Source organism: Nocardia brasiliensis IFM 10847, from assembly GCF_000710915.1.
Taxonomy (GTDB): Bacteria; Actinomycetota; Actinomycetes; order Mycobacteriales; family Mycobacteriaceae; genus Nocardia; species Nocardia brasiliensis_A.
Genome location: NZ_BAUA01000047.1, coordinates 1 through 57,671, shown reverse-complemented (window position 1 = coordinate 57,671; position 57,671 = coordinate 1). Strand labels below are relative to the sequence as shown.

Below are 57,671 nucleotides of genomic sequence, written 5' to 3'. Positions count from 1 at the left end.
CCCGAGTCCTGGAACGTGGACCCGATGTCGGACCAGCAGCTCGCCGGTGCCCTGGCCTGGTCCTATGGCGAGCCCGTCGCGTTCCTGATCGTCGTGGTGTTCGCGATCCGCTGGCGGCGCGACGAGGAACGCTCGGCGGCCGCGCGGGAACGCGCGAACCGCAGCGCGGACACCGAGCTGCGGGCCTACAACGACTATCTGGCCCAGCTGCGGAAGTAAGAACGGCTACTGCGCGGGTAGCGCGTCGAGCAGAAGTTCGAGGGCGTGCGAAATCGTTTGATCGAGCACCTCGGCGGGGTCGCCCGGAAAATGCCGGCGCTCGGTCGCGGTCGAATCCTCGGTCGCGACGGCGAACCAGACTGTGCCCGGCGGTTGGTCGTCCTGCGGGTCGGGTCCGCCCGCGCCGGTGACCGCGCAGGCGATCGTCGCGCCGGTCATCGTGCGCACCGTGCGCGCCATCGACTCGGCCGCGACCTGCGAGACCACCGGTCCCTCGGGCACATCGAGCACGCTGTGCTTGACGAAGCGCGAGTACGCGACCACACCGCCGTGGAACCAGCTGCCCGCGTCGGGGGCCGCACCCAGGGCGGCGGCGAGGCGACCGGCGGTGAGCGATTCCGCGACCGCGACGGTGCGGCCCGTCCGCTGCGCCGCCGCGGCGATCTGCTCGGCGAGGTTGCTGATACCCATCGCTTCTTCATACCAGTCGCCCGCGTGGTGGCGGTCGCTCGCGGGGTGCGGCGGGACCGGGGAGTTCGGCGATGTTTGCGCCGTGGTCCTCGGGTAAGCGGTGGACAGGCGTCCGTGCGTCGCCGCACGCAGTCCCGGCAGTTCGATTCCCCGACCCGCACAGGAGGACGAAGATCATGACCGCACCCACCGCCGTCGCGTTGGTCTGTACGTTGCAGAAATCGCCCGCCGAGTCCAGTAGCGAACTCATCGCCCGGCACGCGCTCGACGCGCTGGCCGAGCACGACGTCAAAGGCGAGATCTTGCGGGTGGTGGATTACGACGTGCATCCCGGCGTGCGTGCCGACGAAGGCTCCGGCGACCAGTGGCCGACGATCCGCGCCCGCATCGCGGCGGCGGACATTCTGCTGGTCTCGACGCCGACGTGGGTGGGCCACATGTCCTCGGTCGCGCAGCGCGTGCTCGAGCGTCTGGACGCGGAACTGTCCGAAACCGATGATGCCGGACGGCCGTCCATGGTCGGCAAGGTCGCCGTCGCCGCGGTGGTCGGCAACGAGGACGGCGCACACAAGATCGTGGCCGACCTGTTCCAGGGGCTCAACGACATCGGCTTCTCCGTCCCGGCGCAGGGTTGCACGTACTGGAACGGCGAAGCCATGGGTGGTACCGACTATCAGGATCTCGACGAAGTCCCGGACTCGACCGCCTCGGCCACGAAAGCCATGGCGCGCAACGCCGCCCACCTCGCGCGGGTGCTGAACGCCGAGAGCTACCCGGCCTACGAATAGGTCCGCATCTGTGTCCCGAAGGCGTTGCGACAGTAGCCGTTTCGACGGCAGATCCGTCAGTAGCGTTGGTGTGGACGAGAATTCGATGAAGGAGCAGTGATGAAAGCAGTGACATGGCAGGGCAAGCGCAAGGTCGGGGTGGAAGAGGTGCCCGACCCGCGGATCGAGCAACCGACCGACGCGATCATCCGGGTGACGTCGTCCGGGATCTGCGGCTCGGACCTGCACCTCTACGAAGTCCTCGGCGCGTACATGAGTGAGGGAGATGTGCTTGGGCACGAGCCGATCGGCATCGTCGAGGAGGCGGGGCCCGGTGTCACGAACCTGGCGAAGGGCGACCGGGTGGTGGTGCCGTTCCAGATCAGCTGCGGCCACTGCTTCATGTGCGACCAGGGTCTGACGACCCAGTGCGAGACCACCCAGGTCCGTGAACGCGGTAGTGGCGCGGCGCTTTTCGGCTATTCGAAACTGTACGGTCAGGTGCCCGGCGGGCAGGCGGAGTATCTGCGGGTGCCGCACGCCGACTTCACCCACGTCAAAGTCCCGATCGGCCCGCCCGACGATCGCTTCCTGTACCTGTCGGATGTGCTGCCGACCGCCTGGCAGGCGGTCGAGTACGCCGCGATCCCGGAAGGCGGGTCGGTGACCGTGCTCGGACTCGGGCCGATCGGCGACATGGCCTGCCGGATCGCGGCGCAGCGCGGATTCCGTGTGATCGGCGTCGATCTGGTGCCGGAGCGCTTGGATCGGGTCGCGCGGCGCGGCATCGAGACCATCGATCTCCAGGTGGCCGGGCGCCACCTCGCCGATATGGTGCGAGAGAAGACCGCGGGACGTGGCACGGACTCGGTGATCGATGCCGTCGGCATGGAAGCACACGGCTCGCCGGTCACCTCGATGGCGCAGAAGGCGGCCGCGCTGCTGCCGGACGCGGTCGCCGAGAAGGTCAACGACACCGCCGGCCTCGACCGGCTGGCGGCGCTGTACAGCGCGATCGACATCGTGCGCCGCGGCGGGACCATCTCGCTGGTCGGTGTGTACGGCGGCATGGTGGATCCGCTGCCCATGCGGGTGCTGTTCGACAAGCAGATCCAGTTGCGCATGGGTCAGGCCAACGTGAAGCGGTGGGTGGACGATATTCTGCCGCTACTGCACGACGCCGACCCGCTGGGCGTGGATTCCTTTGCGACGCATCACCTTCCGCTGTCCGACGCGCCGGAGGCCTATGCGCGGTTCCAGCAGAAGTCCGACGGTGTGGTGAAGGTGGTATTGACACCCGGCCGAGAGTGACCTGCGGCAAGCTCGTGCGCCGGCGCGAATCAGTCGCCGGGCCGCAGCGAGCAGGGGGAATGGCGCTGCCCGCCGGGGTGGAGTAGGTTTCAAGGAGGTTCAGACAGGAGCCGACGGTAGTCCCCGCCTGGAGACGGCTCCCTTCGGTGTCGCCCGAGTCGGCCTGGTCTATCACCGAATCATGCTGGGCGATGTGTCCGTTCGGCGGTGAACCGGAGCGTTGAGCATGAGCAATCAGCTGAGTCCGCGCCAGCCTCGCATGTCTCGTCGGCTGTTGTCGCACCCGCATCATTCGCGAACGCGCGACTACGCGCGGGGGCAACTGCGCATCCGGGTCGACGCGCTACCCGGGATCCGGGTGCTGGCCGTCAGCGGCGAACTCGACCTCGCCACCGCGCCCCTGCTGCACCAGGTGGTGCGCGCCGGTGAGCACGTCCCCGCGACTGTGGTGGACACCAGCCGGATCGCCTTCCTCGGCTTCGCCGGGGTGGACGTGCTGATCCTCGCCGCCGAGCGGGCCGAGGACGGCGATCGGAAGTTCGCCGCGGTGGTGTCGTCGCGGCCGACGCAGCGGGCGTTCGACCTGTCCGGCGCGGCCGCCTGGATCAGGTGCTATCCCCGGCTGGGCAGCGCGCTGGACGCGGTCTCGGGTAGCTGAACAAGCCGTGCACCTGGGACGGCACGCCGGTGCATGATCAGCGTGCTGGTGGGTAGCCAGCAATGGATGGACCAACTACGAGCACCGATTCTGGACGCACTGGACGACTACCGCCGGCGTGGTCGGTACGGCTTCACGCCGCCCGGCCATCGGCAGGGGCGCGGCGTCGACGACCGGGTCCTGCGGGTACTCGGCGACGCTTTCCGCAGCGATGTGCTCGCCTCCGGTGGGCTCGACGATCGCCGTGCCCGAGGCGAGTACCTGTCGGACGCCGAAAAACTGATGGCCGACGCTGTGGGCGCCGAGATGGCGTTTTTCTCCACCTGCGGCAGCTCGCTGTCGGTGAAGGCCGCGATGCTGGCGGTGGCCGGCGGTGGCGACGGCGGGCTGATCCTCGGGCGGGACAGCCATAAATCGATCGTCGCCGGACTGATCTTCGCCGGCCTGCTGCCCCGCTGGGTGACCCCGCGCTGGGACGCTGAACGGCATTTCTCCCATCCGCCCTCGGTCGAGCAGATCGAGGACGCGTGGCAGCGCCACCCGGACGCCTCCGGTGCGCTGATCGTCAGTCCGAGCCCGTACGGGACGTGCGCGGATATCGCCGGGATCGCCGAAGTGTGCCACCGCCGCGGCAAGCCGCTGATCATCGATGAGGCGTGGGGGGCGCATCTGCCGTTCCACGAAGAGCTGCCGACCTGGGCGATGGACGCGGGCGCCGACGTCTGCGTGGTGAGCGTGCACAAGATGGGCGCGGGGTTCGAGCAGGGTTCGGTCTTCCACGTGCAAGGCGAACTGATCGACCGGGCGCGCCTGAGCGCATGCGCGGACCTGCTGATGACCACCAGCCCGAACGTCCTGATGTACGCCGCGATCGACGGCTGGCGCCGCCAAATGGTGCAGAACGGCCACCAGTTGCTCGGCGACGCGTTGCGGCTGTCGGATCGGCTGCGCTCGGAGCTGGCGCGAATTCCGGGCATCCAGGTGATGGAGAAGGAGCTGCTCGGGGTCGAAGCCTCACACGATCTGGATCGCATGCAGGTGCTGATGGACGTATCCGCCACCGGAGCAACGGGTTACGAAGTCGCCGACTGGTTGCGTGCGGAACGTAACGTCGACGTCGGGCTCAGCGACCATCGGCGCATCCTGGCCACGATGTCCTTCGCCGACAACGACGGTACCGCGGACCGGCTCGTCGCAGCGCTCACCGCCTGGCGAGAGCAGTTGAAAGAGCCCGCACCGCATCACATCCGGCTGCCGTCCCCGGACGAGCTGGAACTGGAGACCGTCATGCTGCCGCGGGATGCCTTCTTCGGTCGGGTGCAGGCGGTGCCGCTGGCGGAGGCGCCGGGACGGATCGCGGCCGAGCAGGTCACGCCGTACCCGCCGGGGATCCCGGTCATCGTCCCCGGCGAGCGGATCGACGAGGCGGTCGTGGAATACCTGCGCACGGGGCTGGATTCCGGCATGAATGCGCCCGATCCCGCCGATCCCGAACTGCACACCGTCCGCGTGGTCGCCGAGTGAACGGAAGCCGTTGTGCCCAGCCGTGATTCGCAGCCAGGAGCCGCCGAGTTCGTGCCGAGCGGGCGGCCCTCGCTGCGCGCCCTGCGGGCGGCGGCACAGGGGTGCCGTGGCTGTGATCTCTACCGGAATGCCACCCAGACGGTGTTCGGCGAGGGACCGGCCGCGGCCGCCATCGTGATGGTGGGGGAGCAGCCCGGCGACCAAGAGGACGTGCAGGGGCATCCTTTCGTCGGCCCCGCGGGCGGTCTCCTGGACCGCGCGCTGGCCGAGGCGGGCATCCCGCGCGATCAGGTCTATCTCACGAACGCGGTGAAGCATTTCAAGTTCACCGAGCGCGGCAAACGGCGAATTCACAAGCAGCCCGGCCGCACCGAGATCGTCGCCTGCTCCGCATGGCTGCGTGCGGAACTGTCCGTCGTGCACCCGAAGCTGGTGGTGGGTCTGGGCGCGATCGCCGCCAAAGCGTTGCTGGGCAACACTTTCAAGGTCAGCGAGCGCCGCGGTGAGTTGATCGCGCACGGTGACTACGACGTGATCACCACCGTGCATCCCGCCGCGGTCCTGCGCGCGCCGGACCGGACCGCGGCCTACCAGGCGTTCGTCGACGATCTCGGAATCATCGCCAGGGAAGCCGGTTTCCGGCCCGGCTGAGCCTGTTTCTGCTCCGGTTGCCCGGGTATGCCGCTCCTGACCGAGTCGCGCAACGCGACAGCAACGAAAGGGGTACACATGAGCACGTTGGCCGCCACCGTGGATGTCGAGGTACCGGTCCGCACCGCCTACAACCAGTGGACGCAATTCGAGTCGTTCCCCGAATTCATGGAGGGTGTGGAAGCTGTGCAGCAGCTCGACGACCGGCACACCCACTGGCGCATCCACGTCGGGCCGTCGACCCGCGAGTTCGATGCCACCATCACCGAGCAGCACCCGGACGAGCGGGTGGCGTGGAAGTCCGATTCCGGCCCCCAGCACGCGGGGGTGATCACCTTCCACCGGCTCGACGACACGCACACCAGGATCACCGCGCAGATGGACGTCGACCCGGACGGCTTCGTGGAGACCGCCGCCGACCGGCTCGGCGTGCTGAAGCACCGGGTGAACGGCGATATGCAGCGGTTCAAGAAGTTCATCGAGAGCAGGCAGCACGAGACCGGCGCGTGGCGCGGGGACATCGAGCGTCCTGACGCCTGATCGCAGTTCCAGGCCCGACCAGAAACAGAGGAGGAGCCGGTGATGCCGGTAGCCGAGACCGAGAGCCCGCAGCGGGTGGTGATCGTCGGCAGCGGCTTCGCCGGCTTCACCTGCGCCGCGAAACTGTGCCGTCGCTTGGCCAAGGCGGGCCGCGACATCGAGGTCGTGCTCGTCACGCCTGACGATTACATGCTTTACACGCCGTTGCTACCGGATGTGGCAGGCGGATTGATCGATCCACGATTCGTGGTGATCTCGCTCGCCGACGCGCTGCCGCGGGTGCGGCTCGTCGTGGGCAAGGCTGAATCTGTTGATCTGCAACGTAAGTCGATCACTGTGCGGAGCGAGTACTACCCGGCGCGGGAACTCTCGTGGGATCGGCTGGTGCTCACGCCCGGCTCGGTGACCCGGCTCTTCGATGTGCCGGGCCTGGCCGAGCACGGGCGTGGCCTGAAAACCATTGCCGAGGCACTGTATCTGCGTGAGCAACTGCTCCGGCAGCTCGAATTGGCCGACCACGAAGACGATCCCGAGCTGCGCCGGGCCCGCCGCACGGTGGTGGTGGTCGGCGCTTCGTACGCGGGCACCGAACTGATCGCGCAGTTGCGCGCGCTCGCCGACGCCTATGCCCACCGTCGCGGTTTCGATCCCGCCGAGGTGCGTTTCGTGCTGCTGGACATGGCCGACCGGGTGATGCCCGAGGTGGGTGAGCGGCTCGGCGACAAGGTCTTGGCGGTGTTGCGGGGGCGGGGAATCGACATTCGATTGCAGACCTCGTTGCGTGAGTTGACCGACCGCCACGTCGTGCTCACCGACGACAGCGTGATTCCCACCCACACAGTGGCCTGGGTGACCGGCGTGACCGGTGCACCGCTGTTGAGCACCCTGGATCTGCCCCTGGAACGCGGCCGTTTGGTGGTCGACCCGCAGCTGGGCGTGCCCGGTCATCCCGACGTGTTCGCGGGCGGCGATGCGGCGGCGGTCCCGGATCTGACCAAGCCCGGCAAGATCACCCCGCCGACCGCGCAGCATGCTACGCGTCAGGGAAAAACCTTGGCGCGCAATGTGGCCGCGAGCCTCGGCCTCGGCACCGCCGCACCGTACAAGCACCGCGACATGGGCTTGGTGGTCGATCTGGGGCCAGGCTTCGCCGTCGCCAACCCGATGGGTATCCACCTGTCGGGCCGACTGGCCAAGGTGGTGACCCGGGCCTATCACACCTACGCGGTGCCCAGAGGCGTGAATCGGTGGGCGATCTCGTTGGCGTACGCCACCAACGCGGTGACGCCGCGCCCGCTGTCCCTGCTCGGCCTGGTCAGCCCCGAGGAAGCCAGTTTCGGTGGCAGCGAGGGGATTCCGAGCAAGCAATCAGCGTCGAAGTAGGGAGTCGTGCCATGATCGAGCGAAAAATCGTGCACGCGTTGCTCGAGCGAGCGGGCGACGGCTATGCGGCGCAGGCCGGTATCGACCTGACCGACAAGCCCGCGCCCCTGTTCCAGCTCCTCGTGCTCGCCGAGCTGCTGAGCACCCGGATCTCGGCCGATATCGCGGTCGCCGCGGCGAAAGAGCTGATTTCCACCGGATACCGCACCCCGCAACGGATCGCGGACGCGCAGTGGCAGGAACTCGTGGACGCGCTGGGCCGCGCGCACTACAAGCGCTACGACGAGAGCACCGCGACCAGGCTCGGTGCGAACGCGAACCTGGTGCTCGACAAGTACGGCGGTGATCTACGCAAACTCGGGGCGGCCGCCGAACAGGACCGGGCGCGCGCGGCGCAGCTGCTCCAGGAATTCCAAGGGATCGGGCCCACCGGCAGCGATATCTTCCTGCGCGAGGTCCAGGACGTATGGACCTGGGCGAGACCGTATTTCGACGAGCGCGCCAAGAAAGGCGCGCAGCGGCTCGACCTGCCGACGGGCACCGACGAACTCGCCGCGCTCGCGCCGGACGGTCGAGTCGGCGCGCTGGCGGCGGCGCTCGTCCGCGCCGCACTGGACGACGAATTCGCCGAGCAGATCCGCGCGGACGCGCGCTGAGCACCTCCGGCTAACGGCACTTCTCCAAGGTGGCGTCGGCTAGTTCTGCCACCACGTCGCTCACTTTTCCGTTGTTTCGAAAGGCCGCGATCTGACGGCGGGCGCCGTTGCCGCGCTCCAGCACCGTGGCCACCGCGTCCGTCACGAAGGTGCGGTCACCCAGTTCGTCGAGGGCGGGCGCGACATGGTCCAGCAACGCGGACAGGCGTGCGGGGGCGGGCACAACGCGCCGTGACACCGGATCCAGACTGTTGCCGTCGAGTCCGAAGCGGGCGGCGTTCCAGTAGGCCGCGCGCAGCACCTCGCCGGGGATTTCCGGCGCGCGTTCGCCGCGTTCGATCGCCGCCCGCGCCATCATCGCGGTGGCGCGCACCAGCGTGGCCAGCAGGGCGGTCTCGGTGACGGTGGCGGGTACGTCGCTGACCCGGACCTCGACGGTGGGAAACGATTCGGAAGGCCGGACGTCCCAATAGACCATCTTGGTGTCGAGGATGTTGCCGCCCTCGATCATCATCTCGACCATGGCCGCGTAGTCGGCGGCGGATTCGAAGTAGGGCGGCGGACCGGCGCTCGGCCAGCGCCGCCACAGGATGCTGCGCCAGCTCGCGTAGCCGGTTTCGGCCGCGCGATAGATCGATGAGTTCGCGGTGAGCGCCAGATACACCGGCAGCCACGGCCGTAGATGATTGCTCACCTGGATCGCCGTCTCGCGATCGGGCACGGCGACGTGCACGTGACAACCGCACAGGCCCTGCTCGTGCGCGATCATCCCGAACGTGTCGGCGATGCGCTGATAGCGCTCGGTGTCGGTGACCGGGAACTGCTCGGGCACGGTCGGCGGCACCGCGACGGCCAGCAGACGGGTGCCCGCCTGTTCCGCGCATTCGGCGACATTGCGCCGCAACTCGGCCAGTTCGCTCAGTAGCGCGGGAGTTTCGCTGTGCACGCCGGTGCTGGTCTCGACCTGGCACGAGGTCAGTTCGAGTTGCAGCTCGACGCCGCGTTGCTCGGCCGCGGCGGCCACCTCGGTGTTCTTCGCGACGGGAGCGCCGGTAACCGGGTCGACGAGCAGGAACTCCTCTTCGACACCGACGGTGATCGTGGTTGCGTTCAGCATTCGGAGCTCCTCAGTTCGTGTTGCGCAGCAGGCGGATCACCGCGCGCTCGACCGTGTTCTGGCGTTGCTCGTCCGAACCGCCCCGGGCGGCGCGGCGCAAGGCAGCCGAGATCGTCGCCCCGCGTTCGAAGGCGGTCAGGACGCGGGGATCGACATAGGACGCCCGGGCGACGGCCGGGGTATTGCCCAGCGCCGCAGCGACATCCGCGATCACCGTGCGCTCCACCGCTTTGCGTCCGCGCTGCGAGTCCGGCCGCTCGACCGAGCCGAAACCCGCCGCGGCCAGTACCGTGCCGTGCCAGGTGCGCAGATCCTTTACGCTGCACTCGCTTTCGGACCACTCCCGGAACAAATCGTTGATATCGTCGGCATGCAGCTCGCAGTACCGCGATCCTTTCCGGTAGACGAGCAGCCGTGGCGAGTCGGTCCGGCAGCGGCGCAGCGACCGCACGACGCGGGCCGAGTCGGCGTCGCGAATCCGCACCCGGCGCTGAATGCCGCCCTTCGCCGGATAGTCGAACGACATCTCGGCACCCGACAGCCGGACCTGCTCGCGCAGCAGCGTCGCGACACCGCGCGTCCCGTGCTCTTGCGCGTATTCCTCACCGCCGACCCGGAATACGCCCCGATCCACCAGCGTCACCGCGAGCGCGGCCACGCGTCGCAGCCCGAGGCCCGGCGCGGTCAGTTCGGCGTGGATGCGCGTGCGGAGTTCCGGCAGTCCGGCGGCCAGGTCGAGGACGCGATCGAACTTCTCCTCGTCGCGCTCTTTGCGCCACTGTTCGTGATAGAGGTACTGGCGCCGGCCCGCGGCGTCGACCCCGACGGCTTGGATGTGCCCGTTGTCGTGCGGGCAGATCCACACCTTGCGCCATGCGGGCGGTATGACCAGGCCGCGAATGCGCTCGAGTGCCGCCTCGTCCGCGACCCGGGCGCCCTCGGCGTTCACGTAGGAAAATCCACGGCCGCGCGCCACTCGGCGTATGCCGGGGCCGTATGGCGTGCTGCGTCGCAGCCGCATGTCCGCGAACCTCCTCGGTTGTCCAGCATGGGTGGCTAGCTGGACGTTCCCCAGCAGGAGGGAGGCAAACAGTCGCCACGCACCGTATGTCCGTTTGGTGCGAAGCGCGCCGGGAACGCCACAAGGATGAAGGACTCTCTCGAACGTGAAACCAAATGGGAGGTCGACCGGGCCTTCGCCCTCCCGCCGCTCGACGATCTGGTGCCCGGCGGGCGGGTCGAGACGACGGCAGTGGAGCTCACCAGCACCTACTTCGACACCACCGCCCGCGATCTGCTCTCCCACGATCTGGTACTGCGGCGCCGGGCCGGCACCGACGAGTCCGGCTGGCAGCTGAAGATCCCGCAGGACGACGGCAGGCTGGAGCTGGTGGCCGCGTGGTCCGACGAACTGCCGGACGAACTCGCCGACGTCGTCACCGGCGCCGCGCTCGGCAGGCGACTGCACGAGGTCACGACGATCCACACCCTGCGCAACCGGCACCGGGTGTTCGGGCCGGATGGCGAACTCGTGCTCGAGGTCGACGACGACACCGTGCGGACCACCCCGGGCGAGGAGTCCGCGGCCGTCTCGGCCTGGCGGGAAATCGAGGTCGAGCTCGGCCCGCGTACCGCAGCCGCGCCCGCCGAACTGCTGGACCGGCTCGCCGCGGCGGGTGCGTCGCGGTCGAAGTATCCGTCCAAGCTTTCGCGCGCGGTGCCGGCTCGGGACGAGCCCGCCGTGGCACGTTCGAAAGCGGAGCGGGCGATCCACGAGTACCTGAACGCTCAGATCGATGTCGTGTTCGCCGGGGACCTCGCCCTGCGCCGCGGCGACGATCCGATCCACGACACCCGTGTCGCGACCCGGCGGCTGCGCAGCACGCTGCGCGTCTTCGGGAAACTGCTGGACCGCCCGGCGATCGAGGGCATCGCGGACGAATTGAAGTGGTATGCCGGACTGCTCGGCGAGGTGCGGGACTGCCAGGTACAGCGGGCGCGGCTCGCCGCCGAGATCGAGGAACTACCGCCGGAACTCGTCCTGGGCCCGGTGGCCGGCCGGATCGATGCCACCCTGCTCGAACGGCAGCTGACCAGTCGGGCCGCCCTCGCGGCGGCGTTGGATTCGCCGCGTTATCTGGCGCTGCTCGCGACGCTGCAGGCGTGGAAGTCGCAGCCGCCGTTCGCGGTTCGGGTGCGCAAGGGTGAACTGGTGCGGCGTGCGGGCCGGGCGGCACGCAAAGCCGACCAGCGGCTCGCGGTGGCGCTGGACGAGCAGCGCGACGAATCGCTGCACCGGGCGCGCAAGGCCGCCAAGCGCGCGCGGTATGCCGCGGAGGTGCACGGCCCGGTGCATCGGCGCGCTGCCGCCAAGTCGAATATCAAGTACTACAAGAAGATTCAACGCGTGCTCGGTGACCACAACGACGGCGTGGTCTCGGCCGGACTGCTGTGGCGGCTCGCGACAGCGGCGGGCACGACCGGCGGTGAGAACGGTTTCACCTACGGCCTGCTCTACGCGAACGAGCAGCACGCGGCCGAGCGGGCGCGGCGACTGGTGGCCGAGATCGCGCGCTAGTTGCGGGACGTGTGGAACTCTGCGAGTTATTTTATCGGGCACTGGAATTCGGAATGATTTCTGGGTTCCAAAGTTGACCCAGTACGGGTTCCTGTTCGGAAAGTTGTGGCGTGACAAGGACATTCGCGTCATAACGACGACTTTCCTGCTTCCTCGCGACCGAGGTGTGGGATAGCGTGCGCGAGTATGAATTTCGTGCGAGGAACCGTCGCGATAGCGGTGGCCGCCGTGCTGGCCTCGACCGGTATTGCACACGCCGAACCGGCCGAGCCGGGGCGCTGCCGAGATCTGTTGCTGCGGGTGCCCGACGGGGAGCTGGGCGCCCGAATGTGCCTGCCGGCGCGTGCCACCGATACCGTGCTGGTCTTGATGCCCGGCGCGGCGACCAATGCCCGGTACTGGGATTGGCCCGCCGACGGGGAGAAATACAGTTTTCGGCGCGCCCTGAACGCCGCGGGCTACGCGGTCGTCTCGGTGGACCGGTTCGGCACCGGCCGGAGTTCGCGCCCGCCGAGCGGCAGCGTCACCTCGCCCCGGGAGGCCGATGCGGTGACCGGGATCATCGCCGGTCTGCGCCGCGACGGAATGGCGGGACACCCGCCGTTCCGGAAGGTGGTGTTCGGCGGCGTCTCGTTGAGTTCCGGGATCGGGGTGCTCGCGGCGGTCGGCGGAGCACAGCTGGACGGTCTGCTGCTGACCGGCTACTCGCACTCGGTGAATCCGTTGGGCACCATGGCCGCCGCGCTCACGTTCCGATCGGTGGCGGCCGACCCGGACCCGCGCTTCGCCGACCACGATTCCGGCTATCTGACCACCGCCCCGGGCACTCGGTCGGCCAGTTTCGCGGTCCCCGGCACCGATCCGGCCGTCCTCGCCGTGGACGAGGCGGAGGTGAAGGACACCTTCACCCTCGCCGAGATGGTCACCGGTCTCGTCACCACCGTCGGGCCGATGACCCGCCGGATCGGCGTGCCGGTGATGATCGTCAACGGCAGTGCGGACAAGCTGTGTTCGGTGTGCGCCGACACGGCGGCGCTGCACGCGGCTGAGGCGCCGTATTTCGCAGCCGCGGCGCGACTTCGGACCTACGTGCTGCCGGACGCGGGACATGCGCTGGTGATCGCGCGTGAGGCCCGCGCCTATCAGGAAGCCGTGCTCGACTGGCTGGGTACGCTCGGCTGAGCCTGCTGCCGAGGACCTGCGCCCGGCCACTACCGGTCGGTGCGAAAGGGGCGGTGGCACAGGGTGCGATGCACCATTTCGGTGAGCGTGACGATGTCGAACACCGGGATGCCGAGACGGCGCTGTATCGCGTGCCCGTAGGGCACCAGGTCGGTGCATTCGATCACCAGCGCGCCGAGCGCCGGATGCGCCGTGGCCAGCCGGTCGACCTCGTCGAGCACCTCACACCCCAACCGGTCGGCGTCGAGCGCGGTCCGGCGTCCCTCGAGCACGACCTCGCGGAACTCGGGGTGGGCGTCCATTCCGGCGACCCGGATCGGCAGTGTCTCGGCGCCGATCGCGCGCAGATGCCGCCAGGTCAGCGCGTCCCGTTTGGCGACGAGGACGCCGATCTCGCGGTCCGCGGCGATCATGCGACGCACCATCGGCAATTGGATGAGGCTGGAGCTGTACAGGGGAACGCGCACGGCGTCGGCCAACTGCTGCTGGAACAGGACGAGGAATCCGCAGCCGCTGGTGATCGCGCCCACCCCGCGGGCTTCGAGTTCCTTTGCGGCGGTGACGAACGGCGCGAGCAACGTCGGATCCGCCTCGGCCACCACGCGCTGCGGTGTCGCGCCGCGCACCACCTGGTAGACGACGGGGAAGTCGAAGGTCGACGGATTCCGGATATGGCCGGGGAGCTTGGTGAACGCGGTGTCGAGGCACAGCACGCCGATCGCTGTGCCGCGCTTGGTGTCCGGGTGTGTGGTCATACCGGCCGCCGGTCGCGCGGCCTGCCGAAACGATTCGGGCGCAAGGGAACCGGATCGGTGATCGGTGTCGCACCCGCGAGCAGGTGTGCGACGAGCTCACCACCGGCCGGCGCGAGCCCCATGCCGATATGGCCGTACCCGGCGGCGACGATCAGGTTGCCCGGCCCGGCCCGGCCGATGAGCGGCAGTCCGTCGGGTGTGCTGGGGCGCAGGCCACTCCAGGTCTCGTGGACGCGCGTCTGCTCGAGGTCGGGCAGGTAATCGTGGACGGTGCGCAGCATGCTCCGCACCCGGCGGTCGGAGATGGTGTTGGGCATGCCGGTCAGCTCGAGCGTGCCGCCGATGCGCAGCCGCTCGCCCATGGGGACCAGCGCTACGCGGCCCTCGCTCAACAGGATCGGACGGATCGGTCCGTTCGGCGGCATGTCCATGGTGACGCTGTAGCCCTTGATCGGTTGCAGCGGCAGCTCGATCCCGGCCATCCGCGCGCATTCGGTCGACCAGGCGCCTGCGGCGAGGACTACCGAACCGGGACGGAGGTCACCGCGGGTTGTGCTGAGCCGACTGATCTTTCCCGCGGTGATCGCGCAGCCGGTCAGCTCGGTGTATTCGCGGATTTCGACGCCGAGCGCGCGCAGCAGGCGGCCGAACTCGAGCACGAACTCCGGCACCCGCAGGTACGCGCCCTCCGGGTTGTACAACGCGCCGTGGACGTCGAACCGGGCCCTGGGCTCCAGCTCGTCCAGTTCGCCCGGTTCGAGGACACGCAACGGAATCCCGTTGGCGACGGAGCGGCCGACGGCCTCGCGCGCGGCGGAAAAGCCCTGGGCGGTCCGGTAAGTCAGGATGATGCCGGGCGCTGCGAAAGTGCCCGCGATACTTTCGGATACGCAGAGTTCGTGCAGGATCTCCAGGCTGCGCCGCTTCATCGCGGCCAGGGTCCGAAATCCCGTCGCCGCGGCCGACGGTGTGCAGGCCCGCCCGAAACGACCGAGCCAGCGCAGCAATTCACGGTCCGCGCGCGGACGTACGTGGAACGGGGCGTCCGGATGCAGCATGGCGAGCGAGCGCCACGAACGCATTCCGGGCTCCGCCAAGGGCGCGGCGCCGTGCGTGCCGACGAACCCCGTGTTCCCGCTGGAACACGACTGCGGCCCGCCGAGCGCGCCGCGTTCCAGTACGGTGACCGCCGCACCGGCGCGGCGCAGGTGATAGGCGCAGAACAATCCGGCGACCCCGCCGCCGACGACCACGACGTCCGGGTCGTCGCGCACGGGCGAGGCCGTGTCCTCGGACACCGACGCCGCCTACACGGTGACGACGAAGAAGTTGGTCGGCAGATTCACCACGACCCGCTCGTAGATCTGCGCCATCACCGCCGCGCCGGGCTCGGTGAATGTGCCGGGCGGTGGTTCGGCGAACCGGATCACCGAGCGTCCGGCGTCGAAAAGCTGTGCGCCGTGGCCGAAGTCGCCGACGATGGCACTGCCCGGCTCGACCAGACGGGTGCGCACGATGAACACGCCGTTGCGCTCCAGATCGGTCATCAGGGTCCCGGTGCCCATGGCGCGGTAGTAGTCGACCGGGTTGATGATCATGCCGTCCGCGGTGCCGCCCATCTGCTCGATCTCGTTGCAGGCGCGCAGAATAGTCGAGCTGAACGGCCCGGCCGAAGTCATCCGCTCGATGCCCGCAATGTTGAGCAGGCCACCCGCGCCCGCGATGATCGTGTAGTTCTCCGCCGTGCACAGCCGCACGATCAGGCGATAGTTGATGAAGGATTCGAACGTGTCGGGGTCCTCCCACAGCTGTGGCGGCACCTGGACCCACGCGGTGGTGGGCAGCAGTTCCGGGATCGGGGACTTGTGGAACCTGCTGGCCAGTTCCCGGCGGACGTCGGCGCCGTCGATCGGAGCGTCGTTCGCGCCGGGCGGGCTTTCGTGCCAGTAGTACTGACGCGGATCACGGGACAGGTCAATGGCTTTGAGCATATTGCGGGCGGGGTGGCGCGGCTTGCGCCGCGAGCTGGTCAGCGAGTCGGTGATCGTGACGTCGTACTCGACCGCAGCGTCCAGGCCCCGCTCGGCGCAGCACTCCACGAACATCCGCCCCGGGGAGAGCTCCTGCGCGCGATCCCGGACGACCTGCGCCAGAGTCGATTTCACGCCATCGGTGTCCAACATGTCCTACTTCCTTCCGTGTCGCCGGCGACGGTGCCGGTCACGCTGATTCGGCGGAGTGCGACCAACTCGGTCCGAGCAGGCTCGCGCCGCCATCGACCAGTTGGACCGTCCCGGTCAGATAGGAGGACCGCGCACTCGCCAGAAAGGCGGCGACGGCCGCCATTTCGTCCGGTTGGGCGATACGCCCGATCGCGGTGTGCCTGCCGAGCGCGTCGAACTCCGCTTCGATCCCGTCGGTGCGTTGCGCCACCACGCGTTCCAGCAGGGGCGTGCGGGTCGCGCTGGGCGCCAGCACGTTGACCGTCACGCCGTCGCGACCGACCTCGACGGCCAGGGACTGGGCGAAACGGGTGATGGCCGTCCTGGTCACCCCGGACAGCGCCAAATCGCCGATCGGCACGCTCGCGGTTTCCGAGGTCACGAAAATCACACGGCCCCAACGGGCTTTGCGCAGATGCGGCAGTGCGGCGAGCGCCACGTCGACCGCGGGCAGCAGCACGCCGTCGATCGCCGCCCGGTAGTCCGCCGTCGCGAAGCGGGCCGCGTTCCCGGTCGGCGGACTGCCGCCGCTGACCACCACGACGTGCACCGCACCGAATTCGGCGGCGACTTCATCGATCCAGCGGTGGGTGGCCGCGCTGTCGGTGATGTCCACGCTGGTCGTGTGCACCCGAGCCCGCGCGACCTCTTTGACCGCCCGCTCCGCCGCGGCCAGCCGGGCGGCGTCGCGCGCGCCGATGGCGACGTGCGCACCTTCGGCCGCCAATTCCCGGGCGATCGCCAGCCCGATACCGCTCGACCCGCCCGCGACCAGCGCTACCTTGTGCTCGAGCCCGAGATCCATGACTACCCCTTCGCGTTCGGGATGCCGAGCTCGTAGCCGTAGCGGCGTGCGAGCGGCCAGGACAGTGCGGCGACGGTGCGCTGGGCCGACTTCGGCAACCCGGACCGCCAGGAATCGTCGGACGGACGGATGACGGTGGCCCCGGTGCGAAAGCGGTCCGGGTTCCCGGTCACCGTGTGGTTGGTGTGCAGCTCGACCGTGCGGTCGGTCACCGGGTTCGCCGCGGGATCGGACGCACAGTGCGCGAGCAGCGCGGCGATGGTCTGTTCGGGCGCGGCGATGAAGTCCTCGTAGCGCAGGAACAGGGAGCGTTGCGGATGGCGCCGGGTGATCGCGTGCGTGGCGAGATTGAATCCGGTCCAGTAGCCGGTGCTCTTGCCCGGCGACATCGCGTACACGTATTCCTTGGGCTTGCTCCAGGATTGGGCCACCGCCCGCGGGTCGCGCACCAGATGGACGTAGTACGGGGTGATGCCGTCGAGATACGGCAGCAGGGCGGCCTCGCCGGGAATCTTGCTGGTATCGACGATCACTCGGGCGTTCGTGCGTGCCGCGACAGCGTGATAGACCTCGGTCATCAGCGTGGCGTGGGCGCGCAGCGGCGCGCTGCCCAGACCCCGGCCGAGGACCTGCCAGGTGTGGCGGGTCCGGACGCTGCCGAGCTGACGCCGGACGACCGTGTCGGCGTGCGCGGCGAACGGCGTATCGGCGGGCTGACCGATCGGCAGGACGGTGGACCAGATCGGGCAGTCGAGAAGTGCGAGCCCGCAGCCGCACTCCTGGTTCACGCCGCGCCCGGCCGCGTTCTTCCAGAGGAAGGCCAGCTCGCCGACGTGAAAGAAGCCGGGGATCTCGTTCAGGATGTTGCCGATGATGGTGCTGCCGTTGCGGCACCAACCGGTGATGGACAGGACCTTCAGCGGGGCGGGGTTCGTCATCTGCCGACTGCCTTCTCCGTGGTGACCGCTTGCCGGATCGTCATGGCCAGGACCGAGGCCGCGAGTGCGCAGACCGCGCCGACCACGAAGACGGCGGGGTAACCGAATCCGGTCGCGACGGCGCCCGTCGCCGGCCCCCAGACGAACAGGCCCAGATCCCAGAACGAGGTGTAGGCGCCGATTGCCGCGCCCTGCTTGGTGTTTTCGGTGTTGTTCATGACCATCAGCGCCAACGAGGGGTGCAGGAGCGAGAATCCGACGCCCATGACCACCGCGCCGAGCACCGCGACCGGCAGGTTCGGCGCCCACGCGATGATCAGCAGCCCCGCGGCTTCGCCTGCGCCACACCAGGATGCGACCCGGCGGGGCCCCAGCTGATCCGGCAGATGCCCGATGAACAACCGGGTGCCCGCGTACACCGCGCTGAAGGTGCTCAGCACGACGACGCCCGCGTCGATGCCGCGTTCCTGCAGACCGCTGATCACGAACGCGGCCAGGCCGACATAACCCGCGGCGCCCAATGCGAGGCCGAGTCCGGGCAGCACCGCGGGCCGCAGCAGCAGTCCCCGGCCACTGGACGCCGCGCCGTGCGGCTGCGGCGCGACGATGCTGATCAGGACCGCGCCGAGCAGCGGCGCGGCGACGCAGAACGCCCACACCGCGTCGATGCCGAAGTGTCGCAACACCGCACCGAGCGCGGTGCCCAGCGAGATGCCGCCCCACATGGCGATGCCGTACAGGCCGATCACCTGGCCGCGGCGGTTGTGCGGGGCGAGTGTCACGGTCCAGACCGCGCCCGCGGTGAACAGCGCGGCCTCGCCGATGCCGAGCAACAGCCGGACCACGATCAGGCCCGCAAGACCGACCGGAAGGAAGTACAGCAGGCCGCCCGCGGCGATCGCGAGCGCGCCGAAGCGCATGACGGATCGATGCCCGTATCGATCCGCGAGTCCACCGAAGATCGGACGGGTGAGCAGCGCGGTGAGCGCGGTCGCGGTGACCGCGAGACCCACCGCGAGATCGCCCGCCCCGAACTGATCCCGGACGTGCGCGGGCAGCACCGGGATCGCCGCGGACAGGCCGAGATAGCCGCAGAACAGACCGCCGAACACACCGGCCAGGGCGAGCCGCGGTAGTGCGCCCGCGTCGGCGCTCATCGCTGCCCGGCCGCTGCGGAGCCCGCGCCCTCTTCGGTGCCGAGTTCGGCGGCGACTTTGCGCACCGCGGTGACGAGTTCGTCGCAATCCGCGGGCGCCAGTGTCGAGGACAGCGGAACATCAACGGCCCCTTGTAGATAGCGGGTCGCGGCGGGAAGCAGTTCCTGGATGGCGGTGGTCGTCATGCCGCGGAACAGGAATCGCCAGTTCCAGAAGGCCCGGATGTTGTGATCGGCGTCGGAACCGAGATTGCGCGCCTCGATGCCCTCGTGGCACAGCGCCCGCGCGAACCACTGGGCGCGCCCGCTCGGCACCTGGAAGATGAAGGCCTCACCCAGATAAGCGCCCGGCGCGACCGGCTGCCGGATCCGGATGCCGTCGACGTCGGCCAGCGCGGCGGCGACGTGATCGTAATTGCGCCGGAACGCGGCGAGCCGTGCCGGCAATCGCTCCAGCTCGGCCCGCAGCAGCGCGGCGCGGATCTCGTCCATGCGGAAACTGAGCAGCGGCAGGTCCAGATCGGTGGCGATCGGCGGCTCGGCGTCCGGGAAATGCCGGCGCAATCGTCCCTCGTACGCGCCGGAAAGCACAGTGGCGCGGGCGAACAGCGCGCTGTCGTCGGTGACGAGAAAGCCGCCCTCGCCGCTGTTGAGCGACTTGTCCGATTGGGTGCTGAATGCGCCCGCCAGGCCGAAGGTGCCGAGTTTACGGCCGGCCAATTCCGCGCCCAGCGCCGGCACGGCGTCCTCGAACACGGGCACGCCCATTTCGTCGGCGAATTCGAGCAGGGCCGCCATGTCGCCGGCGAACCCGCGCATGTGCACGACCATGATCGCGCGTACCTGCGGGTTCCACCGGCGCCGCAGATCGGCCACGTCCAGGTGCAGATTCTCGTCGACGTCGACAAGGAAGGGCGTGCATCCGGCGAGCAGGATGGCGCTTGGCGTCGCCGCGAAAGTGAAACCGGGACAGGCGATCAGGCTGCCGGGCGGGATGCCCGCGGCCATGATCGCCAAGGCCAGCGCGGTGGTGCCGCTGGCGGTGGCCAGCGCGTGCTTGCAGCCGAAATAGCGGCAGAGTTCGGCTTCGAATCTGGCGCATTCGGTTTCGTGCGCGGGCCGGTAGTCGTAGCGGAAATAGAGGTGGCTGCGAATGGCGCGCAGCGCCGCCGCCTCGTCTTCTGGATAGACACACACGGCGCCGCGGTCATAGGTCGGCCAGGGCGTCGATCGGACGGGAACACCGCCGTCCAGCGCGAGCCGCGAATCGGTAGCTATCTGTGCGCCCGGCAGTTGCCGGGTCGATGCCGAATGGTCTATCTCATTATCCGCCATCGGAATTCCTTGCCAAACAAACAGTAAAACGTCGGCGAGTCGCCACCGTATCGTCCGTCGAGTTTCCCCCGGGGAAATGGTAGGACGTCCGTGGAACGGTACACCGAAATATCCGTCTGGATGCCCGAAATCGATTGCCCGGCAATGCGGTCTATTGTTGAGACGTCACCGAAATCGCCTTGCCCAGGCAGGCGAAATGAGAGCGCGCGGATATGACGCCGATGCGCCAGGGCGCGAAAGCGGTCATGGCTGAACGGCTTTCCGGACACGAGGCCGCCCGCATCCTGCGGTGGCCGATTGGTCGGCGCGCGGGATGCGGGCGGCTTCGGGGGTCAGGCGATGATGCGCAGCGGCTGCTCGAGTAGGTCCTTCAGCTGGGCGAGGAACCGGGCGGCGACCGCGCCGTCGACGGCGCGGTGATCGGCGGACAGGGTGACGCGCAGGATCTTGCGGGTCACCACGGCCCCGTCCGCGAGGCGCAGTTCGTCGGCCGCCGCGCCGACCGCGAGAATCGCGGACTCCGGCGGATTGATGACGGCGGTGAACTGCTCGATCCCGAACATGCCGAGATTGGAGATGGTGAACGTGCCGCCGGACATCTCGTCCGCGCGAAGCTTGCGCTCGCGCGCCCTGACGGCCTTGTCCCGGGTCTCGGCGGCCAGCTCGGAGACGCTCTTGCGATCCGCGTCGCGCAGCACCGGCACGAGCAGGCCCGCCGGGGTGGCCACCGCGACACCGAGATGAATACCCTTGTGGCGCAGCAGCTTGTCGCCTGCGAAACTGACATTGACCGCAGGGTCCTTGCGTAGTGTCGTGGCGACCGCCTTGATCAGGAGGTCGTTGACGCTGACCTTGCCCTCGCCCGCAGCCGCCAGCGTCGTGTTGAGCTGCGCGCGGAAGGCGAGCAGGTCGGTCACGTCGATCGCGCTGGTCAGGTAGATGTGCGGAGCCTGCTGCTTGCTCTCGGTGAGCCGAACCGCGGAGACCCGCTGAATGTTGGTGAGCGGGATCTCTTCGTAGTCCGTCGTCGCCGGGACGGGTTGTGCGGCAACGGCACTCGGTGCGGGCACGGGCGAAGCCGGTGCGGCGGGCGCCTCGGCCACCGGGCTGGACGCGGTAGCAGGGCTGGGCGCGGCAGCAAGGCTGGGTGCGGTGGCGGTGCCGGATGCGGCGGCCCGGCGGTGTGCGGCTTCCACGTCCTGACGGGTGACCCGGCCGCCGGGGCCGGTGCCGACGACGGCGGCGAGATCGACGCCCAGTTCCCGCGCGATCTTGCGCGCCAGGGGAGACGACTTCTTGCGCTGGTCCGTGCCGGTAGTGGGATCGCTCTGTGCCACAGGCGGTTCGGCCTCGACTGTGCCGACCGGATCGGCTTGCGCTGGCTCGGCTTGGGCCACAGCGGCCTCGTCCGGTTGCGCTGCCGCGGCCGAATTCGCCGGTGGCGCAGCGGCCGCCGAAGCGTCGCTCCCGTCGCCGACGATCGCGATGGGCTCACCGATCGGCACGCGCACCCCCGGTTCGGCGAGGATCTGCTCGAGTACGCCGTCCTCGTACGCCTCGAGCTCCATCAGCGCCTTGTCGGTTTCGATCTCCGCGACGACCTCGCCGCGGGTGATCCGCTCGCCGACCTGCTTGAGCCAGGCGGAGACGACGCCGTCCTCCATGGTGTCGGAGAGCCGGGGCATGGTGATTTCTGGCATGGTCAGGACCTCCGGCCAACGGCCGCAAGGGTTTCCACCGCGGCGGTGTAGAGCGAATCCGCGGACGGCAGGGCGAGCTTCTCCAGCGGCTTCGCGTAGGGGAGCGGAACCTCGGCCATCGCGACGCGACGGACCGGGGCATCGAGGTAGTCGAACGCGCCGTCGGAGATCGAGGCCGCGATCTCCGCGCCGATACCGTAGGTGAGCCAGTCGTCCTCGCCGACGACCGCGCAGCCGGTCTTGCGCACGGACGCGATGAGCGTCTCGCGGTCCAGCGGACGCAGGCTGCGCAGGTCGATCACCTCGGCGGAGACACCCTCGGCGGCAAGGCGCTCGGCGACCTGGGTGGCGACGGTGGCCATCCGGGAGTAGCCGATGAGCGTGATGTCGGTGCCTGCCCTGGTGACCGCGGCCTTGCCGATCTGCGCGGCCGGAAGGTCCACCGGCACTTCGCCCTTGGTGTTGTAGAGGGACAGGTTCTCCAGGAACAGGACCGGATCGTCGTCCTCGATCGCGGCCTTGAGCAGTGCCCTGGCATCGGCGGGCGTGCTGGGCGCCACCACTTTCAAGCCGGGCACGAAGGCGTAGTACAGCTCGATGTTCTGTGAATGCGTCGCACCGAGCTGCTGGCCGCCGCCGCCCGGCGTGCGGATGACCATCGGCACGCTGGTTTGCCCGCCGAACATGCCGTAGATCTTGGCGGCGTGGTTGACGATCTGGTCCAGCGCGAGCAGCGAGAAGTTGATCGTCATGATCTCGACCACGGGGCGCAGGCCCAGCATCGCCGCGCCGATCGCGGCGCCGACGAAACCCTCCTCGGCGATCGGAGTGTCGCGTACTCGTTTCTCGCCGAATTCGGCGAGCAGTCCGGCGGTGATCTTGTAGGAGCCTTCGAAGACGCCGATCTCTTCCCCGATCAGGAAGACGTCGTCGTCGCGGCGCATCTCCTCACGCAGGGTTTCGCGCAGCGCTTCGCGATAGGTCATGACAGGCGCTGGGGAGTGGCCGGCGGAGCCGGCGAGGTCGGTAGACACGGTTAGGTCCTCAGGCGGTGAAGAGCGGGTCGGCGGGCAGACGGTGGGAGTCACTCGGGACCGGCGTGGCGTAGTTGTAGTCGAACAGGCTCGACGGATCCGGGTGCGGGCTCGAGTCGGCGAATTCCACGGCGGCGAGCACGCTTTCGGTCACCTCCCGCTCGATCTCGGCCAGCGACTGGTCGGTGAGCACCTCGGCAGCGAGCAATCGGTGCTGCCACAGCGCGATCGGATCGTGCTCGCGCGCCGTGGCCACCGCCTCGGTGCTGCGGTATTTGGCCGGGTCGACCACCGAGTGACCCTTGAGTCGGTAGCTGACCGCCTCCAGCAGCGCCGGTTTTCCTTCGCGGCGTGCGGCTTCGATCAGTTCGCTCGCCATATCGCGCACCGCGAGCACGTCGGTGCCGTCCACCCGCTCACCGCGCATGCGGTAAGCGGCGGCCCGCTTCCACAGATCCGGCTCGGCCGAGGAGTTCTCGACCGTGGTCCCCATGCCGGTCTGGTTGTTGATCACCAGGAAGACCACCGGGAGCCGCCACAGGGCGGCGATGTTGAGCGATTCGTGGAACGCGCCGATATTGGTGGTGCCCTCGCCCATCTGGCACACCACCACGTCGTCCCCGCCGCGGTAGTCGATGGCCAGTGCCGCGCCGATGGCGAGCGGAACCTGGCCGCCCACGATGGCGTAGCCGCCCAACAGGCGGGTCGCGGTGTCGTACATGTGCATCGAGCCGCCCCAGCCCTTGGAGGTGCCGGTGGCGCGGCCGTACAGCTCGGCCATCACCCGGCCCGGCTCGATGCCTTTGGCCAGTGCGTAACCGTGCTCGCGGTAGTTGGTGAACAGGTAGTCGGTGGGCCGCATCGCGGCGCCGAGGCCGACCACGGTGGCTTCCTCGCCGAGGTTCAGGTGGCAGTAGCCGCCGATCTTGGCCTGCTGGTAGCTCTGCGCGGTGCGCTCTTCGAAGCGCCGCACGAACAGCATGTCGCGGAACAGGCCGCGCAGGATCGCGGGATCCTCGGTGGCGAAGGGGGATTCGGCGACGACGGGCGTGGCCTTGGCGGCCCGCCGGGTCGTCTTGCGCGCAGCGCTCGTGGTGGTCATCTGCGGCTCCTAACGCTTGCGCGGCGCGATGTGCACCGGCAGTCCGAGCCCGGCCAGCGCCGTCTCCATGCCGATCTCGCCGAGGGTGGGGTGGGCGTGGATGGTGTCGGCCAGCTCGTCGAGCGTCGCCTCCAGGTAGATGGCCAGCGCGCCCTCGGTGATCAGGTCGCTGGCCGACGGGCCGATGATGTGCACCCCGAGCACTTCCCGATGCCGTTGCCCGGCAACGATCTTCATGATGCCCTCGGTTTCGCCGAAGGTCTTCGCCCGGCCCAGCGCCGCGAACGGGAACTTGGCGGTGATCACCTCGTGACCGGCCGCACGCGCGGCCGCCTCGGTCAGCCCGACGCTCGCGATCTCCGGATGGGTGAAGGTGGCGGCCGGGATCACCGCGTAGTCGATGTGCGCGTCGTGTCCGGCGATCACGTCGGCCGCGGTGAGGCCCTGATGCGAGGCGACATGGGCGAGCAGTGCCCGGCCGGTGACGTCGCCGATGGCGTAGACGTGCTCGGCCCCGGTCCGGAGCTGATCATCGACCTCGATGAAACCCCGTGCGTCCGTGCCGATTCCGGCGACGTCCAGGCCCAGGTTCGCGGTGTTGGGTCGCCGGCCCACCCCGACCAGTACGACGTCGGCGGGGATGTCCTGCGGCTTGGGTCCGGCGACCGAGACCCGCAGGCCGTCGTCCTGTGCGATGGCGGTGACGGTGGCTCCGGTCAGCACGGTGATGCCGCGCTTGCGGAAGGAGCGGCCGAGCGCGTCGCCGATCTCCTTGTCCTCCAACGGAACCAGGCGATCCTGCATTTCCACCACGGTGACCTGGCTGCCGAACGTGGCGAACAGGCTGGCCCATTCCGCGCCGACCGCACTGCCGCCGATCACCACCAGACGCCGCGGCACCTCGGTGAGCCCGAACGCGCCGTCGGAGGTGACGACACCGGGCAGGTCGGCACCGGGAATCGGCAGCAGCGCGGGCACCGAGCCGGTCGCGACGATCACGTCCTGCGCGCTGACCTGCCGCACCGGCGCGCCCGGCGCGGCGGCGTAGCGGGGGCCGCCCTCGAAGATGGGCGACGCGCCGGTCTCGTGCACCTCGACCGTGGTCGGCCCGACGAACCGCGCGTGACCCTCGATGACCGTGACGCCGTTGGCCTTCAGCAGGCCGGCGACGCCGTCGGTGAGTTCCTTGACGACCCCGTCCTTGCGCTGCCGCACGGCCGCGAAGTCGAAGCGCACGTTGTCGGCGTAGACGCCGAATTCCGCTGCGGCGGTAAGGGTGTGGAAGACCTCGGCGGACCGCAGCATCGCCTTGGTCGGGATGCAACCCCAGTTCAGGCAGACCCCGCCCGGGCGCTCCTTCTCCACCAAGCCGACCCGGAGTCCGCGCTGCGCGCCCCGGATGGCGGCCACGTAGCCGCCCGGTCCGCCGCCGATCACCAGTAGATCGAATTCCGGCACTCGTGGTGCTCCTCATCTCGACGATTAGCGACCCGGCCGGGTTGTGGCGTGGGTCGTTCTCCCGAGTCTTGTGGGCCGTGATTGCCCAAGCAATTTGCCGGAAGCCCAGAAATCGGGGCGGGAAAATGGGCGCAGCGCACAATCGCTGCGGGCGCTCAGTCCGTTCCGGTCACACCCAGCTCGACTGCCGCCAGCGCGAGCGACAGCTCGACATAAGCGCGTGGGCCCTCGAGCGGGCGGCCCAGCAGCGCGGCGATGCGTTGCAGCCGGTTGATGACGGTGTTGCGGTGGCAGTGCAGCAGCGGCGCGGCATTGGCGGCCGAGCAGTTCTCGGCCAGCCAGGCGGCCAGCGTCTCCAGCAGGATCTCGCGTTCTCGCTCGGGGAGTGCGAGCACCGGCCCGAGCGTGCGCGTCACCAGCAGTTCGGTGAGGTCCGGGGAACGCAGCAGCATCGCCTCGGGATAGCGCTCCTCGAGCAACACCAAACCCTGTGCGTCCGTGGGCAATGTCTCCAAAGCGAGCATGGCCAGCGAGTGGGCGGCATCGATCTGGGCCAGTCCCGGCACCGGCGGCGAGGCCGCGGCCCCGCCGCGGACGCGCGGCCGGATCTGTTGCAGCACAGTGGAACTGTCGTGCCGCTCGAGTGAAACCAAGCCGACCGTGGCGTCCACCCTATCGTGCCACACCGAGCGAATACCCAACGCCGCCAAGGCCGTCTCGGTGCCGAGCTGCACGGCGGGCCGGGCGCCGCGCACCGCCACCACGAGATAGGCGCCGTGCGCGGGCAGGTTCAGTTCGCGGGCGGCGCGGGCGGCGAAGGTCGCGTCGTGCGCGCGTCCGGCCAGCAGATCCTCGATCAGCCCGTGCCTGCGGCGCTCGTCCCGGCGCACCTGCTCGAGTTCGGTATTGCGGTAGGAGGTGACCAGCGCCGAGGACATACCGTCGATCACCGACCAGGTCGCGGCGCCGATCTCGCGGAACTCGCCCGGTGCCAGGTCGTCGGCGCGGTCGAGCAGCGCCTCCCAGACGATCTGGCCGCCGAGCCGGAACGTCCGCAGCATCACCTCGAGCGGCACGCCTTGCGCCGCACGGTTGCGGCCGATGGCGGCGGCGACGTCGTCGCGGTCCGGCACGGAGACATCTCCGGCGAGCAGGTCCAGCACCCGGGTCAGGTAGCTGCGGCAGCCGTTGCGCAGCTCCTCGCGGCTGACCGGCGAGTAATCCGTCCACTCGGGGATATCGGTGAAGATCGCCGCCATCAGCCGCCGCGTCAGCACCGGGACCTCGGTCCGGCACACCGCGGCCAGCCGCCGAATGCCCGGCGTCGGACCGGTGTGCTTGGGTGCTGCCATAGGCATAAACGCTACGCCGCCCGGTATGCACCCTTTCCGGGCCCACGGAAGCGAGTCACCAGGCGCTTTGGTGCGGCACGCCGTGCGACCGGCGGTCTCGGTCGCGAGACCGCCGGTCACCGGGCGCTACAGCGAGGCCTGCGGCTGGAAACTTCCGTCGGCGTCGAGTGCGACGACGGTGTCGATGCCGAGTCGCCGCAGGAACGGATAGTCGTGGCTGACCACCAAGAGCGCGCCGCGATAGTCGGCGAGGGCCTCGACGAGCTGGTCGACGGAGGCGATGTCGAGGTTGTTGGTCGGCTCGTCGAGGATCAGCAACTGGACCGGCGGATCGGCGAGCAGCAAGCGCGCCAACGAGACTCGGAAACGCTCACCGCCGGACAGACTCGACACCGGGCGTTCGGCCGCGGCACCGCGCAGCAGTAGCCGGGCCAGCTGGTTGCGAATGGTGCCGGGCGGGGTGGTGACGGCCACCGCGTGCACGTTCTCCACCGCGCTGGCCTGCTCGTCCAAGCCGTCGAGGCGCTGCGGGAGATATCCGACGCGATCGGTGTAGAGGGCGCCGCGCTCCGGTCGGCGACCGTGCACGAGATCCTCGATGAGCGTGGACTTGCCCGCGCCGTTGGGACCGATCACGGCGACCCGCTCCGGCCCCTGGACCGTGACGCCGCGATCGCCGTCGCGCAGTTCCGCGATGCGCCTGCTGCGGGGTACATCGGGATCGGGCAGGTCCAAGTGGATGTGTTCGTCGGAGCGGACCCGCGCCGCTGCGGTGTCCAGTACCTCCTGGGCCGCAGCAACTTTGGCGTCCAGCGTGGTGCGCATGGCGCCGGCGGCGGCTTGCGCCTTGCTGGCGCGGTTGCCCGCCAGGATGCGCGGGATACCGCCGTGCTGCTGCGTCGCGCGGCCGGTGCGTTCGCGCCGGGCCAGCTTGGTCTCGGCCTCGATGCGTTGGCGTTTCTCGACTTTCAACGCCTGCTCGGCGGTCCGGGCCGCCTGGGTCGCGGCCGCCTGCTGTTGCTCGACGTGTTCGCGCCACGCGCTATAGGGGCCGCCGAACACTTCCAGTGTCGCACTGTGCAATTCGGCGGTGGCGTCCATGTGCTCGAGCAGTTCGAGATCGTGACTGACCACCACGAGGGTGCCCGGCCACGTGTCGACGAACGCGGTGAGCTGGGCGCGAGTTTCGCGATCGAGGTTGTTGGTCGGCTCGTCGAGCAGCGTGATCGGCTTGCGTTGCACGCGCAGGCCGGTGATCGCGACGAGGACCGCCTGGCCGCCGGAGATCGCACCGACGGTGCGATCGAGATCGGCTGCGCCGAAACCTATTTCGTGGAGCGCCTGGTCGGCCCGGGCCTCGATGTCCCAGTCGTCGCCGACGGTCTCGAAATGCGCGGCGTCGCCCTCGCCCGACTCGATGGCGCGCAGTGCGGCCAGTTCGTCCGCGATGCCGAGCAGTTCGGCGATGGTGGCGTCGCGCCCGAGGGTGAGGGTTTGCGGTAGGTACCCGACGTCGCCGGTGGTTTCGATGCGTCCGGACGTCGGGGTGAGTTCTCCGGCGATCAGGCGCAACAGGGTCGACTTGCCTGCGCCGTTACGGCCGACCAAGCCGGTGCGACCGGTGGTGAAGGCGCCGTCGACGCCGGCGAGGGCGACGGAGCCGTCCGGCCATTCGAAGGTCAGTTGGTGCAGGGCGATTGCCGAGGTGATGGACATGCGTCAGTGGCTCTTCCTGCTCGCGAGCGAGCGGCAGCGAGGTGAGAACAGATTCCTGTGGCTGCCGGCGAAGGGCGCGGCCGTACTCGAACGAGCACGGAAATGAGGGCGCCGCCTTCGACCGGGCGGCTAGCGTCTGTCGACCTCGATGAGCACGTGTTCACACTATCAGTCGGGGTCAGCCGCCCGAGCGACGCTTCCGGCGCGGCTGCGCAGGCAGCGGGGTGGCGGATGGTTGCATGGCGGCCATGGACCCAGCGGTGCGTGCCGACCGGGCACAGAAGACGTGGTTGTTTCCCTCGACCTATACGATCCTCGCCGGTGTCGCAGTGCTGGTGTGGCTCGCGGCGTTCGTGATTCCGCCGGGGGCTTACGACACCGATGCGCGCGGCCGTCCGATCGCGGGCACCTATCACCGCGTCGACGAGGCCAAGGGGTTCGGCGAGCGGTTGCGGGAGCTGTTCCTCGCGCCGGTCAGCGGTCTCTACGGCATTCAGGACGACAGGTCGGGGCAGGTCGGTCCGGACCTGACCGGTCACCTCTACGGCGCGGCGGCGGTCTTCCTGTTCGTGCTGGCGGTCGGCGCGTTCATCACCGTCGCCTTCGCGACCGGCGCCCTCGACAGCGGGATCGGGCGCCTGGCCCATCGGTTGCGTGACCGGTCCGCACTGCTGATCGTCGGCATCATGCTGGTCTTCGCGATCGCGGGCACGGTCGAGGGCTTCGCGGAGGAAACGCTCGGCTGCTACGCAGTGCTGGTGCCGCTGCTGCTGGCACTGGGCTATGACCGGATGACGGCGGTGGGCACGATCATCTGCGGCGCCGGTGTCGGCATGCTGTGTTCGACGGTGAATCCGTTCGCCACCGGCACGGCGTCCGCGGCGGCCGGCGTGCCCCTCGGCGAGGGGATCGGACTCCGGCTCGCGATGCTGGCGGTACTCACCGCCGTCACCGTCGGTTACGTGCTCCGGTACGCGGAGCGGGTCAGACGCGATCCGGCGAAGTCCTGGTCCGGTTGGCAACCCGGCGACCGCGAGGTATCGGCCGACGATCATCGCCCCGATCCCATGACCCGGCGTCAGCAAGCGGTGCTCTGGTTGGTGGCAGCGACTTTCGTGTTCATGATCTTCGCGATCATCCCGTGGGCGGAGGTGATCGACGGGCCCGGCGCCGAGCGCTACGGCTGGCAATTGGGTTGGTACTTCCCCGAACTCACCGCGCTGTTCCTGCTGGGCGCGGTGGTGGTGGGACTGGTCGGCGGGCTGGGGGAGAACAGGGTGTCCGAGGCCATCGGCAAGGGCTTCGGTGATTTCGTCGGCGCCGGCCTGGTGATCGTGCTGGCACGCGGCGTGACCGTCATCATGAACAACACCGAAATCACCAGCACCGCATTGCATTCCCTGGAGGGCCTGGTAACCGGTACGTCATCGATGGCGTTCGCGGTCACGGTGTTTCTGGTGAACGTCCCGCTCGGCTTCCTGATCCCGTCCAGCTCCGGGCATGCCACCCTGGTCATGCCGATCATGGCGCCACTCGCCGATTTCGCGAATGTGCCACGCTCCCTTGTGGTCACCGCGTGGCAGTCGGCGTCGGGCTGGGCCAATCTCGTCACCCCGACCACGGCGGTGGTGACCGGCGGTCTCGCCCTGGCGAAGGTGCGCTACGACCGCTATGTGCGCTTCGTGGCCCCGCTGCTCGGCCTCTTGGGCGTGTTGATCTGTGGGTTCCTCGCGCTCGGCGCCTTGCTCCGGTAGTCGGCGGCCGAGGGGAGCAGCAAGGGGGTGGCGAGCAGCAGTACGCCGGAGATCGTGATCGCGGTGTGCGGGCTGGTACAGGTGGCGAGCACGCCCCAGAGCACCATCAGGGCTGCCTGCAGCATTTTCGCGCAGGCGTTCCAGGTGCTGAGCACGCGGGCCGCGTGGTCCCGGGGTGTACGCCGCAGGCGGACGGTCGCTTGGACCGGATTGAAGACACCCATACACGCGATCAAGAGGGCTTCGACGCCGATCACGGTGAGCAGTCCGGGAATTCCCGGCCCGACGGTGGCGAGGCCGAGCGGGAAGACCGCGCGCAACCAGCCGGAGACGAGCATGACCCGCTGTCCGCCGTAGCGGAGCACCAGGCGGGCCGACAGGCGCGCGCCGACGAAACCGCCGAGCGCCGGAACCCCGAAGGCGAGACCGTATTGCCAAGCAGGGAAATGATATTCGCCGAGCAACAGGACCGACAGCAGCGGGACGCCTGCCATGATCAAGCCGCTGACCGAAATCGAGTTGAGGAACAAGCGCAGAAGGACCCGGTCCCGGCGGATGTATCGCCAGCCGTCGAGCAGGCCGATTCCGGGTGGCGCGGCGGACTCGGAGCGCGGCGTGGCGATATCGTCGCCGCGGATCCGGCGCACGGCGCACGCGGACAGCAGGAAGCTGACCGCGTCGGCGGTGATCGTGACGACCGGGCCGAACACCCCGATCAGTGCACCACCCAGCGGCGGTCCGACCGCGGTCGCCACCCAGCTCGTCCCTTCGAATCTGCCACTGGCGACGAGCAATTCGTCGCTGTGCAGCAGAAGTTTCAGATACGCCCCGGAGGCGGCGGCGAAGGCGAGGCTCGCGGTGCCGGAGGCCACCGATACGACCAGCAGTTGTCCGTAGGTCAGCGCGCCGAGGGCATACGCGACCGGCACACTGGCCAGCGCGCCGAACCGGACCAGGTCCATCGCGATCAGCACCGGCCGCTTGGTCCGATGCTCGACCCACGGCCCGAGCCCGAACGCGATGGTCGCCGCGACGGCGAGCCCGGCCGCCTCCAGCATCGACACGGCGAAGGCCGAGGCGTCGAGTACCCGCACCGCGAGCAGAGGAAAAGCGCCGAACGCCAGCCAGGTGCCATAGGTGCTGACCGCGTAGGCCGACCAGAGCCAACCGAAATCGCGTCCCAACCCTGCGTGCATCTCACTCCCTGGACAACCGGCCCTCGTCTCTGGGATCACAGCAGCCGGGGCAGCGGCGGATCAAACAACCGGCGCTTCGGCGAGCCACAACCGATAGTTGTGTGCTCGTAGGGTGGGGGCATGGATACCGAAGCGGTCCGATCGTTCGTCCGCGCCGCTGAGCTCGGCCAACTTCAGCAGGCGGCCGAGGAACTCGGCGTGACGCAGCAGGCCGTGTCCAAGCGCATCGCCGCGCTGGAGCGTGCACTCGACGTCCGGCTGTTCACCCGGACCGCGCGCGGCGTCGAGCTGACCCTCGACGGTCAAGCCTTCCTCCCGCACGCGCGCACCATCGTCACGAGCGTCGACCGGGCGGTGGCCGCGATCGAACCGGGATCGCGCGCGCTGCGGATCGATGTGCTCGGTCTGCGTTCGGCACAAGCCGTTGTCCTGCACGACTATTGGCGCGCACATCCCGAAATCGCCTTGGACGTGGTGACGCTCAAGGTCGACGACCCGCGCGTCGCGGTAGCCGCCGTGCGGGCGGGGGAGATCGACGCCACGTTTCGTTCGGTCACCGATGCCGCGACGCTGCCGGACGACGTGCGGATGATCCACGCCTTCGATTCGCCGCTGGAACTGCTTGCCGGACCGCGCCATCCGCTCGCCGCCGCACGCACGCTGACCCCGGCCCAGTTGCGCAGGCACCGGATCTGGGTGCCGGGCATCGCGGCGGGCAGCGAATGGGCGGAGTTCTACGATCAACTCGCCACGCATTTCGATCTGCGCATCGATGCCGCCGGGCCGAATTTCGGCAACGAGGTACTGCTCGACATTCTGGCGGATTCGGCGGACGTGGCGACCCTGGTCGGCGCGCGGGACCGCTACCTCTGGCCCGCGCACTACGATCTGCGCCGCATCCCGCTCACAAATCCCGCCCTGGCCTATCCGCTGTCGCTCATCTTCGCCGCGGCGTGTCCGCATCCGGGACTGCGCGGCGTCATCGACCACGTCGGCGGTCTGCCAAAGGTCCCCTCGGACGCTTGGCGCCCGACCTGGGCGGTGCGGTGACACGCGGAACCACACCGATTATTTCCGGTGCGCCACGGCGTCTACTCGAGTGGACACCACGAGTAGGAGGCGCGATGACCGCTACGCAGGATCCGCAACCATCGGACATCCCGGACGGTCGGGATACCGCGCTCGACCGGCTCGAATCGCTGGTCGGCCGGTGGCAGGTGGAGGCGTCGTTCGCGGCGGGGTTCTTCGGTCCGGGCACTCCGGCCGTCAAAGACCGCAGCGGCACGACGACCTTCGAATGGATGAAGACCAAGCAGTTCCTGGTCGAGCGCTCGGTCATCGACAATCCGATGGCGCCGGACGCGATCGTGATCATCGGGCTCGACCGGGACGGGTCGTTCGTCCGGCATCACTACGATTCGCGCGGTGTCAGCCGCACCTATCAGATGCGCCTGGATGCCGGCGTGCTGCACGTGTGGCGCATGGAACCCGGCTTCTCCCAACGCTATTCGGGCACCTTCAGTGCCGACGGGAATCAGATCACCGGCGCCTGGGAGAAGTCGGCCGACGGTGTCGCGTGGGAGCACGACTTCGATCTCACGTACTTCCGGATCGGCGACTGACCTGGGGAGCGAGATGCGAAAGAATAATTGCGCAAATTTCCTTTCGTATCTAGCCTGGGTGGTATGCCCGATGCTTCGCCGCCGACCATCACCGACCTCGATGCGCTGAAGGTCTTCACGCATCCGTTGCGGATCGCGCTGTATCGCGCGCTGCGCGCCGCCGGGTCCGCGACCGCGTCGCAACTGGCCGAACAGGTGGACGAGGCCGTCTCGCTCGTCAGCTACCACCTGCGGAAGCTGGCGGCGCACGGATTCGTCGTGGCGGCACCGGAACTGGGGACCGACGGCCGCGAGCACTGGTGGAAACCGGTGTCGGACAAGGGCTGGAGCTTTCGCAGCTCGGACTTTCTCGCCGATCCCGAGGGCGCGATGGTCGTCGGGCAGGTCACCCGGCAGCTGCTGGCCGACCGCAGCGAACGGTACCGCGCGTATCTCGATCAGCAGTCGGCATGGCCGAAGTCCTGGACAGACGCGGCCTTCAGCGCCGAGTACTCGCCGCGGCTGACCTGGGCCGAGCTGGCCGAGCTGGAGGCGGAGCTCACCGCCGTGGTCCGCCGCTGGCAGGAGCGCGGCGAAGCGGCGGTCGCGGCGGGCGAGGTCGACGGTCGCGAGCACGTCGCGGTGCAGCTGTACGGGTTTCCGTCCCGGCCGTGAGTACCGGAGCCGTTCGGACGGAAACGGCGGCGCCGCCGGCGCATCGGGATGCGAACGTGCTGCGCTGGCTCGGCGCGTTCGTCTGCTCGCTGTTGGGGGACAGCGTGTATTTTCTCGCGCTGTCCTGGGCGGCGATTCAGGTCGGTTCGCCTGCGCAGGCCGGGCTGGTGCTGGCGGTGGCGGCGGTGCCCAGGGTGGTGCTCATGCTCGGCGGGGGAGTGATCGCCGACCGGTTCGGGCCGCGAAAGGTGTTGATCGGCAGCGATCTGACGCGCTGCCTGGTGATTCTGGGCGCGGCGGGTGTGCTGGCGGTCGCGACACCCGGCGTCTGGCTGCTCGCCTTGGTCGCGCTGGTGTTCGGCGTGATCGACGCGCTGTTCCTGCCCGCGGTCGGCGCGCTGCCGCCACGGATCGCGAAGCCGGACCAGCTGGCTCGGGTGCAGGGGCTGCGCGGGCTGGCTTCTCGCGCCGCGCTGATCGGCGGCTCCCCGCTCGGCGGACTGGCGCTGGCGACCGGCGGTCCGTCGCTCGCATTCGTCACTGCCGCACTGTTGTTCGCGGTGTCGCTACCACTGCTGATCGCCGTCCGGATCGCGCCGCTCCCGGATGACGGCGCGGCCGAGCAGCACAGCACCGCGTGGGCGGATCTGGTCGACGGCGTGCGCTACATCCGCCGCGACCCGGTGCTGGCGCCGCTGGTCGTCGTGCTCGCCGTGGGTGAGCTGGGCTTCACCGGCCCGCTGAATATCGGCGTCACCCTGCTCGCCGATGAACGGGGTTGGGGCGCGACAGGGCTCGGCTGGATCATCGGCGGGTTCGGCGTGGGTGCGGCCGGCGCGTCGCTGTTGCTCGCGGTCGGCGGGCGGGTACCTCGGGCCGGCCTGGTGCAGCCGGTGTGCCTGGCGCTCGGTGCGGTCGCGATCGGCGCGCTGGCCTATGCCCCCGCCCTGCCGGTGGCGGCGGGTCTCGGCATCGCCATCGGACTCACCGCGGGACTCAGCGGCGCGTTGTGCGCGGCGCTCATCCAAACCACCACCGTCCCAGCCTATCTCGGTCGGGTGACCGCGGCGGCCAGCCTGGTCACACTCGGCTTCGCGCCCCTCGTCTATCCGGTGGTCGGCGCGGGGATCGCGGCTTGGGGAACCCGTCCGGTATTCGTCGTCAGCTCCGCCATAGTCGCCCTCGGCGCACTCCTGGGCTTCCGCGCTACCACCCTCCGGCGCGCCGAACTGCCCTGACCCGCAAGACGGCCGACGGAGGTGCGCAGCCGGAATGGTATGGCTCACGGCCTCGTGGTCGGATCGATCAGGTACGCGATCTCGCGGCGGACGGTGGCGGGGTCGTTGAGGTAGGCGGTGTGGCCGAAGCCGTCCCAGGTCACCAGGAACGAGTCCCGGATCTGGCGCACCATCGCCGCGCCCCACTGCTGCGGGGTGGCAGGATCGTGCGTGCCCGCCACGATCATGATCGGCGCCGCGCCGCGCACCTCGACCGGACCCGTCGGATTGGCGGCGACGATCGGCCAGCCGAGACATCCGGCTTGTACGTCCGCACCCTCGACATAGCCGCGGGTGATCGGTGCTTCGCCGCGGGCGGTGGCGAGGCGCGCCGCGAAATCGGCGAAATCGCGGATATCGGAGGGGAAGTCGTGACACATGATCGCGCGATACGCGGCTTTGTCGGAGCCCGCCGCGGTGAGCGCACCGAGGGCGGCGGCGTCGGGCGCGGGCGAGATCGCCGCAGCGATGGCCTCGGCGAGCTCGGTCCACCCGGTCCGCATGGTCAGCATCGCGTAGGTGCCCATGCCGATCTGTTCGGCCGTGACTCCGTCGGGATCGTCCTTGGCGGGCACCGGTTGCCGTGTGGCGCGGTCGAGCAGGTCACGATAGTCCGCCCGGATATCGCGTCCCTGCAATGGGCAGGTGGTATCCGCGCGGCACCACTCGGCGAAACCGGCGAAAGAGTCTTCGGCACTGCGTGTTTCATCGAGGAAGAATTGACCGGCGGGGGTAGCGTGATCGACCGGTCCGTCGAGCACCGCGGCGCGGATTCGGTCGGGATAGAGTCGAGCGTAGGTGGCGCCGAGCAGAGTGCCGTAGGACAGCCCGAGCCAGCTGAGCTGCTCCTCGCCGAGCACGCGGCGCACGGCCTCGATATCCCGTGCCGCGCTGACCGAATCGACATGCTCGAGCAGCGGGCCGGTCGCCTTCCGGCACTCGGTGCCGACCTTGCGGTTGTAGGCGGATAAAGCCTCGAATTCGGCAGCGGTGGAGGGGAATTGGGTGACCTCCTGGCTGACCGGTGGTATCGGGCAGGTGATGGCCGGGCGGCTCTCGCCCACGCCGCGCGGATCGAGTCCGATGAGATCGAATCGATCGCGCAGGTCGTCCGAGAAGGCGATATGGGGAAAGTCTCGTACACCCAGTACGGGCGCACCACCGGGCCCGCCGGGATTGAAGAACAGCGGCCCGATCCGCTGTTCCGGCTTGCGGGCGCGCTGACGCGTCAGCGACAACGTGATCCGCTCCCCGTCCGGCGCCGCCCAATCCAGCGGCACCGGCAATGTCGCGCATTCGGCCCCGTGCTGTCCGCATGGTTGCCAGGCCGGTGCCTCGAGGTGAACGCCTGCCACGGGGTCCGGTGGCTCGCTCGCACGGTCTCCGGCACAGCCACCGGCCGGCACCGCCGCGAGCAGCAGCACGACCGCGAGCGCTCTGGCTCCACCCCACATAGTCATGCCGCTCAGACTAGAGCGGCGGGTCGGTTTCCATGAGTTCGAGCAGGCGCTCGCGCACCGGGGTCGGGCGGGCGAAGAGGTAATCGTGGCCGCCCGGCCAGGTTTCGACCGTGCAGCTGCGAGTGGTGAGTTTCGACCAGGCCGTGAGCGCGCCCGCGGACATGAGGTCGTGGTCGCCGAGCCATGCGGTGATGGGGCAGTCCAGCACCGGTTCGGTGGGGACGGGCAATTCCGCGGACAACGCCAGATCCGCATACCAGCGGCGGGTCAAACCCTCCCGGAATTCCGCGGGGAGCGCGTGCCAATCGGTCACTTCCAGACCGCTGAGCGCGGCCAGCTGGGCGAGGTCGATGTCATCGATCCGGCCGTTCGGGAACACCCGGGAGAAGCGGCTCTCGCTGGGGTCCGGCCGATACGAGCTGACGATCAGCCGTCGCACCTCGCGGTGCGGGGCCAGCCAGGTCGCGATATGCGTACCGATCAAGCTGCCCATGCTGTGGCCCAGCACGTGATACGGCACCTCCGGCAGCGCGGCCAAGGCGTGTGTGAACTGCTCGCGAACGTCCTCGAGCGTCCACTCGGGCGATTCCTCGTAGCGGTCTTCGCGCCCCGGCGGCTGCACCAGCAGCAGATCGATATGCGGTGGCAGCCATTGTGTCCAAGTCCAATACGCGCCGGCGGCGCCACCTGCGGGCGGCACGCACACGAGGCAGGCGGTGCCCGGCTGCGCATCGGACACGACATGCTGCAGCCAGGGTGACGGATGCTGCACTGTTCGCTGACCCATTACCGGTTACCTCAGATCCTGCGATTGGCCGGCAGCACGAACCGCCGGAAGACGAGTTCACGAAGCACGTCGTCGCCGGCTTCGACGATGGTCACCGCTCTGATATCGCGCAGGTACTTGGCGATGGGCAGTTCGGTGGTATAGCCGAGGCCGCCGAACATCTCCGAGCCGACCGTGGCCACCTGCCAGCCGGTCTGGCCGCAGAACATCTTGGCGGTCAGGGCCGACCGCAGCGCACCGCGCTGGAGGAATTCCGCGGCCGGGTCCGCGGTCGCCATGATGGCGTCGTATTCGGTTGCCGCGGCCAGGCATTGGTTGCGCATGACATCGATCTGCATTTCCATCTGCCCGAGTTTGCTCGCGAACACCGCGTTCTCGATGAGGGTGCGGCCGCCCAGCGGTTTGGTCATCGCGTAATCCAGGCAGATATCGCGGATCCGCCTGGCCACGCCGAGCGCGATGGTCCCGATCAGGATCCGGCTCGAGTTCAAGCCGACCTCGATGATCTTGAGCCCCGGCCCGTTCAACACATTGCCGCTCGGCACGACGCAGTCGGTGAACGACACCTGGTAGGTGCCCGCCGACCGGAGACCGATCATGTCCCAGCGTTTGACCACCTGGGCTCCCGGCGTGTCACGGGGCACGAGCACCGCGTGGTAGGTCGCGCCCTTCTTGTCCCCGGCCGACCTGGCGAACACGACGAGGTAATCGGCGAAGCCGGAATTGGTGGAGAACATCTTCTCGCCGTTGAGCACCACGTCGTCGCCGCGCCTGGTGAGCGTAGTGGCGAGATTGATCAGTTCGCTGCCCGCCGCCTGCTCGCTGCCCAGCGCGGCCGAGTAGCCGCCCTCGCGGGTCATCGCCGTGAGGAAGCGCTCTTTGAGTTCCGGTGACGCGTACAGCGAAACCATCGAGCTGCTGAGGATGGAGATCAGCAGGGTGAAGGCCGAGCCCGCGTCAGCGTAGGCGAGCTCGGAGACGAGGTCGATGCTGTCGGCGAGGCCGAGGCCGGCGCCACCGTATTCGGTGGGCAGCCACCAGTTCAACAGTCCCATCTTGTGCAGGGGTTCGTACAGCGCGAGAGGCGGTTCCGCGCCGGAATCGAATTCGGCGTCGTGGCCGAGCAAGGTGGTCCGCGCGAACTCGCGGACGGCCTGCAACGCTTGCGCCGGTGACGGCGGCCGGTCGTCAGGATGCACCGATCAGTCCTTTCCGGATACTGGCGGGGGAAACGCGCGACGGAACGTAAAGGCCTCCTGCGTAGGGCCTTTCGCGTTGAGCAGGTCCAGCCTGGCCATGCTTTCGCCGACGTCGGGCAGGCTGCCGACGGGCACCCACCACAGCACCGACGGAGCACCGCGTGGCGGCTTGAACCATTTCCGGCGGATGCGCAGGGAACCGGCATGCTCGCCTCGATAGGTGAACTCCCGCAACGTCGCCATGTCCTCCCACACCGAAATATTCAGCATGTAGGGGTCTTCGGGGAGATCGAACAGCGACTCGAGCCGGAAAACGAAACCCGGTGCGGCGCGGGCCATCGCGTCGATCTTCAACGCGAGCTCGTGGAAGTCGGCGAGCGTCTCGGACTTCAGCGAGTCGACGGCGTAGAGGATGTTCGCCTGCGCTAGGTGGTATTCACCACTCATCGTGTCGAGGCCTCCTGTGCGGCGGGCAGGTGGCCCGTCTCGATGAAATAGTCGATGGTCGCGGCGAGTGTCGCGGCGCTCGCGGGCGGACCGGATACGCCGATCGCGGTGAGCGCCGCCCGGGTCGCGGTGGACTCGAATGACCGGCCGTGGACGGGCTGTTCGAAGGCGATCTCCGAGAAGGCTTGCAGCACCGGATGGGCGGCATTGTCGGGATCGGCGCCGATCATGTCCGCCCACAGTCCTGCGGGGAGTTCGGCCAGCGGGTAGCCACGGGCGGCGAGCGCGGCGATGATCGATGCGAACGGCACCGGCTCCGGGTTGGACAGGTGGAAGGTCGCACCGGTCGCTCCGCCGTCGCAGGCCAGGGCGGCAACGGCTTTCGCCGCGTAGTCGACGGGGATGATGTCGCCGGCCAGTTCGGTCGTGGGCGCGACGCCCGCCTGGACGCAACCTTGTACGACGCGCCAGAGCAGATCTGTCGGCGGCAGCCGGTAAATCGAGACGGGCAGTCCACGTTCGCGTGCGCGGACGGCCATTTCCTCCGCGATCAACCCGGCCTGCGCGTGCTCGCTCGTCAGCGCGTCCGATGGGCCGATCGGCGCGTCCTCGGTGCGCGCGGACCCGGCGGCGTCCTGCGGTCCGAAGACGGCGAACGTGGACAGCTGATGCACCGGGACCGTCCGGTGGCGGGCGGCCAGGCGCAGGACGGCTGCCATCCCGTCCGCCGGTGCGGCTCCTTCCACGACTGCGGCACAATGGAATACGCCGTCCACGGTGCGGGCCAGCACGTCGAACTCCGCCTCGGTCAGGCCGAGATGGGCGTCGTCGAGCGTGCCGGGCACCACGATCAGGCGTTCGGCTGTCGCGTCGTCCCACAGCCGGTAGCCGCGCATCGCGTCCCGCAGCTGTGTCACGCCCTGCGGCGCGTTCGGCGACTCGACCAGGCAGTGCACGGTCGCCGAGGTCCGGTCGAGCAGCTCACGGACCAGGAAGCTGCCGGCGAATCCGGTTGCGCCCGTGACGAAGAGGTGCGCGGCGGTGGCCAGTGCGACCGGACCGGAAGTTGCGGCGGGCACGATATCGTCGGGCAGCCGCACCTGATCCGGTGCGGGTTCTCGAGCCGCGGTGGACTCGTCGTCGCCGGTCAGGATCGTGGCGATCCGCGCGGCGAGGCCGGTCGGTGTCGGCGTCTGGAAGACGGCGTTCGCGGACAGGTGCCCGGTGAGTCCGAGCTGATGCACCAGCCGATTTCGTAGTTCGAGCGAGGCGAGCGAATCGAAACCCAGCGACATCAGCGGCAGATCGGCGGCGACCTCGTCGGCCGAGGCCAGATTGGCGACCTCGGCGGCGTGCCGGGTGACGATCCGAACCAGTTCGTCTCGGCGTTGTGCCGCGGGCAAGCCGATCAGATGAGCACGCAACCGTTCGCGTTCGCGGGCCGTGTCATCCACCTTGGGTGCGCTCGTGGCCGGGCGGACCCGGGGCGCGGCCCGGACCATATCCCGCAGCATCGCCGGAATGAGCTGTACGTCAGCGGATCTGGTCAACTGAATCCGGCAGGGAATGGCGAGCGGCCGGTCCGCGGCGCGAGCCGCGTCGAAGAGCGCGCAGCCGTCCGCGGCGTCGAGGGGGAGCAGTCCCCACCGGCTCAGGCGGGCGTGGTCTACTTCCGACAGACCCTCGGTCATGCCCGCGTCGCTCGCCCACGGTCCCCACGCCAGCGAGATGCCCGGCAGTCCGTGCGCGCGGCGGTGCTGCACGAGCGCGTCCAGGAAGGCGTTGCCCGCCGCGTAATTGGCCTGTCCCGGCGTGCCGAGCACACCCGCCACCGAGGAGTAGGTCAGGAAGCCGGACAACTCGAGCTTCTCGGTGAGCAGATGCAGGTTCATCGCGCCGTCCACCTTGGCGCGCAGGACGCGCTCGAGCTGGGCATCGGTGAGCGTCTCGACGGTGCCGTCGTCGAGCACCCCGGCCGCGTGGATCACCGCGCCGAGCGGCCGATCGTCGGGCAGCGAGCGCAACAGGGCCGCAGCGGCCGCGTAGTCGGCGATATCGCACGCCGCCACCCGCACCTCGGCGCCGAGTGCGGTCAGTTCGGCGACGAGTTCGGCTGCGCCGGGCGATGTTTCGCCGCGTCGGCTGACCAGGAGCAGGTGCCGGACGTGCTGTGCGGTCGCGAGGTGGCGCGCGAGCAGCCCGCCGAGTCCGCCGGTGCCGCCGGTGATCAGCACCGTCTGGTCCGGATCCGCCAGTGGAGGCGCGGTGGCCTCGGTGCGCAACGGGCCGATCCGCGGCGTGCTGAGATGTCCGTCGCGAATCGCGATCTGTTCCTCTGCGGTGCGCAGCGCCGACGGCAGTGCCCGCACCGAGGTGGGTTCGTCATCGAGATCCACCAGGACGAACCGGCCAGGGTACTCGGCCTGCGCGGTCCGGATCAGTCCCCAGACCGCGGCGCTCGCGAGATCGGTGACGTCCTCGTCGGGAGTGGTTCCGACGGCACGATGGGTGATCACCGCGAGCCGTGCCGCCGGGTCGCCGGTGGCCGCGAGCCATGCCCGGATATCGGACAGCACCCGCCGCACGACGTCGAGCGCCGCGCGGGCCACGTCGTCGGGGGTGGTGGCGGGGGCGACGTCGAGCAGCACCGGACCCGAGCCGCCCGCGGCGGTGGCATCGGCGCAGCGACCGAATTCGATTCCCGCATCGGCGAGTTGGTGGCCCAGCGCGTCGCCGAGCACCCACAGCTCGGTGCCGGTTCCGGTATCGGCGGGTGCGGCCAGCGAGGTCCAGCGGACTGTGGACAGTGCCTGGGTCGCACCCTGTAGCAGAGACCCGGCGGGCCGGAAGCTCAGCGTCGCGATCTGGCCGACGGCCTCGCCCGCGTCGTCGGCGAGGTCGACGCGGAATTCGGTGTCGCCCAAGGCAGTGACGCGGGCCCGGACCGCTGCCGCACCGAGCGTGTACAAGCCGACCCCCGTCCAGGTGAACGGCAGGACCGCCGCATGTGTGAGCGTGTTCCGGTCGGCCATGGCGGCGAGACAGCCGTGCAGCACGGCGTCGGTCAAGGCGGGGTGCAGACCGTATTGCTCGGCGTCCGAGGTCATTTCGTCCGGCAGGCGAGATTCGAGGAAGTACTCGTCGCCGCGCCGCCACAATCGGTTCAGGCCGCGGAAGGCGGGACCGTACGTCATACCAGCCTGTGCCGCACGGTCGTAGACGGCGTCCACGTTCATCGGTGCGGCGCCGGTGGGCGGCCACTCGGCGAATCCGTCGGCCGGTGGCTCCCAGGTGGGGGACACCGTGCCGTGCGCATGCCGGGTCCACGCGCCGAGGCCGCCGCGCCGGGAGTACAGGCTGACCCGCCGTCCGCCCGTGTCGTCCACCGCGCCGACGGTGAGCTGGATCTGGACCGGGTCGTCGCCGGGCAGCAGCAGCGGAGCCTCGAGCACCAGTTCGTCCACCCATTCGGCGCCCACCTGTTCGCCTGCCCGCAACGCGAGTTCGACCATCGCGGTACCCGGCAGGATCACCTCGCCGCCGACGGTGTGGTCCGCCAGCCAGGGCTGGCTGTCCAGCGAGAGGCTCGCGGTGAACAGGTGCCCCTCGGTGTCGGCGAGTTGCACGCCCGCACCGATCAGCGGGTGAGCCGGCCGTTCGAGCCCGGCCGCGGCGAGGTCGGCGGGTCCGGTGTGCGGCGCTTCGGTGAGCCAATAGCGCCGGCGCTGGAAGGCATAGGTGGGCAAGGGGATTCGGCGCGGTCGAGTCGGTGCGAAATAGGCGTCCCAGTCGACGGGCACGCCGTACGCGTGCGCCTGTGCGAGGGCGGTGGTCATGCGATCGAGCCCACCGTCGTCGCGGCGCAGGGTGGCGACCACGGCCGCCTCGGCCCGGGTCGCCTCGATGGTGCCTTCGATACCGAAGGCGAGCACCGGGTGCGGGCTGATCTCGACGAAGACGTGATGTCCGGCGGTCAGCAGCTGACGGGTGGCGGTCTCGAATTCGACCGGCCTGCGCAGATTCTGCCACCAGTAGTTCGCGTCGAGTGCGGTGTGCTCGATCGGCGCGCCGGTCACCGTGGAGATCATCGGCACCGATCCGGTGCGCGGCCGCACCCGGGCGAGCGCGTCGAGCAGCTCGGCCTCGATCGGGTCCACGTGACTGCTGTGCGAGGCGTAGTCCGCGTTGATGGTCCGGGTGTGCACGCCCGCGGCCGCGCACTCGGCTTGTAGCTCCGCGATCGCGTCCGGCTCACCACACACCACCGTCGACTCGGGCCCGTTCGCCGCGGCGACGGATAGTCGAGTGCCGAACCGCGCCATGCGTTCCCGTGCCGCGTCCGCGCCCAGGCCGAGCGAAAGCATCGCGCCGGTTCCCGACAGCGGCAGGACCGCTCGGCTGCGTCGCGTCACGATGAGCGCACCGTCGTCCAGTGACAATGCGCCCGCTACGCAGGCCGCGGCGATCTCGCCCTGGGAATGCCCCACTACCGCAGCGGGTTCGACGCCGTAGGTCTGCCACACCCGGGCCAGTGCGACCATCACGGCCCAGAGCACCGGCTGCACGACATCGACCCGATCGAGACTCGGTGCGCCAGCGGCATTGTCGAGAACATCGTGCAACGACCACGGGACGTACCGAGCCAGCGCGTCACCGCATTCGGCCAAGCGCTGTGCGAACACCGGCGACGACTTCAGCAGCGCCGCGGCCATTTCCGGCCACTGTCCGCCCTGTCCGGGAAACACGAACACCGGACGCGGGTCCGGCCAGGCGGTCCCGCGCACTACTTGCGGCGCGGCTTCGTCGCGCGAGAGCGCCGTGAGCCCCGCCAGCAGCTCGGCACGGTCGGCGCCGATCACCACGGCTCGGTGGTCGAACCGAGCGCGGGTGAGCGCCAAGGAGAATCCGATGTCCTCGGGGCGTTCGGCCGACGCGACGGTCAGCAGGGCCGCAGCCTGCTCGGGCAATGCTGCGGCGCTTCGGGCGGTGACCACCCACGGCGTCACCTCGGCCGGTGGGCCACTCGGCACGGTGTCGGCTGTCGCCACCGGAGCTTCCTCGAGGATCACGTGCGCGTTCGTGCCGCTGATGCCGAACGAGGACACTCCGCACCGCCGTACCCGCTCGCCGCGCGGCCACGGCACCGCCTCGGCCAGTGGTCGCACGCCTGCCTCCGCCCAGTCCACATGCCGCGACGGCGTCGTGAAATGCACCAGCGCGGGCAATGTTTCGTGCCGCATCGCCAGCACCATCTTGATCACCCCGGCCACGCCGGCGGCCGCCTGCGGATGACCGATGTTCGATTTCACGCTGCCGACCCACAGCGGCCGCTGCGCCGGACGGCCCGCGCCATAGGCCGCGATGAGCGCGCCGGCTTCGATCGGGTCGCCGAGCGAGGTCCCCGTCCCGTGCGCCTCCACCGCGTCCACGTCGGCAGGCGAGAGATCACAGGCGTGCAGCGCGTCGCGGATCACCCGTTGCTGCGACGGTCCGTTCGGCGCGGTGAGGCCGTTGCTCGCGCCGTCGGAGTTGATCGCCGAGCCGCGCAGCACCGCGAGTATCTCGTGCCCGTTCGCGCGGGCGTCGGACAGTCGCTCCAGCACGAGCATGCCGACGCCTTCGCCCCATCCGGCCCCGTCGGCGTTGTCGGAGAACGGTTTCGAGCGACCGTCGCGTGCCAGCCCGCCCTGCCGGGACATCTCGGTGATCACCCGCGGCCGGCACATCACCGTCGCGCCGCCCGCCAGCGCGAGCGAGCATTCGCCACGACGCAGCGAAGCGGCGGCTGCGTGCAGCGCGACCAGCGACGACGAGCATGCCGTGTCGATGGTGACCGCGGGGCCCTGCAAACCCAGCGTGTAGGCGATCCGGCCGGATGCGACGCTGCCGAGTTCGCCGGTGAGCAGATATCCTTCCGCCTCGTTCGGCGGCGCCTGCAGCGGCAGGCTGTAGTCCTGGTAGATCACGCCGGCGAAAACGCCGGTGCGACTGCCGGCCAATGCGGTCGGATCGATGGCGGCGCGTTCGAGGGATTCCCAAGCGCATTCGAGCAATAGTCGCTGCTGCGGATTGATCGCGGCGGCCTCGCGCGGCGTGATCCCGAAGAACCCGGCGTCGAAAAGCGCCGCGTCTTGCAGGAATCCGCCTTCGCGCACGTAGGTGGTGCCGGGGTGATCCGGATCGGGGTGGTAGAGGGCATCGGTGTCCCAACCGCGGTCGGTCGGGAACGGCGCGATCGCGTCACCGTCGGCGGCCAGCAGATCCCAGAGATCCTCCGGCGAGCGTACGCCGCCGGGAAAGCGACACGCCATGCCGATGATCGCGATCGGCTCGCTGATCCGCGCTTTCAGCCGCTCGTTCTCCTTCAGCGACTCGCGCAGCGCCTCGACCAGTTCGTCAACCGATGTGTTCACCGTGCCTCCTTACCGAGCGCCAGCCGCACCAGCTCGGCGCCGTCCATATCGTCGAATTCGCGCGAACCGCGGGCGGTGGGCGCCTGGGCGGCGGCACGGGCTGGGTCGTCGCTGGGGTCCTCGCCGAGTCCGGCGAGGTGGTCGGCGAGCGCACGCGGCGAGGGGTAGTCGTAGATGAGGGTGGTCGGCAGGCGCAGCCCCAGCGTGGCGTTCAGCCGGTTGCGCAACTCCACGCTGGTCATGGACTCGAAGCCGAGCGCCTTGAACGACAGGTCGGCGCGCACCTCGGCCGCGGTGTCCAGGCCGAGCACCGCGGCGATCTCGCGCGCCACCAGCTCCCGGATATCGCGCGGGGTGGTGGACGGCGCGGGCGGTTCCGGATCGGTGATCGCCACCGGCACTGCCTCGGCGGCCAGCACTCCAGGTGCGTCGAGCCAGTAGCGCTGGCGTTGGAAGGCATAGGTGGGCAAGGTGATTCGGCGCGGTCGAGCCGGCGCGAAATATGTGCGCCAGTCGACGGCGACGCCGTGGGCCTCGGCTCGAGCCAGGGACATCGTCATCCGGTCCAGGCCGCCGTCGTCGCGGCGCAGCGTGGCGATCACCGCGGCGTCGGCCCCGGCGGCCTCGATGGTGCCCTCGAGGCCGAAGGCGAGGACCGGGTGCGGGCTGATCTCGATGAAGACGTGGTGTCCGGCCGCGAGCAGACTGCGGGTGGCGGCCTCGAACTGAACCGGCCTGCGCAGGTTTTGCCACCAGTACTCGGCATCGAGCGCTTCGTGCCGGATCGGCGCGCCGCTTACCGTCGAGTACATCGGCACCGTTGCTGCGCGCGGCCGCACCGGTGCGAGTGTTTCGCGCAGTTCGCGCTCGACGGGGTCGACGTGGCTGCTGTGCGAGGCGTAGTCCGCGTTGATCGGACGGGCGCGGATATCGTCGCTTTCGCATTCGGCCTGCAATTGCGCGATCGCCGCGGGCTCGCCGCACACCGCCACCGATTCCGGACCGTTGATCGCGGCGATGTCGAGCCGAGTTCCCCACCGTGCCATTCGCTTTCGCGCCGCCTCGACCCCGAGTCCGAGTGAGAGCATCGCGCCGGTCCCGGACAGCGCCAGCACCACCTGACTGCGGCGCGCGACCACCCTGGCCCCGTCGTCGAGGCTGAGCGCACCCGCGACGCAGGCGGCGGCGATCTCGCCCTGCGAATGTCCCACCACCGCAGCGGGTTCGACGCCGTAGCCCTGCCACACCCGGGCCAGGGCGACCATCACCGCCCATAGCACCGGCTGTACGACGTCGACGCGGTCGAGGCTCGGCGCGCCCGCGACCCCGTCGAGAACATCCGACAGTGACCAAGGCAGATAGGGCCGCAGCGCCGCGGCGCAGTCGGCCAGGTGCTCCGCGAACTCCGGCGACGATTTCGCCAGTGCGGTCGCCATTCCCGGCCACTGTCCGCCCTGCCCCGGAAAGACGAAGACCGGTCGCGGATCCGACCATGCCGTGCCCCGCACCACGTGCGGCGCCGGAGTGCCGCGTACCACCGCTTCGAGGCCCGACACCAGCTCCGCCCGGTCGGTACCGACGATCACTGCCCGATGATCGAAGCGAGACCGCGTGACGGCCAGCGAATACCCGATGTCGGCCGGCCGCTCGATTTCGGCGGTCGCCAGCAACCGCGCCGCCTGCGCACGCAGGGCTGCCTCGCTGCGGGCCGAGATCACCCACCCCAGCACGTCCGCCGGTGCGGGCGCGGCGGGGTCGGTCGTCTCGAATTCCGGTGCCTCCTCGACGATCACGTGCGCGTTGGTGCCGGCCACGCCGAAGGAGGACACCCCGCAACGGCGCGGGCGGTCACCGCGCGGCCACGGCTCGGTCTCGGCGAGCGGCAGCACCGCGGCCGCCGCCCAGTCCACCTCCGGCGACGGCGTGCCGAAATGCACCAGGCCGGGCAGCGTTTCGTGCTGCAGTGCCAGGACCGACTTGATCAGCCCGGCCACGCCCGCGGCGGCTTGGGCATGGCCGATATTGGATTTCACACTCCCGACCCGCAACGGCCGGTCCCGTGCCCGATCGACACCGTAGGTCGCGACCAAGGCGGTGGCCTCGGCCCGGTCACCGGCTCTGGTGCCGGAGCCGTGCGCCTCGACGGCATCCACCTCGGCAGCCGTCAGTCCGGCGTCGGCCAGCGCCCGGATGATCAACTGTTGCTGGGCTGTGGCGCTCGGCGCGGTCAGACCAGCGCTCGCGCCGTCGGAATTGACCGCGGTGCCGCGGATCACCGCCAGCACCCGGTGCCCGTTCGCCTGCGCGTCCGACAGTCGGGCCAGCATGATCATGCCCGCGCCTTCGGACCAGACCGTGCCGTCCGCGTCGGCGGCGAACGGTTTCGCCCGGCCATCTGGGGCGAGCCCCTGCTGCCTGGTGAATTCGGTGAAGAACCCCGGCGTCGGCATGACGGAGACGCCGCCCGCCAGTGCGCGGTCACACTCGCGGGCGCGAAGCGCTTGTACTGCAAGGTGAATGGCGACCAGCGAACCGGACGAGGCGGTATCGATGGTGATCGCGGGACCGGTGACGCCGAGCGTGTAGGCGATCCGGCCGCTGAGCGCGGCGGCTATGGTCCCGGTCAGCATCAGCCCGGCGGCGCCCTCCGGCGCCAGATGCAGCGGCGGTCCGTACGCGGTGGACAGCTGTGCCGCGTACACGCCGGTAGCGGTGTCGCGCAGCGAGCGCGGGTCGAGCATGGCGTGTTCGCAAGCCTCCCAAGCGACTTCGAGCAGGAGCCGCTGTTCGGGGTGCATCGCGGTCGCCTCGCGGGGGGAGACGCCGAAGAATGCCGCGTCGAATGCGGCGGCGTCGAGGAAGCCGCCGCGATGCACCGCACTGGCCCCGGCGCGGGCGGGATCGGCGCGGAGGCGGTCGAGATCCCAGCCGCGGTCGGCCGGGAAATCGGTGACGGCCGTCGCACCGGCGGACAGCAGATCCCAGAATGCTTGCGGAGAACTCGAATTGCCGGGATACCGGCAGGCCATACCGAGGATGGCGATCGGTTCCGCTGCCGTTTCGGGTGTCGTGAACGCGGACATATTCCCCCTCGCCAAAGGCGGCCGCGGCGGCCGCCGAGTAGATCGGTGTCGAATTCGTCGAATCGGTGCCGTTACGGCGTGATGATGACTTTCAGTCCGGTGCGGCGCTGCGCGTCGGCGAACGCGGCGGGCGCCTCGGTGAGCGGGACCCGCGACGACACGAGCGGGTCGAGTGCGATGACGCCGCGCGCCGCCAGATCGATCGCGCGCGGGTGAGTTTCGTTGCTGCGCCGCACCATTGCGATCGTCAGCTCTTTGCCGCGGGCCAGCGAGGCCCGGAACGTCGTGGTGTCCGAGCCGGGGATGCCGCCGAGCACCACCCGCCCGCCCGGTCGCGCGGCCGCCATGGCGATGTGCACCGCGTCGTCGTTTCCGGCCATTTCGAAGGCGACATCGACGCCGTGCGCGGCGAAGTCGGGCGGGTCCGCGGCCGGGTAGGGATCGAGGATTTCGTCGGCGCCCCACTTCGCGGCGGCGTCTCGACGGTGCGGCAACGGCTCGACCGCGAGCACGCGGGATACCCCGGCGGCGCGCAGCACCTGGATCAGCAGCAGTCCGACCGGCCCGCAGCCCACGACCGCCGCGGTGCCGCCGAACGGTACCCGGCCCAGATCCAGCGCCCACAGGGCGACCGCCAGCGGCTCGAGTAGCGCGCCTGCTGCATCGGATACGTTGTCCGGCAACGGATGTAAGCGATGCGACGGCCACGGCAGGGTCTCGCGGAGCATCCCGTCGGTCACGCCGTGGCCGGCGAATCGCACGTCGTAGCAAAGATTTCGATACCCGTCCCGGCAGGCGCGGCAGGTCTCGCACGGGACCGCCGGGTCGATCGCGACCCGTTCGCCGCGCCGCGGTCCGGTGGCGATCTCACCCGCGCCCTCGTGGCCGGGTATCAACGGCTGCCCGAGTTGCGCGTCGCCGATCGCGCCGTCTTCGTACCAGTGCAGATCCGATCCGCATATTCCGACCGCGGTGACCCGTACCAGGGTCTCGCCCGCAGCTGCCACCGGCGGTGGTTCGTTCCCTACCCGCAGGTCCGCGATTCCATGAAGTCTCGCTGTCCGCATTTTCCCGACTATAGGGGGGCATTCCGCACGGTGTCCACGCTCCGGGCGAAATGGCGGAACGGTGAATGGAGGGTGAAAACCGCAGGTAGACAACATAAGTCGAGGGACTTTCGGTTTGCCTGAAGTCGGATTTGTCGCTTCTGTTCGGAAAGAATGTGTCACCTCCGATTGAGCGTCAGGACAATTCGGACATTCCTGACGCGGGTTGCTCGAATTGGACTCGCAAAGGGTAAGTGCATCAAGTATTTTGAGCCTCGGACAAGGCGAGCCATAACCGAAAGGCGGTGGGCCCATGCCCGGACAGTCCGCGGCCATCGTGCCGTTCGAAGTCGAGATCCCGGAATCTATGGTGACGGATGCGCGGGAGCGCCTGCGCCGCACCAGGTGGCCCGAGCCCGAGACCGTCACCGATTGGTCCCAGGGCACCCCTGCGGCCTATCTGCGCGGGCTGTGCCGGTACTGGCTGGACGAGTACGACTGGCGCGCCGCCCAGCGGCGGCTGAATCGTTTTCCGCAGTTCATCACCGAGATCGACGGACTGTCAGTGCATTTCGTGCACGTCAGGTCGCCGCACCCCGACGCGATCCCGCTGCTGATCACGCACGGCTGGCCCGGCTCGGTCACCGAATTCCACAAGGTCGTCGCACCGCTGTCCGATCCGGTCGCGTTCGGCGGCAACGCATCCGACGCGTTCCATGTCGTGTGCCCGTCGCTACCGGGGTTCGGTTTCAGCGGTAAGCCGCAGCGGCCCGGCTGGGGCGCCGAACGGATCGCCGACGCCTGGGACCAGCTGATGCACCGGCTCGGTTACGCTCGCTACGGCGCCCAGGGCGGCGACTGGGGTGCGCGAATCACCATGGCGCTGGGCAGACAGCATCCGCGGCAGGTGATCGGCATCCACCTGAACATGGTGCCGTTCCGTGCGCCGGTGGGTGCCGAGGACCTCACCGAGGCGGACCGTCGCGCGGTGGCCGCGCTCGCCGGACATCGCGCCCAGGGCTCGGCCTACGCTGCCATCCAGGCGACTCGGCCGCAGAGCATCGGCTACGGCCTGACGGATTCGCCTGCGGCGCTGGCCGGTTGGATCATCGACAAATTCGAAGCCTGGAGCGATTGCGCCGGTGATCCCGGCACCGTCTTCACCGAGGACGAACTGCTCGACAACCTCTTGATGTATTGGCTGCCCGCCACCGGCGCGTCGGCCGCACGGCTCTACTGGGAAAGCTTCGCCACCGCGACCGGCGACGACAGCCGCATCACGGTGCCCGCCGGGTGTTCGGTCTTCCCCGCCGACATCTACCGGCCGACGCGCCGACTGGCCGAGCCGCAGTTCGCCGATCTGCGGCACTGGAACGAGCTCGACCGGGGCGGGCATTTCGCCGCCCTCGAGCAGCCCGCCCTCTTCGTCGACGAGGTCAGGGCCACGTTCCGCGGGCTGCGCTGAGGCGCGTTCACCGAACTGGTTCGCGCACCGTGGAATTGTCGCGAAAGCGCAGGCCGACGACGGCGGCGGCCAGTGCGGCGGCGGCCATCGCCAGCCAGGCGATGCGGAAGTCGCGCAACGCTTGCTGACCGAGGAGCACGGTGAGGATCGCGACGCCGAGTGCGGAGGAGAGCTGCCGCGACATCATGAGCACCGCGCTGGCCAGCGAGGTCTGCTCCGAGGGCAGGGTGGCCGCCGACCCGAACAGCGCGGGCTGCAACAGCGCGGTGCTGATACCGGCGAGAATGGCGCCGGGCAGGAATACCGCGAGATACTGCGGCCGGTCCGTCGCGGTGAGCGCCCACCAGCCGCAGCCGGCCGCGAGCGCGACGCCGCCGAGCATGGTCGCGATCCGCGCGCCGACCAGGGCCACGATCCGGCCGTACAGCAGCGCCGTCGTCATGGTGCTCAGCGGCATGGGCGCGATGCTGAGCGCCGCGGTCACGACGGAATATTGCCAGCGACCGGTAAGGAACAGCGTGGCCGCCAGGATCATCGCGGCGAAAGCCAGGTAGTAGAGGAACAACCCGCCGACCGCGACCGTGAACAGCCGGTGCCGGAAGAGCGCGAAACTGACCACCGGGTCGGGCGCCCGGCGCAGATGGCGCACGGTCAGCGCCGCGAGCAGCACGGTCGCCAGCGCAAAGCCGAGAATCGCCTTGGAGGCGTAGCCCCACGCCGGGGCCTGTACGAAGACGGTCGTCAACCCGGCCGCGGTGAGCAACACCAGCGTGGCGCCGAGTAGATCCAGGCGTTTGCGGGCGCCGCGCGCCGAGGCGGGCAGCACCCGGCGCCCGGCCAGCACCGCGACCACGACGACCGGAATGTTGATCAGGAAGATCCACCGCCAGCCGGCGGCCAGCAGCAGACCGCCCGCCACCGGGCCGCTGCCCGCGCCGGCCGCGGCGACGGCGGTCCAGATGCCCATTACTTTGGCGTGTTCGCGCGGTGGGAATGCGGGCAGGGCCAGGCCGAGCGAGGTCGGGATCAGGATCGCGCCGGCGACGGCCTGCACCACCCGCGCCGCCACCAGTACGCCGAGCGTCGGGGCGAGGGCGCAGCCCAGCGACGCCACCCCGAACAGCGTCATACCCACCAGGAATGCGGCCTTGCGGCCGATGTCGTCGGCCATCCGCCCCGCGGGCACCAGCATGGCCGCGAGCACGATGGTGTACGCGTTGAGCACCCACGAGACCTGAGCCAGGGTGCTGCCGTGGAACGTCTGCTCCAGTGCGGGGAACGCGACATTGACCGCGAACAGGTCGAGGATGGCGAGGAATTGGGTGGCCGAGGCGACCGCCAGAATCCGCCACCGCCGGCTGTCGACCGGCAGGACGGCAGGGTTGTCCGGGATGTGGGCTGTCACGTCACGTCACCGTACAGAGCCGTCGGGGCGGCCACGAGTGCCGTGCTTGCCATCATTCGATAGCTTTGTGACATGCCCAGTGTCCCAGGCACTCTCGCGGTGCTGCTGCTCCCGCAGCAGGCCGCCATCGAGGTCGCGCTCGCGTGTCAGGCCTTCGGAACGCCCCCGCACGACCACGCGGGCGACTGGTACGACCTGCGGTTGTGCGGCGTCGACGGCGCCGGTGCGCATGTCGGCCTGCGAGCCTGGTTCGGTCACGCGGGGCCCGCCGGCTCGTTCGGCATGTGCGCCACCCACGGGCTCGACGATCTGGTGACCGCGGATACGGTGCTCGTGCCCGGAACCGGTGACGTGCACACGGATCCGCCCGCGGCGGCGCTGGCGGCGATCCGGGCTGCGCGGGCGCGCGGGGCCAGGATGGTCTCGCTGTGCTCCGGCGCGTTCGTGCTGGCCGCCGCGGGGGTGCTCGACGGCAGAACGGCCACCAGCCACTGGGCGCACGCAGCCCTGCTGGCGAGCCGCTTCCCGGCCGTGCGGGTGGACCCGAACATTCTCTACACCCACGAATCCGACGTGCTCACCAGTGCCGGGCTCATGGCCGGGATCGACCTGTGCCTGCACGTCATTCGCGCGGATCTGGGCACCCGCGCGGCCAACGCGGTGGCGCGCCGGATGATCGTCCCGCCGCATCGCGCGGGCGGTCAGGCGCAGTATCTGGAATCACCCGTGCCCGCACCGCGCGGTGGCTCCGGCCTCGGCGAGGTGCTGGAGTGGGCGATGGGGCGGCTGGATCAGCCGACCGGTGTGGGCGATCTCGCGGCCGCGGCGGGCGTGTCCGTGCGTACGCTGATCCGCCGGTTCCATGCCGAACTCGGCACCACGCCGAGCCGCTGGCTGCTCGTGCAGCGCCTCGCCCGCGCGCGCGAACTGCTCGAACACACCGGCCTGCCGGTCGATCTCGTCGCCGCGCACAGCGGCCTGGGCACCGCACCCAACCTGCGCGCCCACTTCGCCCGCGAACTCGGTCTGTCGCCGACGAAGTATCGACGCGACTACAACCCCGGCCGGTAGTGCGCTGTTCTGTTGTGCTGGAGCATCATTCGGGACGTGCCGCCGCGGCTGCCCTGGCCGCGTGCGGAAGCGCGTCGAGGATCGTGGTGAGCGCGCGATCGTCGTGCGCGGCCGTGACGAACCAGGCCTCGTAGACACTCGGCGGCAGCGCCACGCCGTGTTCCAGCATGGTGTGGAAGAACGGCGGGAACCGGAAGGTCTCTTGCGCCTGGACGGCCGCGTAGTCGCGGGCCGGGGCGGGGGAGAACAGCACCGAGAACAGGTTGCCCGCCGACTGAATGGTATGCGCGACACCGGCTTCGGTGAGCGCTGCCGCAGTGGCTGCCTGAATCGTGCTGCTGGTCTGGTCCAGCAGATCGTAGGTCTGCTGGTCCGCGAGGCGCAGCGTGGCCAGGCCCGCGGCGACGGCGAGCGGGTTCCCGGACAACGTGCCCGCCTGATACACCGGCCCGTCCGGCGCGAGACACGCCATGACGTCGTGGCGGCCACCGACCGCCGCCAGCGGCATGCCGCCCCCGATCACCTTGCCGAACGCCACCAGGTCGGCGTCGTACTGTGCGGTCGAGCGCGACCTTTCCAGGCCCCAGTAGCCGTCTGGCGCGACCCGGAACCCGGTGAGCACCTCGTCCAGGATCAGCAGCGCGTCGTGCTCGTGTACGACGGCGGCCAGCGCGGCGTTGTATCCGTCGTCGGGCGCGACGACACCCATGTTCGCGGCGGCGGCTTCCACGATGACGGCCGCGATCTGGCCCGGATGCGCCGCGAAAGCGGCGTGGACCGCGGCGATGTCGTTGTACGGCAGCACGATCGTCTGCGCGGCGATCGGCGCGGGCACCCCTGCCGAGGCGGGCAGGCCGAAGGTGGCCACGCCCGATCCCGCGGCGGCCAGCAGACCGTCCGAATGACCGTGATAGTGACCGGCGAACTTGACCACCAACGGTTTTCCGGTGAACCCGCGGGCCAGCCGGATCGCGGTCATCGTCGCCTCGGTGCCGGTGGACACGAGACGGAGTTCGTCGATCAGTCCGCCCTCGGCGCGTGGGCCGCCGAGCCGGGCGACGACGAGTTCGGCCAGCTCGGTCTCGGCCGGCGTGCTGGCGCCGAACGACAATCCGCGCGCCGCCGCGTCCTGCACGGCCGCAACGACTTCCGGATGTGCGTGACCGAGAATGGCGGGCCCCCAAGAAGCCACGAGATCGACGTACTCGCGCCCCTCCACATCGGTGACATACGGCCCCGCCGCACCCACGATGAACCGGGGCGCGCCCCCGACCGACCGAAAAGCGCGCACCGGCGAGTTCACCCCGCCCGGAATAACCTGCCGCGCACGATCGAACTGAATCTCGTTGCTCGTAGAAGCAGCCATACCCCTCAGCCTAGGGGAGCCCCGGCATCGGCGGCCGGAGCTCGGCGGCGCAGGACCATGGGGAGGCCGTCGCGCGGGCGGAGGGTCAAGGTGTGTTCGGGAAGGACGCGGGCGCCGGCGGCGAGGTCGAAGGTGTAGCGCTGGGTGAGCATGGCGAGGATGAGCTTGGCCTGGATGCGGGCGAAGCCCAGACCGATGCACTGGCGGTGGCCCGCGCCGAAGGGGAGATAGGAAAAGCGGGGACGTACAACAGGATTCGCGGTGGTGTCGGCCGCGGGGAAGACGAACTGGCGGTGCTCGGGCAGGAATCGGCGCGGATCGAACCCTTCGGGATTGGGCCAGGAGCGCGGATCGTGGTGCAGGAGATACGGTGCCACGTACACGGTCGCGCCCGCTGGTACGTGGTAGCCGCCGAGCACGTCGTCGGCGACGGCCTGCCGTTCGATCAACCAGGACGGCGGATACAGCCGCATCGCCTCCTCGATGACGGCCGAGGTCCACGGCAGCTGGTCGAGGTCGGCGGGCGTGGGACGGCGGTCGCCGAGCACGGTGTCGACCTCGTCGATCAGGCGCTCGCGCGCCTCGGGATGATTCGACAGCAGCAGCAAGGTCCAGGCCAGCGAGTAGGCCGTGGTGTCGTGGCCGACCAGCAGAAAGGTCTTCAGTTCGTCCCGGACCTGCCGCGGGCTCATCGCCGCCGCCCCCGCCTCGTCTCGTGCGTCGAGCAGCAGACCGAGCAGATCGTGGCGATCGTCGCCGCGACTGTCCTGTCGTTCCCGGATCAACCGGGCGACCACGTCGTCGAGCACGCCGACCGCCGCGTCCAGCTTGCGCCAGCGCGGCGCCTGCAACCGCAACGCCGAATCCGGTGTGACGCCGGGGATGCGCAGCGGCAGCCAGGTCAGCAGCGAGGTCATCGCCTTGCCGACGCAGCGCAGGATCTCGACGAGCGCCTCATGCACCCGGGCCGCGTCGTCGGACAAGTCGCCACCGAACAACGCGGGGCCGGTGACGTCGAGCGTCAACGCGTTCATCGCCACGGAGACGTCGAGCCGGTCGCCGTCGGGTCGGGTCGCCCAGCGGCCCAGCGTGCGTTCCGCGGCGTCGATCATGGACTCGGCGAACCGATCCAGCTGCCTGCGGGCGAACAGCGGCTGCATGATCCGGCGCTGCCTGGTCCAGGACTCGCCCTCGTTGGTCAGCAGTCCGTTGCCCAGCGCCATCGCCGCGACTTTGGCATTGAGGGTCTTGCCGTAGTTGCTCTGCCGCCCGACGAAGACGGCTTCGACGAGTTCGGGGTCGTTCACGAGGAAGAACTGCTGCCCGGACGCGTCGATTCGGACGACGTTGCCGTAACGCTCGACGAGTTCCTGGAATGCCGAGCACGGATCTCGGCGGATTTTGGTCATTACCCGGAACGCGTCCAGGCCCGTCGGTCCGGGTGCGCGGTTCGGCTCGGCCGCGGTATCGATGAGCGGTGGGGCTTCGGTCACGGTCGTCGCTTCCCGTAATGCTTTTGGGGAGATTTGAATCGGTGTTGTTCGTCCAAGATCAGGGGTGTTCGCCCGAATTTCAACCCCCCATCCGGGGCATCCCGGACCGCGAGTTCCTCTGCCAGACTGGCCCGATGGGCGACAACGACTGTCGAAGCCTGCCTTTCGGAACAGGTCGCGCACCCGCATGGGCTGTGCAGTGCGACGGTCCGTGGGGAGTGAGAGGATCCAGATGGAAGCGGTAGAGCAATTCCTGAAAGAGAATTCGATCACGATGGTCGAGCTCGCCACCCCGGATATGACCGGCGCCCTCCGCGGAAAGAGAATCCCGGTCGAATCCTTTCTGTCCAACGGAATGTCGGACGGGGTGGGGCTTTCCTCGGCGGTATTGGCTTGGGATTACCGGATGGAGGTCATCGAGACCGCCGACTACAGCTGGTCGAACGGATATCCCGATATCTTCCTGCGGCCCGACGTGGCGACGTTGCGGCTGGTGCCGTGGAAGCCGAAGACGGCGCTGGTCTTCTGTGACGTGGTGGACGCCGCAGGCGAACTCGCCGCGATCGCACCGCGCGACGTGCTGCGCCGCGTGGTCGCCGATGTCGAAAATACCGGTCTCGCACCGTATATCGCGATGGAGACCGAGTTCTACGCGCTCGACGGCGAGTCGCTGCGCGCGCACGGGGATCGCAATCCGGTCTACAGCCTGCACGACAACCACTACCTGGAGCCGTTTCTCGACGAGATCTGCGCCATGCTGCTGAGCGCCGACGTCGAGGTCGAGGCGTGTGGCGCCGAGTACGCGCCCGGTCAGGTCGAGATCAACCTGACCCCCGCCGATCCCGTCACCGCGGCGGACAGTCTGCTGTTCTTCCGTTATGCCGTCAAGCAACTCGCACCGCGGCACGGATACCGTGCCACGTTCATGGCCAAGCCGTTCGGCGACCTCTCCGGCAGTGGGCTGCACATCCATCAGAGCATGTGGGGGACGGACAAGAACAACGCGTTCTGGGATGCGCGGACCGGCGGTTTGAGCACCGTCGGCGGCAATTATGTTGCGGGACTGCTGAAGTACGCGGCGGAGCTGCAACTCGTCGCGGTGCCGACGCCCAACGGGTACAAGCGCGTGACGGATCATTCGTTCGCACCGACCAACCTGTCCTGGGGCTTGGACAACCGGTGTGCCGCCGTGCGGGTGCTGATCCGGGAGGCCAAGGGCACCCGGGTGGAGACGCGGATCGCCGCCGCCGACGCCAACCCCTATCTACTTGCCGCAGCCCAGCTCGCGGCGGCGCGGCCGGCG

General features: G+C 69.4%; 46 protein-coding genes (1 of these 46 running past the window's edge). 19 read left to right on the top strand and 27 right to left on the bottom strand.

Features of this window, described 5'->3' with window-relative positions:
* On the top strand, positions 1 to 219 hold the end of the coding sequence (locus NBRGI_RS10360) for a cytochrome c oxidase assembly protein (RefSeq protein WP_029894917.1). It extends 714 nt beyond the left edge of the window; 219 of the gene's 933 nt are visible here — the last part of the coding sequence; its start codon lies off the left edge, out of view; its stop codon occupies positions 217 to 219.
* A 6-nt stretch (positions 220 to 225) separates the two neighbouring features.
* On the opposite strand, the gene NBRGI_RS10355 is transcribed toward NBRGI_RS10360, so the two are convergent.
* Positions 226 to 690 carry a CinA family protein gene (locus tag NBRGI_RS10355; protein ID WP_029894915.1) on the bottom strand — a complete coding sequence of 155 codons (465 nt, stop codon included), beginning with the start codon at positions 688 to 690 and terminating at the stop codon, positions 226 to 228.
* 176 nt (positions 691 to 866) lie between these two features.
* Between NBRGI_RS10355 and NBRGI_RS10350 the strand changes: the two genes are divergently transcribed.
* The 8 genes from NBRGI_RS10350 (at position 867) to NBRGI_RS10315 (ending at position 8,180) form a co-directional block, all read left to right on the top strand.
* A complete protein-coding gene (locus tag NBRGI_RS10350) occupies positions 867 to 1,478 on the top strand; it encodes a flavodoxin family protein (protein ID WP_029894913.1) in 612 nt (203 codons plus the stop codon).
* Positions 1,479 to 1,577: 99 nt separating this feature from the next.
* On the top strand, positions 1,578 to 2,768 hold the full coding sequence (locus NBRGI_RS10345) for an alcohol dehydrogenase catalytic domain-containing protein (RefSeq protein WP_029894911.1): 1,191 nt from the start codon (positions 1,578 to 1,580) through the stop codon (positions 2,766 to 2,768).
* A 226-nt stretch (positions 2,769 to 2,994) separates the two neighbouring features.
* Positions 2,995 to 3,426, top strand: coding sequence for an STAS domain-containing protein (locus NBRGI_RS43635; RefSeq protein ID WP_036558336.1), 432 nt, complete (start codon positions 2,995 to 2,997; stop codon positions 3,424 to 3,426).
* Between the two features lie 66 nt (positions 3,427 to 3,492).
* A complete protein-coding gene (locus tag NBRGI_RS10335) occupies positions 3,493 to 4,950 on the top strand; it encodes an aminotransferase class I/II-fold pyridoxal phosphate-dependent enzyme (protein WP_029894907.1) in 1,458 nt (485 codons plus the stop codon).
* Between the two features lie 12 nt (positions 4,951 to 4,962).
* A complete protein-coding gene (locus NBRGI_RS10330) occupies positions 4,963 to 5,601 on the top strand; it encodes a UdgX family uracil-DNA binding protein (protein WP_029894905.1) in 639 nt (212 codons plus the stop codon).
* A gap of 78 nt (positions 5,602 to 5,679) precedes the next feature.
* Positions 5,680 to 6,141, top strand: a complete 462-nt coding sequence (locus NBRGI_RS10325; RefSeq protein WP_029894903.1) for an SRPBCC family protein — start codon at positions 5,680 to 5,682, stop codon at positions 6,139 to 6,141.
* Positions 6,142 to 6,183: 42 nt separating this feature from the next.
* Positions 6,184 to 7,524, top strand: coding sequence for an NAD(P)/FAD-dependent oxidoreductase (locus NBRGI_RS10320; protein ID WP_029894901.1), 1,341 nt, complete (start codon positions 6,184 to 6,186; stop codon positions 7,522 to 7,524).
* A gap of 11 nt (positions 7,525 to 7,535) precedes the next feature.
* The gene (locus tag NBRGI_RS10315) at positions 7,536 to 8,180 is read left to right on the top strand and encodes an endonuclease (protein WP_029894899.1); all 645 of its coding nucleotides are present in this window, start codon (positions 7,536 to 7,538) and stop codon (positions 8,178 to 8,180) included.
* Between the two features lie 10 nt (positions 8,181 to 8,190).
* On the opposite strand, the gene NBRGI_RS10310 is transcribed toward NBRGI_RS10315, so the two are convergent.
* Both NBRGI_RS10310 and NBRGI_RS10305 read right to left on the bottom strand, forming a co-directional pair.
* Positions 8,191 to 9,297 carry a glutamate--cysteine ligase 2 gene (locus NBRGI_RS10310; protein ID WP_029894897.1) on the bottom strand — a complete coding sequence of 369 codons (1,107 nt, stop codon included), beginning with the start codon at positions 9,295 to 9,297 and terminating at the stop codon, positions 8,191 to 8,193.
* Between the two features lie 10 nt (positions 9,298 to 9,307).
* Positions 9,308 to 10,318: a DNA topoisomerase IB gene (locus tag NBRGI_RS10305; RefSeq protein ID WP_029894895.1), complete on the bottom strand. Its 1,011-nt coding sequence runs from the start codon at positions 10,316 to 10,318 to the stop codon at positions 9,308 to 9,310.
* 126 nt (positions 10,319 to 10,444) lie between these two features.
* On the opposite strand from NBRGI_RS10305, the gene NBRGI_RS10300 reads away from it, so the two are divergent.
* Together NBRGI_RS10300 and NBRGI_RS10295 are read left to right on the top strand one after the other, a co-directional pair.
* Positions 10,445 to 11,875, top strand: coding sequence for a CYTH and CHAD domain-containing protein (locus NBRGI_RS10300; RefSeq protein WP_029894893.1), 1,431 nt, complete (start codon positions 10,445 to 10,447; stop codon positions 11,873 to 11,875).
* A gap of 186 nt (positions 11,876 to 12,061) precedes the next feature.
* Entirely contained in the window at positions 12,062 to 13,057 is a 996-nt protein-coding gene (locus NBRGI_RS10295) for an alpha/beta hydrolase (protein WP_029894891.1), read from the top strand.
* Between the two features lie 29 nt (positions 13,058 to 13,086).
* Here NBRGI_RS10295 and NBRGI_RS10290 read toward each other — a convergent pair whose 3' ends face one another.
* The 13 genes from NBRGI_RS10290 to NBRGI_RS10230 form a co-directional block, all read right to left on the bottom strand.
* On the bottom strand, positions 13,087 to 13,812 hold the full coding sequence (locus tag NBRGI_RS10290; RefSeq protein ID WP_029894889.1) for an aspartate/glutamate racemase family protein: 726 nt from the start codon (positions 13,810 to 13,812) through the stop codon (positions 13,087 to 13,089).
* The gene (locus NBRGI_RS10285; RefSeq protein WP_029894887.1) at positions 13,809 to 15,110 is read right to left on the bottom strand and encodes an NAD(P)/FAD-dependent oxidoreductase; all 1,302 of its coding nucleotides are present in this window, start codon (positions 15,108 to 15,110) and stop codon (positions 13,809 to 13,811) included. The genes NBRGI_RS10290 and NBRGI_RS10285 overlap by 4 nt, the downstream gene beginning before the upstream one ends.
* A gap of 9 nt (positions 15,111 to 15,119) precedes the next feature.
* Positions 15,120 to 15,995, bottom strand: coding sequence for a family 3 encapsulin nanocompartment shell protein (locus NBRGI_RS10280; RefSeq protein ID WP_029894886.1), 876 nt, complete (start codon positions 15,993 to 15,995; stop codon positions 15,120 to 15,122).
* A gap of 37 nt (positions 15,996 to 16,032) precedes the next feature.
* The gene (locus NBRGI_RS10275) at positions 16,033 to 16,839 is read right to left on the bottom strand and encodes an SDR family NAD(P)-dependent oxidoreductase (RefSeq protein ID WP_029894883.1); all 807 of its coding nucleotides are present in this window, start codon (positions 16,837 to 16,839) and stop codon (positions 16,033 to 16,035) included.
* A 2-nt stretch (positions 16,840 to 16,841) separates the two neighbouring features.
* Positions 16,842 to 17,777: a sulfotransferase gene (locus NBRGI_RS10270; RefSeq protein ID WP_029894881.1), complete on the bottom strand. Its 936-nt coding sequence runs from the start codon at positions 17,775 to 17,777 to the stop codon at positions 16,842 to 16,844.
* Entirely contained in the window at positions 17,774 to 18,934 is a 1,161-nt protein-coding gene (locus tag NBRGI_RS10265; protein WP_029894879.1) for an MFS transporter, read from the bottom strand. The genes NBRGI_RS10270 and NBRGI_RS10265 overlap by 4 nt, the downstream gene beginning before the upstream one ends.
* Entirely contained in the window at positions 18,931 to 20,268 is a 1,338-nt protein-coding gene (locus NBRGI_RS10260) for a DegT/DnrJ/EryC1/StrS family aminotransferase (protein WP_029894877.1), read from the bottom strand. Before NBRGI_RS10260 ends, NBRGI_RS10265 begins: the two co-directional genes overlap by 4 nt.
* Positions 20,269 to 20,600: 332 nt before the next feature.
* Complete coding sequence (locus NBRGI_RS10255; RefSeq protein ID WP_029894875.1) at positions 20,601 to 21,968, bottom strand: dihydrolipoamide acetyltransferase family protein; 1,368 nt, start codon at positions 21,966 to 21,968, stop codon at positions 20,601 to 20,603.
* Positions 21,969 to 21,970: 2 nt separating this feature from the next.
* The gene (locus NBRGI_RS10250) at positions 21,971 to 22,954 is read right to left on the bottom strand and encodes an alpha-ketoacid dehydrogenase subunit beta (RefSeq protein WP_014984653.1); all 984 of its coding nucleotides are present in this window, start codon (positions 22,952 to 22,954) and stop codon (positions 21,971 to 21,973) included.
* 58 nt (positions 22,955 to 23,012) lie between these two features.
* Complete coding sequence (gene pdhA, locus NBRGI_RS10245) at positions 23,013 to 24,104, bottom strand: pyruvate dehydrogenase (acetyl-transferring) E1 component subunit alpha (protein WP_029894873.1); 1,092 nt, start codon at positions 24,102 to 24,104, stop codon at positions 23,013 to 23,015.
* Between the two features lie 9 nt (positions 24,105 to 24,113).
* The gene (gene lpdA, locus NBRGI_RS10240; protein ID WP_029894871.1) at positions 24,114 to 25,562 is read right to left on the bottom strand and encodes a dihydrolipoyl dehydrogenase; all 1,449 of its coding nucleotides are present in this window, start codon (positions 25,560 to 25,562) and stop codon (positions 24,114 to 24,116) included.
* Positions 25,563 to 25,717: 155 nt separating this feature from the next.
* On the bottom strand, positions 25,718 to 26,914 hold the full coding sequence (locus NBRGI_RS10235) for a PucR family transcriptional regulator (RefSeq protein WP_036558327.1): 1,197 nt from the start codon (positions 26,912 to 26,914) through the stop codon (positions 25,718 to 25,720).
* 126 nt (positions 26,915 to 27,040) lie between these two features.
* A complete protein-coding gene (locus NBRGI_RS10230) occupies positions 27,041 to 28,630 on the bottom strand; it encodes an ABC-F family ATP-binding cassette domain-containing protein (protein WP_029894867.1) in 1,590 nt (529 codons plus the stop codon).
* Positions 28,631 to 28,869: 239 nt separating this feature from the next.
* Between NBRGI_RS10230 and NBRGI_RS10225 the strand changes: the two genes are divergently transcribed.
* A complete protein-coding gene (locus NBRGI_RS10225) occupies positions 28,870 to 30,384 on the top strand; it encodes a YfcC family protein (protein ID WP_051727642.1) in 1,515 nt (504 codons plus the stop codon).
* Here NBRGI_RS10225 and NBRGI_RS10220 read toward each other — a convergent pair.
* On the bottom strand, positions 30,300 to 31,580 hold the full coding sequence (locus NBRGI_RS10220; RefSeq protein ID WP_029894863.1) for an MFS transporter: 1,281 nt from the start codon (positions 31,578 to 31,580) through the stop codon (positions 30,300 to 30,302). The two genes, NBRGI_RS10225 and NBRGI_RS10220, sit on opposite strands and share 85 nt — an antisense overlap.
* A gap of 120 nt (positions 31,581 to 31,700) precedes the next feature.
* On the opposite strand from NBRGI_RS10220, the gene NBRGI_RS10215 reads away from it, so the two are divergent.
* The 4 genes from NBRGI_RS10215 to NBRGI_RS10200 all read left to right on the top strand — a co-directional run bounded on the left by NBRGI_RS10215 (position 31,701) and on the right by NBRGI_RS10200 (position 35,094).
* Entirely contained in the window at positions 31,701 to 32,630 is a 930-nt protein-coding gene (locus tag NBRGI_RS10215) for a LysR family transcriptional regulator (protein WP_029894861.1), read from the top strand.
* A gap of 74 nt (positions 32,631 to 32,704) precedes the next feature.
* A complete protein-coding gene (locus tag NBRGI_RS10210) occupies positions 32,705 to 33,202 on the top strand; it encodes a hypothetical protein (protein WP_029894859.1) in 498 nt (165 codons plus the stop codon).
* Between the two features lie 63 nt (positions 33,203 to 33,265).
* The gene (locus tag NBRGI_RS10205; protein WP_029894857.1) at positions 33,266 to 33,856 is read left to right on the top strand and encodes an ArsR/SmtB family transcription factor; all 591 of its coding nucleotides are present in this window, start codon (positions 33,266 to 33,268) and stop codon (positions 33,854 to 33,856) included.
* The gene (locus NBRGI_RS10200; RefSeq protein WP_029894855.1) at positions 33,853 to 35,094 is read left to right on the top strand and encodes an MFS transporter; all 1,242 of its coding nucleotides are present in this window, start codon (positions 33,853 to 33,855) and stop codon (positions 35,092 to 35,094) included. Before NBRGI_RS10205 ends, NBRGI_RS10200 begins: the two co-directional genes overlap by 4 nt.
* Before the next feature lie 44 nt (positions 35,095 to 35,138).
* On the opposite strand, the gene NBRGI_RS43630 is transcribed toward NBRGI_RS10200, so the two are convergent.
* The 7 genes from NBRGI_RS43630 to NBRGI_RS10165 all read right to left on the bottom strand — a co-directional run bounded on the left by NBRGI_RS43630 (position 35,139) and on the right by NBRGI_RS10165 (position 49,529).
* The gene (locus NBRGI_RS43630; RefSeq protein WP_081877989.1) at positions 35,139 to 36,593 is read right to left on the bottom strand and encodes an alpha/beta hydrolase; all 1,455 of its coding nucleotides are present in this window, start codon (positions 36,591 to 36,593) and stop codon (positions 35,139 to 35,141) included.
* Between the two features lie 10 nt (positions 36,594 to 36,603).
* On the bottom strand, positions 36,604 to 37,380 hold the full coding sequence (locus NBRGI_RS10190; protein WP_029894851.1) for a thioesterase II family protein: 777 nt from the start codon (positions 37,378 to 37,380) through the stop codon (positions 36,604 to 36,606).
* A gap of 11 nt (positions 37,381 to 37,391) precedes the next feature.
* Entirely contained in the window at positions 37,392 to 38,579 is a 1,188-nt protein-coding gene (locus NBRGI_RS10185; protein WP_029894849.1) for an acyl-CoA dehydrogenase family protein, read from the bottom strand.
* 3 nt (positions 38,580 to 38,582) lie between these two features.
* Complete coding sequence (locus tag NBRGI_RS10180) at positions 38,583 to 39,026, bottom strand: DUF3291 domain-containing protein (RefSeq protein ID WP_029894847.1); 444 nt, start codon at positions 39,024 to 39,026, stop codon at positions 38,583 to 38,585.
* Positions 39,023 to 45,439 carry a type I polyketide synthase gene (locus NBRGI_RS45080; RefSeq protein ID WP_051727640.1) on the bottom strand — a complete coding sequence of 2,139 codons (6,417 nt, stop codon included), beginning with the start codon at positions 45,437 to 45,439 and terminating at the stop codon, positions 39,023 to 39,025. Before NBRGI_RS45080 ends, NBRGI_RS10180 begins: the two co-directional genes overlap by 4 nt.
* A complete protein-coding gene (locus NBRGI_RS10170; protein WP_029894843.1) occupies positions 45,436 to 48,522 on the bottom strand; it encodes a type I polyketide synthase in 3,087 nt (1,028 codons plus the stop codon). The genes NBRGI_RS45080 and NBRGI_RS10170 overlap by 4 nt, the downstream gene beginning before the upstream one ends.
* A gap of 71 nt (positions 48,523 to 48,593) precedes the next feature.
* The gene (locus NBRGI_RS10165; protein ID WP_235210906.1) at positions 48,594 to 49,529 is read right to left on the bottom strand and encodes a zinc-dependent alcohol dehydrogenase; all 936 of its coding nucleotides are present in this window, start codon (positions 49,527 to 49,529) and stop codon (positions 48,594 to 48,596) included.
* 373 nt (positions 49,530 to 49,902) lie between these two features.
* Between NBRGI_RS10165 and NBRGI_RS10160 the strand changes: the two genes are divergently transcribed.
* On the top strand, positions 49,903 to 51,033 hold the full coding sequence (locus tag NBRGI_RS10160; protein ID WP_200882148.1) for an epoxide hydrolase family protein: 1,131 nt from the start codon (positions 49,903 to 49,905) through the stop codon (positions 51,031 to 51,033).
* A 7-nt stretch (positions 51,034 to 51,040) separates the two neighbouring features.
* Here the strand turns inward: NBRGI_RS10160 and NBRGI_RS10155 are convergent, their stop codons facing one another.
* Entirely contained in the window at positions 51,041 to 52,438 is a 1,398-nt protein-coding gene (locus NBRGI_RS10155) for an MFS transporter (protein WP_051727639.1), read from the bottom strand.
* A 72-nt stretch (positions 52,439 to 52,510) separates the two neighbouring features.
* Between NBRGI_RS10155 and NBRGI_RS10150 the strand changes: the two genes are divergently transcribed.
* Positions 52,511 to 53,509: a GlxA family transcriptional regulator gene (locus NBRGI_RS10150; protein ID WP_029894835.1), complete on the top strand. Its 999-nt coding sequence runs from the start codon at positions 52,511 to 52,513 to the stop codon at positions 53,507 to 53,509.
* A 25-nt stretch (positions 53,510 to 53,534) separates the two neighbouring features.
* Here NBRGI_RS10150 and NBRGI_RS10145 read toward each other — a convergent pair whose 3' ends face one another.
* Together NBRGI_RS10145 and NBRGI_RS10140 are read right to left on the bottom strand one after the other, a co-directional pair.
* The gene (locus tag NBRGI_RS10145; RefSeq protein WP_029894833.1) at positions 53,535 to 54,875 is read right to left on the bottom strand and encodes a glutamate-1-semialdehyde 2,1-aminomutase; all 1,341 of its coding nucleotides are present in this window, start codon (positions 54,873 to 54,875) and stop codon (positions 53,535 to 53,537) included.
* A 5-nt stretch (positions 54,876 to 54,880) separates the two neighbouring features.
* A complete protein-coding gene (locus NBRGI_RS10140; protein WP_051727638.1) occupies positions 54,881 to 56,368 on the bottom strand; it encodes a cytochrome P450 in 1,488 nt (495 codons plus the stop codon).
* Between the two features lie 232 nt (positions 56,369 to 56,600).
* Between NBRGI_RS10140 and NBRGI_RS10135 the strand changes: the two genes are divergently transcribed.
* Positions 56,601 to 57,671: glutamine synthetase family protein (locus NBRGI_RS10135; RefSeq protein WP_029894829.1), on the top strand; the 1,071-nt coding region annotated here is incomplete at its 3' end.

Bases quoted from the DNA above. Each gene is read 5' to 3' on its own strand.
- NBRGI_RS10355 (WP_029894915.1), bottom strand. From the start codon at position 690: ATGGGTATCAGCAACCTCGCCGAGCAGATCGCCGCGGCGGCGCAGCGG.
- NBRGI_RS10350 (WP_029894913.1), top strand. From the start codon at position 867: ATGACCGCACCCACCGCCGTCGCGTTGGTCTGTACGTTGCAGAAATCG.
- NBRGI_RS10345 (WP_029894911.1), top strand. From the start codon at position 1,578: ATGAAAGCAGTGACATGGCAGGGCAAGCGCAAGGTCGGGGTGGAAGAG.
- NBRGI_RS43635 (WP_036558336.1), top strand. From the start codon at position 2,995: ATGAGCAATCAGCTGAGTCCGCGCCAGCCTCGCATGTCTCGTCGGCTG.
- NBRGI_RS10335 (WP_029894907.1), top strand. From the start codon at position 3,493: ATGGACCAACTACGAGCACCGATTCTGGACGCACTGGACGACTACCGC.
- NBRGI_RS10325 (WP_029894903.1), top strand. From the start codon at position 5,680: ATGAGCACGTTGGCCGCCACCGTGGATGTCGAGGTACCGGTCCGCACC.
- NBRGI_RS10320 (WP_029894901.1), top strand. From the start codon at position 6,184: ATGCCGGTAGCCGAGACCGAGAGCCCGCAGCGGGTGGTGATCGTCGGC.
- NBRGI_RS10315 (WP_029894899.1), top strand. From the start codon at position 7,536: ATGATCGAGCGAAAAATCGTGCACGCGTTGCTCGAGCGAGCGGGCGAC.
- NBRGI_RS10310 (WP_029894897.1), bottom strand. From the start codon at position 9,297: ATGCTGAACGCAACCACGATCACCGTCGGTGTCGAAGAGGAGTTCCTG.
- NBRGI_RS10305 (WP_029894895.1), bottom strand. From the start codon at position 10,318: ATGCGGCTGCGACGCAGCACGCCATACGGCCCCGGCATACGCCGAGTG.
- NBRGI_RS10300 (WP_029894893.1), top strand. From the start codon at position 10,445: ATGAAGGACTCTCTCGAACGTGAAACCAAATGGGAGGTCGACCGGGCC.
- NBRGI_RS10295 (WP_029894891.1), top strand. From the start codon at position 12,062: ATGAATTTCGTGCGAGGAACCGTCGCGATAGCGGTGGCCGCCGTGCTG.
- NBRGI_RS10290 (WP_029894889.1), bottom strand. From the start codon at position 13,812: ATGACCACACACCCGGACACCAAGCGCGGCACAGCGATCGGCGTGCTG.
- NBRGI_RS10280 (WP_029894886.1), bottom strand. From the start codon at position 15,995: ATGTTGGACACCGATGGCGTGAAATCGACTCTGGCGCAGGTCGTCCGG.
- NBRGI_RS10275 (WP_029894883.1), bottom strand. From the start codon at position 16,839: ATGGATCTCGGGCTCGAGCACAAGGTAGCGCTGGTCGCGGGCGGGTCG.
- NBRGI_RS10270 (WP_029894881.1), bottom strand. From the start codon at position 17,777: ATGACGAACCCCGCCCCGCTGAAGGTCCTGTCCATCACCGGTTGGTGC.
- NBRGI_RS10265 (WP_029894879.1), bottom strand. From the start codon at position 18,934: ATGAGCGCCGACGCGGGCGCACTACCGCGGCTCGCCCTGGCCGGTGTG.
- NBRGI_RS10260 (WP_029894877.1), bottom strand. From the start codon at position 20,268: ATGGCGGATAATGAGATAGACCATTCGGCATCGACCCGGCAACTGCCG.
- NBRGI_RS10255 (WP_029894875.1), bottom strand. From the start codon at position 21,968: ATGCCAGAAATCACCATGCCCCGGCTCTCCGACACCATGGAGGACGGC.
- NBRGI_RS10250 (WP_014984653.1), bottom strand. From the start codon at position 22,954: ATGACCTATCGCGAAGCGCTGCGCGAAACCCTGCGTGAGGAGATGCGC.
- pdhA (WP_029894873.1), bottom strand. From the start codon at position 24,104: ATGACCACCACGAGCGCTGCGCGCAAGACGACCCGGCGGGCCGCCAAG.
- NBRGI_RS10235 (WP_036558327.1), bottom strand. From the start codon at position 26,914: ATGGCAGCACCCAAGCACACCGGTCCGACGCCGGGCATTCGGCGGCTG.
- NBRGI_RS10230 (WP_029894867.1), bottom strand. From the start codon at position 28,630: ATGTCCATCACCTCGGCAATCGCCCTGCACCAACTGACCTTCGAATGG.
- NBRGI_RS10225 (WP_051727642.1), top strand. From the start codon at position 28,870: ATGGCGGCCATGGACCCAGCGGTGCGTGCCGACCGGGCACAGAAGACG.
- NBRGI_RS10220 (WP_029894863.1), bottom strand. From the start codon at position 31,580: ATGCACGCAGGGTTGGGACGCGATTTCGGTTGGCTCTGGTCGGCCTAC.
- NBRGI_RS10215 (WP_029894861.1), top strand. From the start codon at position 31,701: ATGGATACCGAAGCGGTCCGATCGTTCGTCCGCGCCGCTGAGCTCGGC.
- NBRGI_RS10210 (WP_029894859.1), top strand. From the start codon at position 32,705: ATGACCGCTACGCAGGATCCGCAACCATCGGACATCCCGGACGGTCGG.
- NBRGI_RS10205 (WP_029894857.1), top strand. From the start codon at position 33,266: ATGCCCGATGCTTCGCCGCCGACCATCACCGACCTCGATGCGCTGAAG.
- NBRGI_RS43630 (WP_081877989.1), bottom strand. From the start codon at position 36,593: ATGACTATGTGGGGTGGAGCCAGAGCGCTCGCGGTCGTGCTGCTGCTC.
- NBRGI_RS10190 (WP_029894851.1), bottom strand. From the start codon at position 37,380: ATGGGTCAGCGAACAGTGCAGCATCCGTCACCCTGGCTGCAGCATGTC.
- NBRGI_RS10180 (WP_029894847.1), bottom strand. From the start codon at position 39,026: ATGAGTGGTGAATACCACCTAGCGCAGGCGAACATCCTCTACGCCGTC.
- NBRGI_RS10170 (WP_029894843.1), bottom strand. From the start codon at position 48,522: ATGTCCGCGTTCACGACACCCGAAACGGCAGCGGAACCGATCGCCATC.
- NBRGI_RS10150 (WP_029894835.1), top strand. From the start codon at position 52,511: ATGCCCAGTGTCCCAGGCACTCTCGCGGTGCTGCTGCTCCCGCAGCAG.
- NBRGI_RS10145 (WP_029894833.1), bottom strand. From the start codon at position 54,875: ATGGCTGCTTCTACGAGCAACGAGATTCAGTTCGATCGTGCGCGGCAG.